This is a genomic window from Paenibacillus sp. GQ49 (assembly GCF_059759055.1).
Genome location: NZ_JCAXEL010000036.1, coordinates 1 through 46,027, shown reverse-complemented (window position 1 = coordinate 46,027; position 46,027 = coordinate 1). Strand labels below are relative to the sequence as shown.

Here is a 46,027-nt window from a genome sequence, read left to right as displayed (position 1 = left end):
CACCAGATCACCTGTCCGGTACATTTTGCCGCCGGGTTCATGCGGGTTGTCCACAAATTTCTCCGAAGTCATGTCCGGATTATTAAGGTAGCCCCGGGCTACACTGTTGCCGGCAATGTATAACTCTCCTGTTACACCAACTGGACATAGTTGATGATCACTATTCATCACGTACGTCCAGATGTTCGGGAGCGGCTTGCCGATCGGTATATTGCCGTGAACCTGATCTACCCGTTGGTAGGTGGTAGCAACCGTGTTTTCGGTAGGTCCATATGCATTGATCAGCGGATAGTCAGGGAGAAAAGAAAGTTTCAACTGTTCTCCTCCAGCGATCAGCAAACGCAATGAGGTATTGGGTTGATGGATAAAAACTTCACACACCTTAGGTGGCAGCGTGATCAATGTAATAGAGTGTGCATTCATATATGCATTTAGCTGTGACATATCCAGACGCAACTGAGATGGGATGATATGCAGCTCGGCTCCCACCACCAATGCAGGAAAAATGTCGATAATAGACCCATCAAATGTAATTTGCAAATAATTAGCTGCACGATCTCGTTCCGTGATCTGCTGAGCTTCAATGAAGCCATAACAGAAATTGGCGAATGATCCATGCTCAATCAATACACCTTTGGGCAATCCGGTTGAGCCTGAGGTATAGATGATATAGGCCAGATCATGTTCATCATGTTTTATTTTTGACACGCCATTCCGAGCCAATCTTCCACCCTTCTCCCGAATGCTCTGTATTGGGGAGCAATGATCGTCAACCACCAAGGATTCACAGGAAACCCCGACTCTGTTCACTTGGGATAACAAGTGTGCTTGAGTTACAACCACGCTGGCACCGCTATCCTCCAGCATGTAGCGAATACGTTCCTCGGGAAAGGCAGGGTCCAAAGGCATATATGCCCCACCCGATTTGAGAATACCGAGTAAACCAACCATCATTTCCAATGAACGATCCATCATAATGCCTACAGGCATTTCTTTATGCAATCCAAGTTCCAGCAGAGCTTCCGCAACATCGGTAGCCCGTTCATTCAGTTCGCTATAGGTTAGTTGTTGCCCGTCATATACAACAGCTACTTTATTGGGAAAATGAATTGCATGGTCTGCAATCTGTTCCGGAACGGACTTTCGTTGGGCGTAGTCCCGAACATTGTTGTTGAACTGGTACAGCAGCAGCTCCCTTTCCTTTTCCGTCACCAGGTTGATCTCACCAATGGTGCGTTGAGTATCTTTTACAATCTCTTTCAAAATTTCGTTATAATGCCCGGCCAGTTTCTCAATGGTCTCTTCTTTGAACAGCCTGGAGGCATACCCGTAAAACATCTCTATACCCTCCGCTGTCTCCAACGCGGTTACGCTCAGATCAAACTTGGCTGTGGGATGACTGAACGGATAGTATTCAACCAGCAAATCATTAGCGTCCATTCCCGTTGTCTGTTCAGCCTGAAGAGTAAACAGTGTATCGAATAGCGCACTCCGGCTTGCATCCCTGTTCACTTCAAGTTTGCTTACCAGTTCATCAAACGGATAGTCCTGATGGGCAAAGCCCTCAAGCGTAGTATCCTTAATATGATGAAGCAACTGCTGCAAGGACATATCGGGTTCAGGATAGAAGCGTAATGCCAGCGTATTAACAAACATACCCACCATATCTTCCAATTCCGGATGCTCTCGTCCTGCCACCGTAGTCCCTATAATGATGTCATCCTGGGAAGTGTACCTAGCAAGAAGTATCGTATATGCGGTTAACAGCAAAACAAACAGCGTTACACCGTTTTCGGCAGCCAGCAAACGCAGTTTTTGTGTCAGTTCGGAATCCACTGCAAATTGAAGCCGGTTTCCTTCATGACTCTGAATCGCAGGTCGTGAGAAATCGAGCGGCAAATTTAACACGGGCAATTCACCTTTAAGCATGTCTGTCCAGTATTGCTGGTGCTCTTGCCTTTGTTCTTGTTGTTCCGGGGCCAGAGACCATTCAGCATAATCTTTATATTGAAGGGTTAATGGTGCCAATTGTTTATGTTCATAGATTTGCCCTATTTCCTGGATAAGGTTATCCATGGACACCGCGTCTGAAATCAAATGATGCATATCAAGACATAAATATTGGCTGGTCTCTGTTCGCCATAATGCAGCTCTGAACAAAGGGGCTTTCTCCAGATCAAAGGGTTGGATAAATGAATGTATGAACGGATCGAAATCCTTTTGCAACCCGCTGCCTACAAGAAGATTGAAGTTCACTTGGGCATGAATACGCTGCACGGGCTCACCATCGATTTCTGTAAAAGAAGTTCTCAGCCCTTCATGTCTATGAATCATTTCAAGCAATGTCTGCTCCATTCGTACCTGTTCAGCTTCTTTGGACAAACGGATAATAAGTGGCATGTTATACATCAAACCCGTTTGCTGCACCCGATCCAGAATGTAAAGTCTGCGCTGTGCTGCGGACAATGGATAATACGGCTTTTCGTTTGCCTTTTGGATTGGGCAAGTGCGCTGTGTCTCCACTGTTAGAAGCCATGCAGCCAGCTGCCTGATTGTAGGCATGTTAAAGATATCCTTGAGTGTAATCCGAAGCTCTAACTTTCTCTGAATGGCTGACATCATCGCAAATGCTCTCAAAGACTGACCACCCAGTTCAAAAAAGCTATGATCTACACCAATCGGCCGAAGTTCCAATATCTCTTCCCAGATGGATGCCAATATACATTCCAGCTCATTGCTTGGGGCCACATACGTCGTATTGGTCATGCTGTCCACATCGGGATGGGGCAAAACGTTAAGGTCTGCTTTACCATTGAGGGTACGCGGAATTTGCTCCAAGCTCATAAACCATGAAGGAATCATGTAAGCTGGCAATCGTTCTCTCGCATGTGTTTTCAGTTCATCAAAGCCATGCCCATGTTCTGGCGAATTCCAGACAATATACGCGCATAGGCAGAGCTGACCCTGTTGGTCTTTTTGAGTTATAACTACAGCGTCGCTTACATCGGGATGATCTGCCAGATGATGCTCTACTTCCCGAATTTCAACGCGATATCCTCTGATTTTAATCTGTTCATCATTTCTTCCAAGAAACTCGATATTTCCATCCGGAAGCCATCTCCCCATATCCCCGGTACGGTACATTTTGTTCCCCGATGCAAGCAGATGATCTACAAAACGGGATTGTGTGAGCTCGGCAAGGTTGAGATATCCCTTAGCGACCCCTGCTCCGCCGATATATAATTCCCCTGCTACACCAATCGGAACGGGTTGTTGATGTTCATCAAGTATAAACACCTCATAGTTACCAAGAGGACTGCCAATGGGAATTGATACTCTTCCTTCGTCCTGTGGCATCACACGATAATATGTAGCACATACCGTTGCTTCGGTAGGTCCATATGAATTGTACACCTGAGCCGAACCGACCATATTCCGGATATATTCGTATTTCAGGACATCCCCGCCACTGATAAATTTCATGTTGGCATGTGGACGCAGATGCCTGTTTTTGTCCAACTCGTTTAGAAGGAGCGGGGAACAGCTTAAGACAGTGATATTCTGTTTTTCAATCTGCTTAACCAGGTCATCCACATGCGTTTCGCTTAACTTGTCACTCAGGACAATACGCCCGGATACAGCCAGCAACGGAAATACTTCCTCAGTGAACGCATCGAAAGAAAAGGACACCACCTGAAGAACCGCATCCTCCTCTGTTAGCGGTACTCTGTCCAAAAATGTAGAAATATAGTTCAATACATTTCCATGAGTGGTCATGACCCCTTTAGGTGCACCCGTTGAACCGGAAGTGTAAATCACGTAGGCCAAATTTTTTTGCTCATTAACACCTTCCAGATTGTGTGGTTCCATACGTTCAATTTCCGGGTCGTCCATCGCCAGCTCGGATGTGATGTGGAGCTTGTCTCTCAAAGGACACCCGTTCAAAAGCAACACGGCCTCGCTATCCCTGAGCATGTATAATACTCGGTCATCAGGCAGTTCAGGATCAATCGGCATATATGCAGCCCCCGCTTTAAGAACTGCAAGTATCCCAACAATCATATCCAAGGAACGCTCCACCATAACACCAACGATCGAATTGGGCTTTACCCCTCTCATTCGAAGCAGGCGTGCCAGCTTGTTTACTCGTTCATTAAGCTGCTTATACGACATGGATTTTTCCCCGTGGACTACTGCGATCCGTTCAGGTGTAGATGCAGCGCGTTCTTCAAACCAATCATTTAAGGTACCCTGGTACGAATCCACTCGCTTGCTGTTAAACTGAACCAACACCTGATCCTCTTCCTGACTTGACAACATGCGAAACTGACTTACCTTTTGCGTGACGTTCAACGCAATCTCATTCAATACATTCATCAAGTGACTTAAAAAACGTTCCATGCTATTTTTGGCAAACAATCCGGAAGCATATTGCAGATCCAGTTTCATGTGACTTCCGTAATGAATTACGGTGAGACTGAGATCAAATTTGGAGACCGGTAGATCGAATTCACACATTTCCGCTTGAAGCTGACCAAGTTGGAACACATAATTCTCGGCGTGCTGCAAATCAAACATTGTATCAAACAGTGTGTGTCTGCTCCGATCCATAGGCAAGTTCAGTTTTTCAATCAGCTCATCAAAAGGATAATCCTGATTCTCATATGCAGATAAGGTATGCCTTCTCACCTGATTCAAAAACGCGACGAATGTCTGCTCCGGGTCGATGTTAAGTCTTGTTGCTATTGTATTGGTGAACAAACCCATTACTGATTTGAGATGTTCATTCGACCTGCCTGCGATCGGGGTACCCACGATAATGTCTTTCTGTCCAGTATATTTGGATAAAAGGACTGCGTAGGCTGATAAAAGCAGCATGTACATCGTTACGTCATGCTCATCGGCAAGACGCTGCAAATTTCTCGTTAATTCCTGATCCAATTGGGTAACCATTCGCTGACCGGCATAATTTTGCTCTGGCGGGCGGGCATAATCCAGAGGCATTTGAAGTTGTGGCAGTTCCCCACTCAGCGTATCCAGCCAATATGTCTCCTGCTTCTTCAGATCACCTGAACGTTCTTTGGCTTTCTCCCATGCTACATAGTCCTTGTACTGGATGAAAACAGGTGTCAACGGTTTTCCACTGTATAGTTCAGCCAGTTCATTCAAAAACAGCGCAAATGACATCCCATCGGATACAATATGATGCATATCCATGAGCAGTACATGCTGATCTTGATCCAAGCGAACCAGTTCCGCCCGCAGCAGCGGAGCCTGCGTTAGATCAAAAGGTCGAATAAATTGTTTGATCTTGACCAAAATATCTAAATCATTCCGTTCACTGAAATCAAGCTTAAACCGAATTTTAGGGTGAATCTTCTGAGCAGGCTCACCCCGATCATCCACAAATGACGTTCGAAATGCTTCATGTCTCTCCATCACGCGCCCAATCGCTTCTTCAAGTAAATCCAGTTCGAGATGACCTGTCAGCTTCACCGCCATTGGAATGTTATAAGCAATTCCCTGATCGTCCATTTGATGCAGAATATACATTCTTTTCTGAGCTCTGGACAGGGGGTACATCTCGTTGGTCGATTCTTGAGCCTTTGGAATAGGCGCATTCCATACTTCTTCCTGATGGACCAGAAACTGAATTAGAGCCTGTTTGTGTTCTTTAATCTGTGATTTAAGGTCAGCATTGATTTCCTCACGCGGTCCAATCATTTTGATTTTCCCGTCTTGATGGTACAATTTCACATTTCTTCTCTGTAAAAGATTCATAAACTCCGCAATGTTCATAGGAATTCACCATTCCTTTCAGTATGACGCCTAAGACATGGAATTCCGGGAGAAACTGCACCTTTACATCTCGTCTAATGAAGGGGCAATCAATACGTGATGCAGTCTCTCTCGGATCATTGAGTCATTTATTGAACTTAAAGAACGAACTGTTAAATCTCTTCTTCCACATATTCATTCACATCAGGGCCAGCTGTACTACCGCTCAATATATGAATGGCCTGTTGTTTAATCGTTGGATATTCAAAAAATTGGCTGATTTTCAATTCCATTTGGAACTTTCGGTTAGTCAGCTGAACTGCATGCATCACTTTCAGGGAATTCCCACCGCATTCAAAGAAATGGTGGGCGGTGCCAATTGGCTTCACATTCAGTACCTCTTCCCATATGTTTATTAACTGTTCCTCCACATAATTGGAAGGCGCTTCATACGTTGTCTCTGATTTGACTGCTATCTCAGGTCGAGGCAACGCTTGGCGATCTATTTTCCCGTTTGGCGTAAGCGGAAACTGCTCCAATACCTTGAAATAGGATGGGACCATATAACCTGGCAAACGGGCTTCCATAAAGGATTGCATATCCATCCGGCTGACTTCCTGCAGGACGGTAAGGTAAGCACACAATGCATCCTGCCCACCCGAATCTTTGACAGCTACAACCATGGCTTCACGGACATGCTCATGTGAAATCAGGACCTGTTCGATCTCCCCAAGTTCGATCCGATAACCTCTCAGTTTCACCTGATGATCCATCCGCTCCAGGAATTCAATCGTTCCGTCAGACCGTCGACGCACCCGATCTCCAGTGCGGTACATTCGTCCATGGAGCTGATAGGGGTTGTTGACAAATTTGGCTTCGGTCAGCTCTGCATTGTTCAGATAACCGAGACTTAATCCATCACCTGAGAGATAGAGCTCTCCAGGTACTCCATTTGGAACAAACTGTTGTTTGTCGTCCAGAATCCATGCAGATGTGTTCGCAATGGGCTTGCCAATCGGAAGAATTCCATCATTGTCACCTATAGCTTGTACAGGGTAACTTATTGCAAATACTGTACTTTCCGTAGGACCATATACGTGGATCAGTTTATCTGCTCCCATATGGGAAAGAGCTCTCTGAGCATGGGAGACAGAAGCCCGCTCCCCTCCAAACAGGAGTTTCCGAAGTCCAAGCAAACAATGAGGCGCACGATCAACCAGCAAGTTAAACAATGCAGTCGTCATGAAACAGACCGTAATTCTCTCCTCTGTCATCACTTTAGACAATTGGTTGATATCCAGCAGGGTCTCCTGTTCAATCATGACCAGCCTCGCGCCGTTTAATAGCGCTCCAAAGATGTCAAATATCGAGCCATCAAAAGCATAATTTGAGATCTGCAATATTGAATCAGAGGAAGAGATCTGAATATAATTCGTATCTTTCACTACCCGAATGGCATTGGCATGGGAGATCATTACACCTTTTGGTTTCCCCGTAGAGCCCGAGGTGTAGATAATATAGGCCAGATCGTCTCCATCCTTATCCTCGGATGCCAAGGTTGGTGCTGATTCCTTCATGCCTAAGTTCTCTAATCGGATGGTTTCTTCAACATCTGCACGTACATTCATGACTTCAATGACGTCTGTGAAATCCTCCATCCATTGTTTTTCCGTAAGCAACAAGGCGGCACCGCTGTCATGCAGCATGTGCACAATTCGTGCTCTTGGCCATTCGGGATCGATCGGTAAATAGGCTGCTCCGGATTTGAGAATTCCAAGAATACTTATAATCATCTCGGAAGAGCGTTGTACCATCAGTCCTACGATGGATGAATTTTGAATACCTCGCATGCGTAAACGTTCTGACATCTGATTTGATTTCTCCTGCAGCTCCAGGTAGGTGAACTGTTTTTCTTGCATTACCAGTGCAACTGCATCTGGAGTTCGCTCTGCCTGTTCGTCGAATAGCTGAGATAATGTCTTTTCTTTGGGAAATGGTGTCATCGGGCCATGGGATAACAACTCCATCTTATGGCGGGCCTGCTCGCCAATAAGAGCAATTTCGCTTACACGAATATTCTGGTTTGCACTAATTTGCTCCGCCACATAGAGAACATGATTACCCAGACCATTCATCAGATCTGAATCCAGTACGTTACTGTTATAAGACCATTTAAGTCTGAATGTATCGTCCAGAACAGCAGTCACACTCAAATCATAGTGTGTATGCTCATTGCCATAAACTCGCTCCAACGTGACTCCTGTCCCTTGTTCCGCCACTAGACCCGCAGCCTGTTCATTCCCAAAGTTTTGGAACACCAATACATGGTCAAGCAAATCGGCTTTTAATTCACTTTGATCCTGTATATCTGCCAGGTGTACGTAGCCATACTTTTGGCCTTCCATCCCTTCCTGTTGAACCCTGCGGAGAGCATCGGCAAAAAGTTCTTCCGGTTCAAGCTTAATCCGGGTAGGAATGGTATTAATAAATAGCCCCACCATGTTCTCTATTCCTTCAACGTCAGCGTCTCGTCCGGAAATGACTGTGCCGTATATGACATCTTCTGTACCACTGTATCTGCACAAAACCATGCCCCATATCGCCTGAATCAACGCATTAAATGTAACCTGATTGTTCACAGCGAATTGTTTCAGCCAACTTGTGAGTTCACGCGGGAATTGAATTTCCTGCTCCCGCAACGTTGGCGCTGCTGTATCCAGGTTAGTCCCTGTTTTGGGCAAAGAGACTCGTTCATAGTAGCCTTGGAGATACTGTTTCCAATACGCCAGTGCTTCCTCCTTGTTCTGTTGATCAAGCCAGTCGAGGTAGTCCCCCAGCGGCCTGGTTTCTTCCAACATTTCAGGCTGCCCAGCCTGCTGACTGGCATAAATCTCAAACATTTCACGAATCAGGATATCCAGACACCAGCCGTCCAGCAAAATATGATGATGACTGATGACCAGCGTGAACGCATCCGCCCCTCTGGAGATCAGACAAAATCTAATTAATAACTCCCGGCTGAGATCAAACCCTCTTTCCTGATCATCAGTCATGAACTGCTCCATCCGTTGAAGCTGTTCATGCTGGCTCTTTCCGCTCCAATCCAGCATCAACCATTCAACCTGTTGCTGGTCAATAATAAGCTGGCGAGGTCGCTGTACAAGTTGATATTCAAATATGGAACGAAGCCCTTCGTGGCGCTGTATCACCCGTCCTAAACTGTATTTCAATATCTCCAGATCAACGTTACCCTTTAATTCCACAAATACCTGCTCAAAATAGGCGTGTGATGTTTCTTGCTCCAGCGAATGGTACAACATGCCGGATTGCATAAGGGTCAACGGATAAATTTTGCTGATCACCAGTGGATCAACCCTATTTTGTATAGCCTCCAACTCCGCTATGGATACAGGATGCTTCCCATAATCAGATGGGGTTCTCTCTTCGCCCTGCTTGTTCCGGCAGTGTTGAACGATTTGATACAAGTTATACATGAACAACCGATTAAGCTTTTCAGCAATCCCAGCTTCGTATACTCCATCACTGTAAGTCGTATGAATGGTGAACTTCCCATCTATTACAACTGCATTTATTTCAAAATCATGCGCTCTGATGAGTTGCCCACCCACCGTTTGTCCTACCGGGATATATGACGAATTGAACAAGCTCCGTTCCAGACTGCTGTCCAGTTCACCCATATAATTGAACAAAATAGGTGCTTCCTTTTCATCTGCAAAACCATGCTGATCAGCAGCCATATACTTGAGAATTCCGTATCCGATGCCTTTATTGGGAACGGCTCTCAGTGTTTCCTTGACTGTTTTAATTGCCTCGGGCAATTCCGGCTCCTGAAACAGGTCAAATACCACCGGATATACGGATGTAAACCACCCCACCGTTCTGCTGACATCCATCTCGGTTGCGAGCGCTTGTCGGCCATGTCCCTCCAGCATAATTTTAAACCGGGCTTGAGCAGTCATCTCGGTTACACTTAGCATAAGTGCAGTCAACAGAATGTCATTAATCTCGGTTTGGTAGGCTCTGTTTGTCTGTTGAAGAAGCCAGCCGGTTTGTTCACGATCAAGCTCAGATACAAGGGTAGCGCTATGACCATGGTCATTGACCGTGTACGTTGTTTGGCGCTGAGAATCCAGGAATGGCGTATACACACTAGACACTTTGTTCCAGAAGGCCTGCTCCTTTTGCAAAAGGTGATGTTTGGAATAAGACTTTAATGCAGCAGCAAATTGCTGGTACGAGACGGTTTTGGGTCCCACATCAAACGGCTTTTGTTCAACCCCTTGCATGTATAACCATTCAAAATCTTCGAGCAAAATTCTCCAGGACACACCATCCATGACCAAATGATGAATTGTAATTAACAGGTGTTCTCCTTCATCAAGCCTGAAGAGCCGGAGTTTAACAAGTTGTCCCTCATGAATCCGCATTTTCTTTTGCAACAACGATGCCTGCTCTTCAATGAATACTTCCGGTTGTGCTACGCCTCTGGCATCCACAATGCTGAACTCAAACATACCCTCTCTATAACTCCGAATGGTCTGTGTCATTTCTCCAGAAGAGTTGTATTCATAAACCATTCTTAAACCGTCATGATGCTCCATCAGTTTCTCAAAACTAAGTCGAATGGTGTTCTCATCAAACCCTTCCTGCCTGAATAACATAAAAGCCTGATTGTAATGGTTATGCTCTGTATGATTTCTCGCAAAAAAGCGCTGCTGAATAGGTGTTAGGAAAACCTCACCTGTCACCTCAACATTCCCAGTAGAATGGAACTGTGACTGTTTGACATATGGACTAAGCTGCCGGATGGTCGGATTGGCAAAAAGATCCTTCATCTCTACTTTTAAACCCAGTTTGGACAATCCCGAAATCGTCTGGAGTGCCTTAATGGAGTCTCCACCCATGACAAAAAAGTTATGATGAATCCCAATACAATCCAGATTCAAGATGTTCTCCCATATCTGAACAAGCTTTTGCTCTTTGTCATTCCTCGGCGATTCATACTTCGAGTCATCCAGTATGCTGTTGCCCGGTTCAGGGAGACGGGAGCGATCCACTTTTCCGCTTACCGTTCTCGGCAAGTGGTCCATTTTGACAAAATGGGCTGGTATCATATATGAAGGAACCTGTAGCTCAAGTTTCTCACGCACGTCCATAATGGAGATCCCCGGATCAGTGATCACAATATAAGCACACAGATAATCATTACCACTGTCACCCTGACCTGCATTAACATATGCCTCTTGAATTACCTCCAGGCGGGTTAACTGGTACTCCACTTCCCCCAGCTCGATTCGATAACCACGGATTTTAACCTGATCATCCTGTCTGCCAACAAATTCAATGGTTCCATCCAGCAGCCATTTGGCGGTATCCCCTGTACGATACATTTTTCGGTCACTATCTACAGGTGAATCCACAAACTTCTCTGCCGTAAGATCCGGTTGATTCAAGTACCCGCGTGCCACTCCCTCACCCGAAATGCACAACTCACCCGGTACACCAACCGGCTGTGGACGATTGTAACGATCCATAATCAGGATGCTTGTATTTCGGATCGGTCTGCCAATCGGAATCGTTCCTGATCGCTCGCCTGTTCCATACATGATTCTGTTCCAAGCCGCGTCCACCGTGCATTCCGTCGGTCCATATACGTTTGTAACGTTTGCTCTCATTCCAGGGAGCGTGGTATATACTTCATCGAGAAGGTCGAAGGTCAGCACGTCCCCACCAATGATCAGCTCTTGCAGTTCATACTGCTGTTTGCATCCGTTCGAGGCCAGAGTGAGCAATTTCAGATGAGCAGGCGTACCATCGGACACATGAATATGATGATGAGCATAATAATTCAGCAAAAGATCTGCTTCCCAGACTGTGCTCTTAGGCACGATATGCAGTGAATGTCCGAGCAGCAAAGCAGCAAAAATCTGCTTTACGGATGCATCAAAGATATATGGAGCAATTAATGCAATATTCAAAGGGGTCTCATAGTGCTGATATATCGCTTCCACCAATCCGTCCACCAGATTGTGAACATTGTAATGTTCAACAACGACTCCTTTGGGTCTGCCAGTAGAACCCGAAGTATAAATGACATAAGCCGCATCGCTGGAATGGTTGATCATGTCCGGTTCACGTACTGGTTCACGTACCCCTGAACGATCCAATGCATCCAATAAAATAACTGTACCTTCAAACACAAGGTCATCCACCATGGAATGATCTGCTGTGCATAATAAACGCGCACCACTGTCAGTCAGCATATAACGCTTACGCTCAGTAGGAAGTTCAGGATCGATCGGCATGTAAGCCGCACCTGATTTGAGCACACCTACAATCGCAACGATCATATTTATGGAGCGCTCCACCATCACAGCTACAATGTGATTTGGTCCTGCTCCTTCCTGACGTAACTCGCAAGCCAGGACATTCGCCCTCTCATTCAACATGCGGTAGGTCAGCTGTTCATTCTCGAAAACTAAAGCGATGTTGTCCGGATTGTGTTCAACCTGCTCCATAAACATCTGGACCAATGTTTTGTCCCGTTCATAGGCCTGTCTCGGCGGGTTGAACCCTGTCAGAACGGTTTTCTCAGGTTGCGTCAGAATATCCAATTGATCCAGTCGTACTTCTGGAGCAGCAGCGACCTGTCTCAATATCTCGACAAAATGTTCAGCAAAGCGCTGAATACGCTCCGCCCGGAACACATCCGTGTTATATTCCAGTTCGAGATTCCAGCTCAGGTTGGTTTTGTTCATTCTGGCCGTCATATCAAATTTGGAACGTTGAATGCCATCTTCAAGCAAAACGGCCTCTACATCGTTCATCTGGAGATCAAGATGATCTGTATTTTGAACAAGCATGACGTCAAACAGTGGATTGCGTGAAGGATCACGCTTCACATCAACCTGTTCTACCAAACGTTCAAATGGATATTCCTGATGCTCATAGGCCTGAAGTGTGTTCTCCTTCACCTGTTCCAGATATTGCCGGAAGGTATAATGGCCCAGCGGCGCATTTCTGAGAACTATTGTGTTTACAAACATGCCGACAACACGGTTGAGATCATCATGATTCCGACCTGATACCGGCGTACCAATCAGGATATCTTCCTGTCCGGTATATCTGGAGAGCAGTGTTGTAAATGCAGAGACAAACAGCATATACATGGTGGCTCCCTGATCATTGGCCAGCTGCTCAAGCGCAACCGTCAGTGTTTCATCCAGATGCAAACGAATCTGATCACCATTAAACGTCTTAGTCTTCGGCCGTGGAAAATCCAAAGGCAGGTCAAGAACCGGAACCTCTTCCTTCAACACATCAGACCAATAATTTGCATGCCGGACCGAGTCACTGCTTGTTTGCCGTTCATGTGCCCAGAGGGAATAATCCTTGTACTGCACAGCTACAGGTGGCAATTTTTTGCCATTATAGAACTCGGCCAGGTCATGTAACAGAATTCCGATCGAGATCCCATCTGAAATCATATGATGCATGTCAAACAAAAGGACATGTTCATCTGCTTTGATTTGCACAAGTTCAGCCCGCATCAATGGGGCTTGTTCCAATGAGAAAGGTTGTACCCACTTGGATAGAACAGGTGGTTCCCCTGCGGTATGGAGGGAACTGTACTGAACTTCAAAGTCGACACTTGGCATAACTCTTTGAGCAGGCTTACCCTGATTCATGACAAATGAAGTTCGAAGCGATTCATGTCTTGCAATCAGGCAGGAGAACGCCTCATTCAATTGTTTTTTATTTATGCTTCCCTTCAATTTCATAGCAAGAGGCATATTATAGGCTGTATCCGTAGGATCCAGATTGCTCAAAATATAAATTCTTTGCTGCGCTGCTGATAAATCATACAAGGACTGCAATGGCGCATGGGGAATAGATGTATATTTGCTTTTTTTATGATCCAGAATGAATTGGGCCATGCCCCGGATTGTAGGCGTACGGAATATCTGTACCAGTGGCATTTCTACCTGCATCTCCTTGTGTAATCTGGAGATTAGTATGGTCGCCAGCAGGGAATGTCCGCCAATATCAAAGAACCGGTCATGGACACCCACATTGCCAATCTTTAGAATATCCTGCCAAAGAGTGACCAGTGCAATTTCAACCGGATTCCTTGGTGGTTCATACCCGATAGCTGTCCGGTTGTTCGATAGTGTCGGAATCGGCAATGCCTTGCGGTTCACTTTACCGTTAGCTGTTAAAGGCAAGCGATCCATCGTCACGAAATGGGCAGGCACCATATACGAAGGCAAACGCCGAATCAATTCTTCTTTGATCTCATCGATAACTTCCACAGGATACCCCTCATGACAAACGACATAACCACAAAGAAACGTCGAGTCTGTCGGGTCCATTTGCGCTACAACTGCCGCCTCTAACACCCTTGGGTCCTGCAACAGCAGATGTTCAATTTCTCCAAGCTCAATACGGAATCCGCGTATTTTCACCTGATCATCCATGCGACCCAAATATTCAATATTCCCATCCGGTAGCCAGCGCACCCAATCTCCGGTCCGATACATCCATTGTTCTGGATTAAACGGATGTTGAACAAACTTCTCTGCCGTTAACTGGGGCCTGTTCAAATACCCTTTTGCAAGTCCGGCTCCACTTATGCACAATTCACCCGGAACCCCTATGGGCGACAGCTGGTCACTGGCACTCAGAATAAACACGTTGGTATTCGGCAGTGGTCGACCTATAGGAATATTGGAATACATCTGATCGATGGTAAAACTGGTAGTGACGACGGTATTTTCAGTAGGGCCATAATTGTTCACAATTTCATACTTTCGGGGTTCGAAATAATTCAGCTTGTCTCCCCCCGTCAGCAATATTCGAAGAGAATGGTTCTCCTGTCGGATAAACTGTTCACAAATCGCTGTAGGCAGGAACGCAATACTGATCTGATGCTGATGGAAGTAATCATTGATGCGCACCACATCCAACCTGATTTCATCCTGAATAAGATGTACGGAAGCTCCTGACAACAGATATGGGAACAATTCCCATACAAAGGCATCAAAGCTCAAACTTGCATAGCTGGCACTGCGATCAGCATCGGTGATCTGATACCGCTTTTGATGCCATGTACACAAATGAACAAGTGATTGGTGCGAAACCATAACTCCCTTAGGCTCACCTGTGGAACCTGATGTGTAAATGACATAAGCCAGATTCCGGCTTTGCCCCCGTATTGGTTGCAAGGAAGAGGAGACCAGAAATTCGTCCGTTTGCAAAAGTTCAGTCTGCAAATCAATGAGATGGACCGAGCTTTCTTTTCCCTGAACGACATGTTCAAACCGTTCCTTCGGTGTTAATACCCATTGGGTCTGACTGTCTTCAAGCATGTAATGGATACGATCATTTGGATAGGCTGGGTCAATGGGCAAATATGCTCCGCCTGCTTTTAGAACCGCCAGCATTCCGATCACCGCATCGATTGAACGCTCTGCGAGGACCCCGACGATGTTGTTACCACGCACTCCTTTTTTCCGTAGTAGATCAGCAAGCTGTTCACTTCGTTGGTTCAACTCGCGATAGGTTACATGATTTTCGCCCATCACCAGAGCAACATGATCCGGTGTACGTCTCACTTGCTGTTCAAAGAGCTCATCCACAGTTTGATGCAACGGATACTCCATGGATGGTGGATTAAAGGTATGAATCAACTGATCTCTTTCTCTCGGAGACACACTTTCAATCTCGCTAAGCGGCTGTTCCAGACCGGATATCATGTTGCCTACTAAGGCAATATAGTTGTCACGCATGCGCTGAATGGTTTCCTGACCAAACAAATCGGTGGAGTACTCCACGTTAAGCACGATTTCATTTTCAAACTCAAGGATGTTGAATGTCAGATCAAATTTTGCATTATCCAGATTAAACATGACAGGCGACACCTGGATACCCTCTTTTTCACGAGTAAACAGCGAAGCGTTCTCTAGCGAAAACATCGTGTCAAACAACGGATTACGATTGACCTCACGCTGCGCACCTGTTTTTCGCACCAGTTCATCAAATGCATACTCTGAATGTTCAAAGGCTGCTACGGTTGATTGTTTGATTTGCTCAATAAACTGTCTGACCGTATCCGATTCGTTCATCTGGTTTCGCAATGCAATGGTGTTCACAAATACTCCAAACATATGTTGTAACGGCTCATGCAGACGGCCAGAGGCAGCCGTACCCACAACCAGGTCTTTCTCATGTGTATACCGGTGCAGTAAGAGGAAATAGGCACTAAGCATCACCATATACAACGTTGATCCGGTATCCTTGGCAAGCTGCCTGATGTCGCGGGTCAGGCTCTCGCCCAAGTGATTGTAAATGTTGTTTCCCTCATACCTGTTAACTTCAGGTCGTTTGAAGTCGTACGGAAGCTCAGGCGTTGGCGGGGTACTACTATAGATATCCAGCCAGTAAGTCTCCTGTTTCGCCATCTCATCCGAATGACGGTACTGTTCCTGCCATGCCGTATAGTCCTGATAATGCACATCAACGTCTGGCAGAATTGAGCCACTGTAGAGCTCCAGCAATTCGTTCATCAATATGCCTTGAGATGTACCGTCAGCCACAATATGGTGGAAATTTATAATAAACAAATGACGTCCATGGCCAATTCTCACCAGTTTTGCCCTCATTAAAGGAGGCTGGCGGAGATCAAAAGCTTGAGTGGACTGTTTGCACAGGTTGCTTGTCAAACGAACGAGTTCATGGTCATCTGTATCGAGTTCTCCGAGATCATCATATTCAAGTTCAAAGGCTACGTTTGTATGAACCGTCTGAACGAGCTCATCCTCTATCACTTCAAATCCAGTTCTCAGTATTTCATGCCTCTCAATAAACGTTTGAAGCGCTCTCTCAAGCCGTACGAAGTATACTTCTCCTTCCATAAGCAGCGCCATGGGAATGTGATAAGCTCCCCTATTATTTTCAAGCAGCGAGAGGGTGTACATGCTTCTCTGGGCTGCAGAAGCCTTATACCGGTCACGGCGACTTAACTTCTCAATGATCACAGCAGGTTTGACATGTGCTTTGGTAACCAAGTACTGTTCCAAGCTGTATATCGTATCATTTCGGAACATTTCGCCAATGGGAACTTCAACATGAAGACGCTTCTTCACTTCAGCCACCATTGCCATAATTTTCAGCGAATCTCCGCCGAGATCAAAACAGCTTACGTTCAGGCCAATCTGCTTCAAGCCAAACACATCACTCCAGATCTGAAGCAGCTGTTCCTGAATGGAATTGACAGGCTCTGTATCCACTACAGCATGTTCACGAACAGTGAGTTGATGCTGCCTTGCCACTTGTTCAAGTGTCGCTTTGTTGACCTTGCCATTGGCAGTAAGCGGAACTTCATCTACATTCAGGAACATGGACGGAACCATGTAATTTGGTAATTTACTTTGCAAAAGAGCTTTCAGTGGCAGTGTGTCCACATCCTGATCTGTAACAACAAAGGCAAAGAGGCTCTTGACTCCGTTCTCGTCAGCAACATCAATTACGGCTGTCTTTTGCACATCTTCAGCTTGCAAAAGTACGTTCTCAATTTCACCAAGTTCTACCCGATAACCTTTGATTTTGACCTGGCTATCTTTTCTGCCCAGGAACTCCACATAACCTTCGGATCGAAGAACACCAAAATCTCCTGTCTTGTAGATGTACCCGAACTGTGGATGAACAATGAATGACTGTCTTGTTTTTTCCTCGTCATGAAGATAACCGCTTGCTACACCGCTTCCACCAATGTACAATTCCCCCTCAACATCTAGAGGGCATGGTTGAAGTTGTCTGTTCAGCACATGAATTTGTTGATTGGCTAGTGGTCTACCATAAGGGATACTCTTCCATTGCTCAGACACTGCCGTGATTGGGTAATAGATGGACCATATCGATGCTTCAGTGGCTCCTCCCAAACTAACCACCTCAGATTCAGGAAATACGTCTACTATTTTCTGAGGAAGCCGTAGAGATATCCAGTCACCACTAAGCAATACCAGACGAAGGTCGTTGTTCTTCTCTCCCGGTGAATACAGATCAACACACATGTCCATAAGAGCAGGAACCGAATTCCAAATGGTGATTTTTTCTTGTTCCATCACGTTCTTGAGCTGAAACATGTCACGCTGATCATCAATAAGAACCAGACAAGCCCCGCAGCTGACTGCGCCGAAAATATCATAGACGGATAAGTCAAAACATAATGAAGATATGCCCATCATTCGATCATTGGAGGTTACGTTGAATCTTTCATTCATATCCAGGATCGTATTGGCTGCTGCGCCGTGCTTGATCTGCACACCTTTGGGCTTGCCCGTGCTGCCAGAAGTAAAAATAACATAGGCCATATCATCATTCGTCACTCCGCTGTTTATGGATTCCGCAGAGTAGGTTTCTAACGATTCCGTCTCATATAGCTCTGGCATGATGAAAAATTTACAGTTGGCCTTTTCGCGAATATATTGCTTACGTTCCTCCGGATAGTCCGGATCAAGCGGAATATAAGCTGCTCCCGCTTTGAGCACACCAAATATATTCACAATGGTGTCAATGCATCTCTTGCCATACACACCAATATAATCGCCCCGCTGTACTCCGTGATCGATCAAATACCTGGCAATCTGATTCGATCTGCGTTCCAACTCTATGTAACAAATGGAACGTTCATGATGCCGAATCGCCACCCCATCTCCTAATCTGATCGCTGTTGCAGTTAACAGGTCATGCAGAGGCTTCAGAGTAAACGGCTTGCTCGTATCGTTATACTGTTTGATGAGTTGCCTGCTCGCTTGACTCAACTCAAGCTTGGTAACTTGTGTTGCAGAGATCACTTGGTTCAGAATGTTCAGATACTGCTGGAACATAGATTCAATCACTTCTTGTTCAAACAATTGATCCACAAAGTCCCATGTGATATACAAACCGCCATTGATTTCATAGACCTGATTATCAATATAAACCTGTGAGGTTCTTGTACTGAAATACTTGATCTGGTCAAAGTTAAACAAAGCGTCAAATGAATCTTCCACATTTTCATTTAAGACACTTGTAAATACAATTGGCATGACTGCTCTTTTGTGCATATCATGTTTTTTGCCCAATTGTCTTATAAAATCAACGCCATCATAATGTCTGTGATCCAATGCATCCAGCAATGAATGTTGCACCGACTCTGTAAATGTCCAGAACGAATTCAGAGATTTTTGGGCATCAATATCCAGCAACATCAGCGTTGTAAAGTCTCCCGCCATCCTCTTCACATCTTCATGAAACGGAATCCGATTAAATACGGTCAGGTTGACCCCAAATCTCTCCTGGTTTGACCAATGCGCAAGTACATAGGCATAGGCTGCGCATAAAATGGAAGTTGGGGTAACGTTATGCTGCCTTGCCTGCTGTTTGAGCTTGTTCCAATGTTCACCCGTTATAAAGTTCGAGAATTTGCTGAATTGGGGAACGTTTATGTCTGCCGGATTACATTTGAGCGGCAATGCCGGAGAACCCGGAAAGTCTTCCAGCTTGTCCATCCAGTAGCGCTGATCCTTGAAATAACGTGCAGACTGTTTGAAACGCGCCATTGCCTGAACGTAGTCCCTGAAATTATATTGAAGCTCCGGCAGCTCCTGATCCCCGTTTGCATAGAGCCATTTGAATTCCTTGATGAGCAGTTTCAAGCTGCTGTCATCACAGATGAGCGGGTCCAGATTCAGATAAAAATAATATTGATTCTCTGACATTCGGTAAGCTTTCATTTCAAATAATGGCCACTCGCTTGGAACAATCACTTTTGTCATCATTCGTTGTCTCTCTGCTTCCATTTGCAAGCTACGATATGTCGTATCCCATTCTGACACGTCTATCACTTCTACCGTGTATAACGGTGGACTTTTCAATATTTGCTGTGTCCCGTTCTCGTACACAACTGTTCGTAATATAGGATGCCTATTGATCAATTTCTGCAAAGTTGCATTAACCAAATCCATATCCGCCTCGGCCTCGAATTCGACCGTAAAATTCGTTGCAGCTCCACCCATCTCAAATGCAGGGTCACGTCCAATCAAATAAGCCAGCTGAATACCCGTAAGACCAAATGGCTCAAGCATATTGGCAGGATCACCTTGATCCGTAAAATAAGCCTCCGTGTTATCCTCATCATTATTTTCTTCCAAAAATGTTGCTATATTTTGGATCGTTCCAAGACGAAAAAGCTGGTTTAATGGCAGACTTGCACTTAAATCCTCATTAATCCGTGCAATCACTTCAATGGCATTAAGGGAATGACCCCCCAGATGTGCAAAACTGTCATTTACACTCAATTGCTCGATTTGTAGTACATCCTTCCAAATCAAGGACAGGTGTTGTTCCAACTCTGTTGTCGGAGCAACGTATTCCCTGCCTGAATGGATGCTGCTATCCGGCTCGGGTAATTCACTTTTGTTAATCTTGCCATTAGCAGTCAGCGGAAGCAGCTCCAGTTTGACATAATAGCTTGGCACCATATACTCCGGTATTCTCTGTTCCAGGAAAAGACGCAGCTCCTCAATTGAGGTTTCTTGGGTCAACACCATATATGCACACAGATAGGCATGGCCTGCATCGTTTGTTCGCATCATGACAAATGCCTCTGCTACCGCATCATGCCGGGACAAATGGGTTTCAATTTCACCCAGCTCGATCCGAAAACCACGAAGCTTCACCTGTTGATCCATTCGATCCAAAAATTCAAGGGTATGCTCAGTCGTCCAGCGAACCAAATCACCCGTACGGTACATCCGTTCTGATGTAAAGAAGGGATGCGGAATGAATTTTTGTTCTGTGAGTTCATCGTTATTCAAATAACCGAGCGCAAGTCCATCACCGGATATGCATAATTCCCCGGCTGTTCCAACAGGGACGGGATGATCATGCTCATCCAATACCAGAACGGAGGTATTAGCGACTGGAATGCCAATTGGTACTGTAAGCGCTTCCTTTTTGATTTCATTTACAGGATAATATGTGGCAAAAACCGTGCTTTCCGTAGGTCCATAAACATGAATAAGCTTATCGCTCCCCATATAATCAAGCGCTTTTTTTACATGTGTTAACGAAACTCTTTCTCCGCCAAAGAGCACTTTGCGAACCGATTGGAAGCAGGATATTTCACGTTCCACGATAGCATTAAAAAAAGCAGTTGTGATGAACATAACGGTAATCCCATTTTTTTCAATGGACCGGGCCAGGCTGGGCATGTGAAGTGCCTCTTCCTTCTGAATAATGACCAAACTTGCTCCGTTCAGTAGGGCTCCAAATATTTCAAACACCGATGCATCAAATGAATAGTTGGACATCTGAAGCATGCGGTCCTGTTCCGTAATGGTGATGTAATTGGTACTACATACAACACGAATGGCTGATCGATGAGAGATAACCACTCCTTTGGGGAGACCCGTTGATCCCGATGTATAAATGATGTAAGCCGGATCTTCTGCCTGATTAATATCCGTCAATGCATCGGATGGAAGGTCACAATAATCCTCAATGGTGGGATGAATAACCTCCAAACCGATACATTCTATGTAATTCTCTTCAGGATGAGATGTCAGCAGCATACATGCCCCACTATCCTTGAGCATATAATTCACTCGTTCCCCAGGTGTTTCGGAATCAATCGGTAAATAAGAAGCCCCTGATTTGAGAACGGCTATTAAAGCAATTATCATTTCAGGGGATCTCTCTAACATAATACCGATTATTTTGTCGCGGTCTGCTCCCTTCTGACGAAGAAGTGCGGCAATCTGGTTTGAATACTGATCTACTTCCTTGTACGTATATTGAATGGTGTCTGAGGCTACCGCAATGGCATCGGGATGCAAGCGGGCCTGTTCTTGAAATAACTGATGGATGGTATGATTGCGGGGATAGTCTGTTCTATTCTCATTCACTGTCGGATTCTCTCTGATATTGGAATGTCCAGTAATCATAACGATATCCTTCCTTTGCAAGCAGAATACTTTTATTATATTATCCTAAAATTTCCATGTCAATCTATTTACTTATTTGCTTTATTAAGTAAAATGAAAGTAAAATTTGGCGAATATTCTGAGCATAACTCGACAGATTCTGGTATACATGCTACTCTATTTTTGTATAATTTCCTTTATTTTTCAAAAAAGCGCGTGATAAAAGGAGGAAAACACTTGTCAATGCCTGTCATTGATGTAAATGATCCAACCACATTCTATAATGAGAACTTCTTCGGTAATCCGTATGACGTGTATCGACAGCTGATTCAGCAAGGCGAAATTCACAAAGTGAATCTGTATGGAGGACTTTGGTACATCGGTGGATATGAAACCGTAAACAAGTACATTGCAGACCCACGCATTTCCCATAACACGGCACAACAATATTGGGCAGTCCAGTTTTCGGAGCAACAGCTCTATGGAATTCTGGAGTTTATTCGTCTGTTCTCAATGTGGATGTCCCTTCAGGATGGCACTTCTCACATCAGATATCGCAAAATGTTAACCCAGGCCTTCTCCGTGTCGGTCAAAAATCTGGCTCCCTACATTATGGATCTGATCGACGACTCTCTTGATGAAATGGAAGGAAAAGAAGAGGTGGATTTGATTCGGGATTATGCTTACCCGCTTCCCACCAAAGTCATTATGAAACTGCTGGGTCTGCCTGAGGAACAGTATGAACGTGTGGCCGAATGTGCAGATAGTCTCGTTCACTTGTTCGGTTCCATGACGGTTACATATGAGGATGTCACGCGTGCACAAAATCTTTTGGTTCTGTTGACTGCCTATTTGACAGATGTGATTGAAGAACGAAGAATACATCCTCAGGAAGATTTTATTACTTATCTTATAGAAGCAACTGATGATGATGGTGTGCACCTGACAATTGAAGAAATTCATGCGCAATGTGCCATGCTGCTCTTCGCCGGACATGAGACCACACGTAATCTGATTGGGAATGGCATATTTACACTGATGAAACATCCGGAACAACTTCAGAAATTGAAAGACTCTCCAGGTCTGATTAAAAGCACCATCCAGGAAGTCCTTCGCTATGAAAGCCCTGCACAGATTACCGTAAGAACCGCCCTTGAAGACATGGAAATTCTGGATCAGCAGATTAAAAAGGGAGAATTAATCATGTTCTGTTTCGGTTCAGCCAATCATGATCCGCGAAAATTTACCGATCCTCATCTATTTGATATTGAACGCAATGAAGCGCGAAATCTGGCCTTTGGTGTAGGAATTCATTCTTGCATCGGTGCCCAGTTGGCGATGATGGAAACAGAGATTGCCATGAGCCGCCTAATCGCAAGGTATCCCCATATGGAATGGATTCAGGATGAGCCCGAATGGCTTCCCAATGTAGGCTTTCGTGGTCTTCAACGACTGCTTGTCCGCTTGAAACAATAGACGACCATTATGTAAGATCGTAAGATCATCAAAAAAAAGCGTCGCTCATTCATGAGCAGCGCTTTTTTTGATGATCTTATTTAATCTGGTTTTTGGAACTCTTGCGTGGGACTCTTGCCTTGGTACTTTTTTTGAAGGATTGAATGTCTTTTTCTGTAACCCCTTCACTTGAATACAACTGCTTGCAGAAAGCACCTATTCGATCAGAGCTTGCGGGATTGGACAACAGTAACATATGGTTGGAAACATCGATGTCAAACAAATTAAAATTCGGAATGTTCTCCGCCCATATGCTCCAATAGGTTGAGTTGTTCAGTTCGATGCAATCTTCCTCCGTGACAAAGTAAGGCTCAAGTTCACCAAAGAAATGTCCGCTTTGATTGCGGAAATAATAACATGCCACAGCATCTCGATCTGCAAGCGATTGAACTTGGTACTGATCTGCCTGATATGCCTGCTGAACCTTGACACATTGCTCAATGAGCTGCTGTAGATGCTTCTCATTTTTGAAAAGCCCTCTGGATTTCGCAATTTCTGTTAAGTGTTTAAGAAAATCCTCATTACTTAGTTCCATATTGATTTCATCGCGGTGAATTAACGTGTCTGCAATTTTCTCCGGTTGATGAAGAATCGAAGACATTAGCGACATATTCACGGATTGTAAAATATAACCTTTGTCCGACGAAGTCATTTCGTCTTTATCAGAGAGATGGATGGAATCGAGCATCACCACGCTGTTTACCTGGTCACCCTGACTCTGAAGTAACCTGCACACCTCATATGCAATCAGGCCGCCAAGAGAATAACCGCCAAGATCATACGGCCCTTCCGGCTGAACGGTTTTTATGACATGCACATAATACATTGCCATGCCTTCGATCCCATATAACGGAGAGCGGTCAGTCATCCAGCCTCTTGCCTGGATACCGTAGAAGGGCCGCGTACACCGGGATGCAATAACCTGATAACCTTCCACCCCACCCATTGCGGCGTGAAACCAGAAGATGGGTCGACCTTCAGAAGCATGATTCAGCCGAACAAGTTCGGGGAATTGTGACCATGACTTAACAATCGAATTCAAAGAGCCATTTGTCTTCTCCTCCGGTCGGGTGACGCTAAAACTTGTTGGCTTGCCCTGAAGCATAGGGGTCTGATTTATTCTGTCTGTCAGACTTGCTATGATGTCTGCCAAAGTCAAACAATGTTGCAAATCTGCTGCATTGATTTCAGGATTCAGCTCGGTTTGCAATCGTTGAATCAACTGAATAAACACGATGGAGTCCATTCCATATTGCACAAGAGGTGTTGATTCCTGAATCTCACCGCTTTCCAAGCCAAGCAGATCCAGGATGATGGCTGTGATCCTGTGTTCCAGTGATGTATTCCCGGCTACATCTATACTGGAATCAGGAGCACCTTCCTTCAGGCTGGAAACGACTACAGATTTAGCATGAGCAAGAGTATGAGTAAGGTCAACCCAGCATCTTCTCTTTTCAAATGGATACCCAGGCAATGAAATGATTTGAGCAGGCTTTCCTTCATGCAGACCTTCCCATGAAACGTTGCCTCCTTTGGACCAATACAGTGCAATTTTATCAAGGCTGCCATCAGCCATGAAAGCTCTCAATATTTTTTCGCCAGCCCTTCCTGACAACAGCTCCTTCACTGCCGAATCTTCTTCTGCCCTTCCAGTAAACATCGGACAAGAATCAACCCAGTTTTTATTTGGCTTTTCCGCTTTCAAAAACTTCTTCAGCCCGGTAATGAGCTCTTTTTTATGACTCACAATTAGAGCCAAGCGATCCGGCATCGCTTCTCTGCCCACTTGTAGCGTGTACGCAACATCCCTCAGGCTCATCTCGTTATTTAATATGACTGTATTCAGGAGTTGCTGTGCAGCGGCCTGCAAGCGTTCCTTGTTCAACGCCGATAGAATGACAACTTGGGCCACCGAATCTTCGCTCACTGCATCATTTTGCTCTGTTTCAGCGGCAACGTACTCTTCGATAACCACATGTGCATTTGTCCCGCTGATGCCTGTGGTGCTAATCGCTCCCATTCTTGATGCATTCAACGGCGTTCTCCACGGTCTGTTTTCTTTATTGATATTGAGGTTGCTGCCCATGCTCATGTTGATATGCCGATTAGGCTCTTCATAGGAATGCAAAGCCGGAATTGTTCTATGCCTCATGGCCATCAACATCGTTATGAGGCTAACCAAACCGGATGCCGCAAAGGTATGTCCGATTAAAGGTTTGACGGAGCCAATCGCCACGGATATGTCCTGATCGTTGTAAGAACCATATACGTTGGATAATGCCTGCATCTCAATTGCATCTCCTATCGGAGATCCCACACTTTGCGACATGATGAACTGCACGCTGCGTGGATCAATCCGATACCGTTTGTACACCATTTTCATCAACTCTGCCTGTGACTCAGGATCAGGCGAAGTCAATCCATTGGTTCGTCCGCTGTAATTAACACCACTGCCTCTAATTGTGCCATAAATATGGTCTCCGTCCCGAATGGCCTGTTTCAAAGGTTTGAGCATCAACGCGGTCACAGCCTCACCAGGCACCATTCCGTTAGCATGTTCGTCAAATACGCGGCACTGGCCGTCCGGGGATAACATGCCTGCCCGATGGAGAGCTGTGTGCAGCATGGGAGACAGTATCAGACTCACAGCCCCGGCCAAGGCTGTGTCGCACTCTCCGCTTCTTAACGCCTGACACGCCTGATGTAGAGCTACCAGCCCTGAAGAACATGCGGCGGTGATCGCCATATTGGGCCCTTTCAGATCCAGAACATATGCAATACGGGCCGCAAGTGTGGCATTTTGATTACCGTTAATCGATCCTTTCTCTGCTGTCAAATAACCATATTCACCTTCTTCAACCCCAACGTATACCCCACAATTCTGGCCACGAATACGATCCCCCATATAACCGGCATCCTCCAGAGCATGCCACGCCTCTTCCAGAAACAGACGTTGTCTGGGATCCATCATTGCTGCTTCGTTCGGTGAAATCTGGAAAAACATCGGATCAAAACGATCGATATCCGCCAAATAACCTCCCCATGCAGGAATATCAGCATCCTCATTGGTTATATCCTTCCCGCCTTTTGAGGTCCAACGACTGCGGGGCAATCTCGATATACATGAAGAACCTGATTCAACATTTGTCCACAAATCCTCGATGTTGCCTGCCTGCGGAAACCTTCCGCTCATGCCGATGATGGCTATGGGTTCTTCCCTGTGAAGTTCAGTAGGTTCAGGGACAGGATGATCCATAGATCCGTCAAGCTCCTCCATTACAGATGGATTGGTGTTTCTGTCTGTATAGGAGTGATCCTGTATTTGTGTTGGATATGCGGTTGACATCATGCTGTACCTTGCTTCCATTTCTTCGGAAAAGGACGTGATCAGATGCTGCGAAAGTTTGTTCAGGGTTGCATGTGCAAAAAAGACGGTCGGTGACAATTCAAGCTTGAATTGCTGGCTCATAAGCTCAGCGAATTCTGCCAGACTGATCGAATCAAAACCATAATCCGCCAGATTCCGGTCCGGGTCCAGCTTGGTTGCTTCCATTTTCAACAGTTGGGCAGCCCAGCCTCTCAGTTCTTGCCCTACACATTCCTGTAAAGTCTTCCCTAATGGAGAATGTGAATTCCTTATTTGGGCCTGATCCTGATTTCTCGCTTTTGTGCGCAATCCAGGGGAAGACTGCTTTGAAGCCGGCATGTCCAAACCTAAAAAACGCTGTATGCGGCTTGGCCTTCCCGCCAGAGCAAGCTGATGTGTACCGGATTGTCTGATCACCTGATCAAAAAAAGCGATCCCCTCATCTTTTTCCAGAAAACGCAATCCACTTGTTCTCAGATACATGTCCGTACCTTCTGACGTCCTGGAGCCCATTCCACCTTCTCTCCAAAGTGGCCATAAAATGGCGATTGTACGAATATTCTGATCCTGCATCTGGGCGTACGCCATCTGAAAACGATTGGCCACAGCGTAGTCACAGGAACCAAAGTCCCCCAGCAGCGCCGACGAGGATGAAAAATAACAGCGAAAAGCCAGAGGTTCGTTTTGCAAAGCTTCATCCATCACAAGTAATCCTTTAACTTTGGGACGTAACACTTGATCGAACTCTTTTATGCTTTTGGACAGCAAGGTTCCCTGACTTTCCATTCCGGCGGCATGGACCCATCCGTGGATATCGCCACATTGCATTTTTGCGGATTCCAGAGCCGATGTTACTTCCGCCGCTTCACTCACATCTGCCTGAACATATATGACCTTACTGCCATTTTTTCCAAGGTCCTTGAGCAATTGCCTGTTCATCTCATCCAGCGGAGATCGCCCCATCAAAACAAGATTGATTCCCTTTGAAGCCCAGACTTTTGCGAAAATAACACCCAATCCGCCAAGTCCACCTGTAATCAATACAGTCTGTCCAGGCTTCGGATAAAGGGTATACTCATCAGCATGTTCCGTTAAATCTACTTGCTTCATTCGACTTACCAAACGACGTCCATGCTCAAAACGAACACTTTGTGGCGATCCCGATAAAAGTTCATCCCACAGCAGGTTCGACAAGTCCGCAAATGCCAACATATCCGAGTTCTGTCGTGCCTGCGAGCTGCATACGGTTAATTTCGTCTTCTTCATACTCAGACTTATTGAACGTTCAAAGCCAATCCATGAGTCGAGGTAACACTGATCCAGCGCAGTGACATGTTCTCCAGCCAATAAAATACGTTTGGGTTGTATATTCTCCATAACCATCGCTTGGATCATGTGTACAATCGGACTTGTATCACGTAAATATTGGGCATCATCAAACGGCCACAGATACAGAACCGCATCAATATGATCTCCTTGCTTGGCGATCATGCGAAATTGTTGACAGTATACTTCCCGATCCATTTCCCCGGCCTCCAGGCCTGCCTTTTCAACAAAATAGACCTCGGTATCTGGACTGCGGCGAGCCAACATTTCGCGAATGATGGACTGTTTGTTTTTATCCGATAACAGACATATCAGTCCCCTGACATTTTCTCTGGCCAGCTTGCCCGAATCTGAGTCAAGGTGAGCGGATTCTTCCCAAATTTCCTGGAAAGAAAAAAGTTCCGTTGCTTCTTCCGATGGTACGTGCTGAATCTCAGAACCAAATTGTTGTCTTTCGGCCGGGGAACCCGATTCGAATTTATGGGCGAACTGATACGGCACCCAATACTTTTCCTTGGCAAATGGATACGTGGGCAAGCTTAACCTGGAAGGTTTATCTTGATCATCTTTATATAAATGCTCCCAACGAACCGGATATCCCTTGGTCCACAGATCCAGCACCTTTCCATAGGAACCGTTTTGCAGCCATTGGTTTACGATTTCCTCTGTGCCTTCGTCCATGTTAAACAATAATGCTTCTTTGCCACCTTGCAGACCCGCTTGGTACATTAAACCTTCTGGTAGTTGTTCCATGCCTCCATCCAGTGCTGCGCTCAACTTTTCCTTCAGATCGGCGATGCCAGAAGTCAGCACACCCAACCGCTCCTCCATCGCATTACGTCCCACTTGTAACGTATAGGCCAGATCGCGGAGATCAGTATCCATATATGAATCGTACTGCAATCTCTTCAGCAACAAACGAACCTGCTCCTGAAGCTCACCTTTATTCCGTGCAGACAGAACAATCATTGTCGGATATTCAGGTGCCGCTGAGTGATTCGCCTCTTTTTTATCCAATTTCCCCGTGTACTCTTCAAGAATGACGTGAGCATTGGAACCGCCAAAACCAAACGAACTGACCCCCGCTCGTCTTGGCATCGCCTTTCCGTCCGCATTTGTAATCGGCTTCCATTCTTGCAGATCACGAACAAGGTAGAACGGACTGTCCTCCAGTTGCACGTAAGGATTCACTTCATCCAGATGAAGATTTGGAGCCAGTTTTTGATGTTTTAATTGCAGCAGCACTTTGATTACACCTGCAATGCCAGCAGCCATCTCCAAGTGCCCTATATTGCTTTTTACCGAGCCTAGTCCGCAATGTGCCTCACCCATTTGGCTATCCCCTGTGTGTTCATACAGATTCCTAAACGTCGCTTTAAGCGCATTGACCTCGATCGGATCGCCCAAAGGAGTGCCTGTGCCGTGTGTTTCGATATAACCTACCGTTCTCGGATCAATTCCCGCTTTTTGGTACGCTTCGAATAACAATTCCGTCTGAGCTTTGGGGTTGGGTGCCGTTAATGAATTGGCGCGACCTCCATGGTTTTCGTTTGTTCCACGGATAACGGCATAGATATGATCTCCCGCTTCCTCGGCATCCTTGAGAGGTTTGATCATCAACATGCCGACCCCTTCACTTCGAACATATCCATCAGCCTGAGCGGAGAACGTTTTACACCGACCATCACTGCTCAACATACCTGCCTTAGTTAAGCTAATATATCCTTCGGGTGTCAAAATGGTATTAATACCGCCTACAACGGCTGCATTGCAATCCCCGTTCCTCATCGCCGTGACTGCGCGATGGATCGCAACCAGCGAACTGGAGCATGCGGTTTCAATCGGCTCGCTCGGGCCATGGACGTTAAGAAAATAACTCATCCGGTTCGGTCCAACCGAAGGTACAATTCCCGTGGACGTATAGCTATCCATAGCCATGCCTGAAGACGCGATGAGATTGCTGTATCCCGTACCAGCCGTTCCCACAAATATGCCAAGCTTGCTGCCAGAAAGGCTTTGCGGAGCATATCCAGCGTCTTCAATCGCTTTCCACACATACAGCATTAGAAGCCGCTGCTGCGGGTCCATAAGTTCCGCCTCACGGGGAGAAATACCAAAGAATCCGGGATCAAATTGATCCACACCCTCAATAAACCCTCCCCAGATCATGTCGAGTTCCCCAGCCTCGTTAAAAGAGTCCTTTTGATAAGCATACTTTTCCCGCCGAGACCGAGGAATTTCCGTAATGCAATCCCGCTGGGCTGCCAGATTGTCCCACAGCTCATCCGGGTCAGCAGCCATCGGGAAAATACCACTCATGCCTACGATTGCAATGCCTTGATCCTCCATGACATTTGTTGGCTTCACCCTTCCCACGTCCGAGGCATGTTTACTTGTAAATTGTCGGAAAACAAGAGGTTCAGCTCGTTCAGTCCCACTCTTTGCTTGTATAGGAAGCATTTTGGATGAGAATCTAGTCAAAAATTGTTGTTGATAGGTACGTGTTACATATTGCGAGAAGGCTTGCAGCGTCGAATATTCAAAAAACAGTGCCGGGGTGAGACTCATGTTGAAATTCTCGTTAAGTGTGTTGGTCAGTTCCGTCAGCATGATGGAATCAAGTCCATACTCCCCAAGTTCAACCTCGGGATCAATGTGTGTAACCTGCACCTTAAGAAGTGACGAAATCAGGGAAGCCATCGCTTCCCTGACCTTATGTTCAAGCCAGGCTGTATCCGTCTGTTCCTCTGGGATTACTGGCTGCCCAGAATTCCGTGAGCCAAGAGCATCGGGGGAAGACAAAAACTTCTGTCTCAATCGAGTCACTTCACCTGCCGCAACCAGCACCTGACTTCTTCCACTTGCCAGTGCCTGATACAAGGCTGCGGTTCCTTCTTCCTCGCTCAGAGGATGCATGCCTGTCTGTTTTTTCAAGTTACGTAATTGCTGTTCATTAATCTGCATACCTCCCGATTTCCAAAGAGGCCAGTTCACCGATAACGTTTGTCCAACCCGCTCTCCTCTCTGGACAAGCGTATTGCGATAAGCAGCATAACGATCCATGAAAGCATTGGCAGCAGCATAGTCTGCCTGTCCAATGTTACCCGTCACACCTGTACCGGAAGAAAATAAAATCATGACATCCAGGTCATCCATCCGTGTTGCTTCATCCAGATAAACCGTCCCTGCAACTTTGGATGCCAGCACCTCTCTGCACTCTGCACCTGTTTTATTTTCAAGCAGACGGTCCCGGGTAATGCCGGCTCCATGCAGAACGCCGTTTACTTTCCCATAAGTATGACGAACCATCGCCAGCACTGTCTGAACATTCTCTTCATGAGTTACATCCATAGTCATGTATTGAATATTGGCGGGCAGTTCCTGAACCCTCTGTCTGGCAGCAGTTGATAATGCTGGAGCTCGGCCTGTCAAAATGATTGTTGTCCCGGTCGCCTTAAGTGCGATATCCTGCGCAAATATGGTTCCAAGACCACCGCCTCCTCCAGTAATAACGTACACGCCCCCATCCTGCCAAGGATGAGCTGGCAGATGCTTATGGCCTTCCCGATTAGAACGCTCCCCGATGGAACTCACTGCCTCGGTGGACACGTCCTGAACAAGTTCCTTCCATGATGCACGGTACAGTTGGTTCTCCATATATCGCAAGTGATCCTCATTCTGCATATTTGCACAGGACTTAAGCCGTTCCACCCATTGTTCCAGTGACGTATCACGCTGCATTTCAACAAGCTGGCAGCGTACCTGCGGATGTTCAAGCTGAACGGTACGGAGCAGGCCAGACAGCCCTGTCCACAGTCTGGATTGTTCTGCATCGTCAGGTATGACAACCTGAATGAATTTGCTTCCTTCATGACGAAGGCTCTCACCATCTTTGAACTGCTCCAGCAGGGCAAGCACATATGCTTCGTAACGTTGTGCAAGGGTTCCTGCTGAACCGAGTCGTATCAGGGAAACCCCTGGCATTTCTTGTTTCAACCTTTCGGTCATCGTAAAATCTGCCAACTCACCACACAGGATAATCCGGTGTTCGCTGTATGAAAACGGTACGGAAGAAGACATGCGGTTTGGGGCCGTTTCCCAGTATGGCTCCAGAAGGATTACGCCTTCTACCTCGGGCATACTCACGGTGACTTGTTCCATCCAGATCAGAACCTGACCAGCGTCATTGGCTATGGCTACGTCCAGTCTAAGATCGGATCTAACCGCTCCAGTCGAATCATGATATGGCGGCGTGCCCAGGCGAATCCATACCCAAACAGGTTGTCCATCCTGCAAAACCTCCAAGGAATGGACTGATTTTATGGTAAAGGCTCCTCCGAGGTTCACTTGACCCTGTTGCCCACAAAGTTCACATAATCCAACTTGAATGACGTCTTTCAGCATTTCTGGATCAATGAACATGTTGGTAGATCTTGTAGTTTCTTCGGAACTGGAGATGTGTAGCAGTACTTCTCCATTCCCCTTATAACTTTGTTTCACACGGCCCGTAGTCTGTCCGCCAGACCATGCATTATACGCGTCCGATTTAGCTGAGTTGGAATCCAACTCACACCGCTTGCGTATAACTTTCAGGTCAAACCTTGTCTCGTCATAGGTGGAGCTTTCCAGTTGGGAAACTGTTCCCGTTGTTAATAGCTGCCGTTCCTTATTGTTGCTTACACTACAAATTTCGAAAAGAAGAACATCCTGATCTTCTTCAGGGTAAATTTCAATTTGAATCTGTAATGGAAACTCCGTGTTCAGGAAGTTTGTGTCATGCTGCACCCACTTCACATCGGATAATCTGAGCTTCATCACCGATTGCCCATCCCCGTCTGACGACTCCATGGCATGCTGCGCCGCCACACGAGCCATTTCCATACAGGCTACATCGGGAAAAGTCCGTTTGCCCGATGTAGCAGAAGTTTGCAAAAATGACTCGGTTCCAGTAAAAATGGAGCTATAGCGCTGTGAGTATAAATTAGAAATGTTACTGTGTAGAAGGGGATGCAGAACCCCTGCCGAGTTCGAATATTCATCTTCGAATGGCCGCGGCATTCGGGAATCCGGGATCGGAACCCAATACTTCTCTTGGGCAAACGGATACGTTGGCAGACTGATTCTGACTGGTTTCTTCCCATCATACAGTGCTGACCATTGGACAATGAACCCTCTTGTCCAGATCTCTGCGACTTTGCCCAGCTTGCCACGCAGGTACCATTTATGGACCAGATCCTGCATTTCCTCATCTTCTGTTAGTGACAGGAGTGTATCCTTGCGTTTGGCTTGCCCTCTGTACATTTCAATCCCGTCATGACCTGTGACTGCTCCTTCATGCATGTAATGAGTCAGGCCAGTCGCCAATTCAGCCATAGTCCCCACAATCAGTGCCAATCGCTCCTCCATAGGCTCGCGTCCGATCTGTAACGTATAGGCCATATTAGCCAAATCGTTCTCTGCATACTTTCCTTCACGCAAGGCCTGAAGCAATAGATTCACTTGTTCACGCAATCGTGCTCCGTTTCTGGCGGACAACACTACGATCGCAGGGTCTTGTCCGGAGATTGCTGTTGTATTTTTTTCATGATTCTCCCGATTCGGAATATACTCTTCCAAAATGATATGTGCGTTCACGCCGCCAAAACCAAAGGAGCTCACTCCCGCACGTCTAGGCATTTCCCTGCCATCGCTATCTCTCGGGGCAGCCCACTCTCTTGTTTCCCGCACAATATAAAACGGGCTGTTGTCCAATTGGACATAAGGGTTAATCTGATCCAGATGCAAGCCTGGCACGAGTTTACGATGCTTCATCTGAAGCAATACCTTCATGACACCCGCCACACCAGCAGCCATCTCAAGGTGTCCAATATGAGACTTTACAGAACCCAAACCGCAATGCGGTGTTCCAAGCGGTTCATCTCCGGATTGACGAGCCAGCTCTTTAAAAGCGGCCTTCAGCCCATTCACTTCAATTGGGTCACCCAGAGGTGTCCCCGTTCCATGGGTTTCGATATAACCGACGGTTCTTGGATCAATATCGGCTTTGCGATAGGCCTGGATCAATAGGTCAGCCTGTGCTTTCGGATTAGGTGCCGTTAAGGAGTTGGCCCGTCCACCATGGTTCTGGCTTGTACCCCGAATCAGCCCATAGATGTGATCTCCCGCTTGTTCTGCATCTTTCACCCTCTTTAACATCAGCATGCCGACACCTTCACCGCGAACATACCCATTAGCCTGTTCGGAAAAGGTTTTGCAGCGTCCGTCTTCACTCAGCATCCCTGCACGGTTAAAGCTGATATGCCCTTCCGGGGTCAGGATGGTATTAATACCGCCAACGATGGCTGCATCACAATCCCCATTTCTCATCGCTGTTACTGCCCGATGGATAGCAACTAGCGAGCTTGAACAAGCCGTCTCTATCGGTTCACTAGGACCATGCACATTCAGAAAATAGCTCATTCGATTGGGTCCTACGGATGGAACAATTCCGGTTGAGCTATACCCCTCAATAGCCATTCCGGAACGGGAAATCAGACTGCTGTATCCCGTTCCGGAGGTGCCCACGAATATACCCAGGTTACTTCCAGACAAGCTTTGAGTAGCATAGCCCGCATCCTCAATGGTCTTCCATACATAGAGCATCAGCAGACGCTGCTGTGGGTCCATAAGTTCCGCTTCCCGCGGGGAGATGCCAAAAAATGAAGGATCAAATTCATCCACACCATCTATAAATCCGCCCCATTTAATGTTGGTTTTATTCGATTCCTTTAGGGGATCACCATAAATGGACTTCCAATCCCAGCGTGACAATGGAATTTCGGTGATACAGTCTCTTCCTTCGATTAAATTTTCCCACAGCGCATCCGTATCCTGTGCCATCGGAAACCTTCCTGTCATGCCTACGATCGCAACAGGTTCAAACGTTGTTATCGCCTTGTCTGCTCGCTGAAAGGTTGGAGAGTTTCTTTTCTGAGCTTGATGAAAGCTTTCATCATTTACGGAAGTTCCAGCATTCTCAGCGTTCTCATACTGGTGAGCCATTTCAAAATTTTCGGCTGACTTAAATCTGTTCTTCATTGTGGATTCAGACGAAATATGTGTTTTCTGGACATCTCCTGCCGAGGCAGGAGATGTCCAGATTTCTGCAAATTGATCAACATAAGTTTCCAAAGCATAGTCTGTAAATTGCGCTAAAGTTGAATGTTCAAAAAAAACGGCCGGGGTCAGATTCAGTCTGTAGTTCTTGTTCAGGGAGTTACTCAGTTCGGTTAACATAATGGAATCAAATCCATACTCACTGAGCTCCACATCGGCTTCAATTTCCTCCGGTCGTACCTTCAATTGATCAGCCACAGCCTTAGTCAACAATCTGCGTGTCTTTTCATGTAACTCGGTATCAGCCTGATGCGTGTTCCCGGATTCCTGAGACTCGCCGGAAGTCTGGGTGTGTTGATTTTGCGCCATTAAAGAGGTTAGTTGATTGGCAGCATCTTGCGGATTTAGTTTACGTGTTCTGATATCATTGTATATTTGATACAAGTCGTCTTTCATCCGATCACTCCTATTCCTTCATGAACGCTTCAACAAATTGTGACTCCGTTAGTTCCCCGTCCAGAACACGATTAACCAGTTCCGAAAAGCGGTCGTCCCTGGGCTTATCCCCTTTGGGAGAAGCTGTATACATTGGGGAGGAAATACCTAGTGTTTGTGATTTTACAGTTCTGATCTTGCCCCGAATTCGTTCAGGGTTCCCTGCCATGACCATCACTCTGGAAGAAGTGGATGATAGTGCAAGGGTTAATGCCTCTATTCCCTGATTCGAATGCAGGGGTCTCATTCCCATTTGCCGCCACATCATTTGTTTGACAGATGAGTCCACCTTCATGCCGCCATTTTCCCATAGTGGCCAGTTTAAGGACAGTGTCCTGCCGCTACGTTTGCCCTGACTCACCATCGTTTCCCGGTATGTTGCGTATAGGTCCATGAATGCATTGGCTGTAGCGTAATCACTCTGCCCCATATTGCCGAGCACGGCAGTTCCAGAGGAGAACAGAATGAAGAAATCCAATGCTTCCTTATGTGTAGAACGATCCAGGTGTATAGTGCCCGCCACTTTGGGTTTCATAACCTGACGCCATTCTTCCTCTGTCTTGGCAAGAAACAAACTGTCTCTGATTACTCCTGCTCCATGAATAACGCCGTGGATAGCGCCATAGACTTGTTTGATGCTACCAACAAGGTTCTCCACGGCTTCACCATCCGCTACATCAACCTGCAAATAGTCCACCCGTGCTCCCTGCTCTCGCAATACTTCAAGGGATTGTTCCATCAGACCGTCCATCGGTGATCTGCCCACGAGAACAAGTGTTGGATGCTTGGCTTGTGTGGCGATCTCTTGCGCAAATACAAGTCCAAGCCCTCCCATACCACCTGTAATGAGGTAAACACCATGATCACGCCAAAACCGTTTTTCAAGAACAGTGGACGGTTCAATCTCTTGCCAGTCTGCCAATTCCCGTCGACGACCCGTATAACGAATCCAGTTATCTTTAGGCTCGCAAACGTCCAACTTCAATAGCTGTAAAATATCTTCGTTATCCAACTGTTCGTCCATTTCAATCAACTGTCCCGCAACAGCCGGATATTCGAGTTTAATACTTTGCAACATACCCGACAGCGCAGCATACAAACGCTGCTCTCCATCATTAGGCACAACGGCCTGTATAATTCGCGGTTTATTCGATTCACTGGACAGTATCGTTTGAAGTTTACCAAACACCTGCAAGGCACCATCCTCAAACCACTTTTCGGCTGTGGCCATTCCCTGATCCAACCCAATCGGTATAAACGATGCTGACGGAAATTCAAGCTGCATCTCACTCAACCTGCAAGCGAGTGCACCACATAAAATAACGATATGCTCAGCGTCTGGAGTCTTCCGGCTCCGACCGGCTCCTTCCACCTCCATCTCCCGCCAGTACGGCTTTAACAGCAGCATTTCAGACCGAGCGGTTGTGTCAGCACCTGGCGCTGTGGATTCTGGATCGGGAAGCTGTCTGGAGGAAAAGCCAATTAAACGAACACAGACACTTCCTTCTTGATCAAACAAATCAATATCAAACGTCATTCCTCTCCCATCCGAACTGGAATCGGAGCTGTAGCGCACCCATGCCCACATGTCTTGAGCACAAGCTTTATAGATCCGGACTTTCTTTAACGCAAAAGGAACCGAAGGCTGTGGTCCACCTGAACCATGTCCCGCCTTTTTCCCATCCACTTCAGGATGCTCCAGCATCATGCCAATAGAGGCCTGCAACGCGGAGTCCAATATACAGGGATGAAGGACATATGAGTTCATTTCCGCCAACAAATGCTCAGGCAGCTTCAGTTGAGCCAAAACTTCCCTTTCACCGATGAACAATTGCTGTATTCCCTCAAATGCAGGTCCGTACTGGATACCGGCTTGCCTAAATACCTCATAACAGGCTTCACCCGTCCAGGTCGATCGGCTGCATGCAGCCATGAGTTCGTTCAGGTCATGAATTGGAGGGGATTCAGCTTCTTCATTCCATCCAAGCTGTCCTTGACTGTATACATGACGTTTACCCTCAACCTGCTGGTCTTGCCGGTATATCTCATAACTTATAAGTTGAGGATTTTCTGTGACAGGATGTAATCCGATTCCTACCTGAATGCTGTTAGGGATTGCTGCATCTCCATCCATGACTACGGGACTGATCCACACCACATTTTGCAGAAAAACAGGTCTTGTTCCGGTAGCGGTAAGCTGCAATGCAGCCCGGGCCATTTCCAATTGGGCCACCCCGGGAAGTACGGAGACTCCATGAATAATATGATCCTTAAGGAAGAATTCTCTTCCATTGAAGACCGAGCTGAACCTTTGCTCAGTGAAATCAGACGTATTTTGTTGCACCAGGGGGTGAAGAGAAGTCCATGAGCGCTCCCGCGATGGCTGCTCTTCCCCTTGCTCTCTTTCCTTTGACGCCATCCAATATTCCTCTCTGGCAAAAGGATACGTTGGCAGGCTGATGCGTAATGGTGGTACATCGCCATACATCTGTCCCCAGTTCAGATCATAGCCCTGGGCATACAGATCAGCCAGCACATGGAGTATATCCCTCTGTTTCTCCGAGGACAAACTTCTTTCGGTGCTTTTGATAATCCATTCATCCCCATGTTCCTGTAACAGCTTTTGTCCAGTAAACCTTCTTGGCACCACGCCCTCAAACAAAACCCCTGACTTGGATTGCCCCCGCTGTTTCAACATGTATATGGCATCTTCCCTGGACTGCACAACCACCGCACAACGGTGTCGGAAATGCTGTCGTCCCTCCAGCAGCGTGTAGCTCATTGCCGTCAGATCAGGCATCTCTTCCCGTTCCAGTACAGCGATCATGTCCTCCACCTTGCGTTGTAGTGCTGCTTCCGTTTTGGCCGACAGTGCCAGCAAATAATAAGGTGACGCATAACCAGCCGTTCGTTTTTGTCCGCTGCCTTCATAACTCTCCACTACGACATGCACGTTGGTTCCGCTCATGCCAAAGGCACTTACCGCTCCCAGTCTCGCCTGCTCTGTTCGTGGCCAAGGCCGATTGCTTTTGTTCACATAAAACGGCCCCTCCGACCACCGGATATATTCACTTTCCTCTTCACAGTGCAGACTTGCCGGGATCGTCTCATGACGCATCGCCTGTACCAGGCTAATCAGGCTCACCACTCCCGAAGCGGCGAGGGTATGACCCAAATTCGTTTTTACCGACGTCAGTGCACAGGAGCCTGGCTCCATATTTCTTGATTTGTAGGCTTCCTGCAAAGCATTGATTTCGACTGGGTCTCCCAGACGTGTTCCCGTCCCGTGGGTCACAATGTACTGCATGTTCTCCGCCCGAATGCCGTACCGTGTATACACCTCATTCATTAGTGCTGTCTGTGCCACACCACTCGGCGCGGTGATTCCATTCGTTTTGCCATCATAGTTCATGCCGCTGCCCCGAATGACCCCGTAGATCGAGTCTCCATCCGCCTCAGCCTGAGATAAGGTCTTTAATACAACAACCGCTATCGCTTCTCCCGGAACCATGCCATTGGCACGCTGGTCAAACGCATAACAGCGCCCATTCTCAGACAGCATGCCCGCCTGGGACATCGCTTCGAGTCCCTGCTCGGTAAGCAGCAGGCTTACTCCTGCCGCAAGAGCTGTGTCGCACTCTCCCGCCCGCAGGCTGGCACAAGCTTGATGAACAGCCGCCAGCCCCGAAGAACAAGCCGTATTAATCGCCATGTTGGGACCATTCAGGTCCAGCAGATAGGCTAATCTGGCGGCCAGAATGGCATTGTGGTTGGATGTAAGCGGCCCGTCCAGACCGACAACTTGCAAATACTCGTTATTCTCCACCCCGACAAACATACCTACCCGGCCGGAGGATAGCTGTCTTTTCCCATAAGCGGCATCTTCAAGCGCTCTCCAGGATTCCTGCAATAGCAATCGCTGACGCGGGTCCATGCTCTCGGCTTCACGCGGAGAAATTTCGAAGAAGCGTGGATCAAACTCCCGTACTCCTGGTACAAGACCGCATTTCCAAGGTTCACGCCCATTGTGGGTGGAAAACCGGTCCTCCGGTGCCCTTTTTATCGCTTCCTGACCCTGACTGATCATGGACCACATCTCGTCCACATCTCGTGCTTCGGGGAAACGTCCGCTAATACCAATAATGGCAACAGGTTCCGTGAATTGATCCATTTTATCCAGATTACGTGCAGTTGGACGAAGATCGGATGCAGGGAAGGATTTACCGCCAGCCCATCTTCCGGAACGTCCGGATCGGTAACCTCGGTCCGCGACATTGGATTTCATGTCGGTCACGGCCTTCCTTTCCTCGTACATGCCAACTAGAACATCCCGATGTTCATTTTCCAGATATTCAGCCAATCCTTTCAATGTGGAATGTCCAAAGAAAATGGATGGTGTCAATTCTGCTCCGTAATGACGGCTCAACCGTGCTGCATACTCTGTCAAGCTGATGGAATCAAATCCAAACTCTGCGAGATTGGCTTGAGGGTCCAATTCTTCATGAGGTATCTTTAATAGCTCGCTTGCTATTTCTCCTAGCTCCCATTGAGCGCACTCAGCTACCGTTTTACCACGCAACTCCACACGCAGCCCTAACGCAGGGGCCGCCTCATTCAAGACTGGATTCCCGACCTCATACGAAGTATAAGATGTGCTGGCCGGCTCCTCAGGTGTGAATTCAACACCCAGAAAACGATGTATGCGTTCCGGTTTCCCCGCCATAACGAGTTGGTGAGCGTAAGGTTCATTTAGAATTTTTGGAAATAATGCCACCCCTTCGTCTTTTTCCAGAAAACGTTGACCGCTGGTTTTGAGATACATAGCCGAAGCATTCTTTTCGCCTGTGCCCATTCCGCCCTCTCTCCAAAGCGGCCAGTTGATGGATACCGTGTGAATAGGACCCGTGCGATGCTGTTCTTGAGCATAGGCCATCTGGAATCGATTCGCCACAGCATAATCACAGGAGCCGAAGTCACCCAAAATAGCCGATGAAGAAGAGAAATAACTGCGGAACTCCAGCGATTCATTACCCAGTGCTTTGTCCAATGCCAATGTTCCACGAATTTTGGGAGCAAGCACACGTTCAAAATCAGCTGCTGATTTATCCAGCACACTTACCCGACTTTCAATCCCGGCGGCGTGGATCAGTCCGTGAATAGTGCCAAATTTGCTTTTGACAGCCCGCACCGCTTCTTCGACTTGTTCCAGTACGGCAACATCAGCCTGAACATACATAGCCTGACTTCCCGCCTCGATCAATTCATCGAACCTATGCTGCTTCACGGAATCCAGAGAAGATCGGCCCATCAACACCAGATTTACTCCCAGCGGAGCCCATGCTCTGGCAAAAGCGAGGCCAATTCCTCCCAATCCGCCCGTAATCAAATATGTCTTTCCTGGCAACACGTATTCTGTCCCTTGTTTGTAATGCTCGGCAGGCGGGATTGGTCTGATACGGCTTACTTTGCGCAGATCATTCTCATACCGCACGCTACACCGCTGGTTCGACCTTAATTCTTGCCACAGCCGTTCACTCCACCTTTTCCAGTTCACTTCGTTACTGGATGGTTTATCGCTGCTGATCACTTGTAATTTCGTATGGGGCATAACAAGCCCAAGTGAACGCTCAAAACCAATCCATGCATCCAGGTAACAACGTTCGATTCCTGTTCTATATTCCCCGGCGAGCAGAATTCGGCCAGGCTTGATCTTCTCTGCTGCCAATGCCTGAAGCAAAAGTAAAATCGGCTTCGTGTCTTGCAGCAGTAGTGGCTCCTCCAGTGCCGACAAATGTAGTACAGTATCCACGTTCCCATATTGCTGGCTGATCTCCTGAAGCGCTTCCCTGTACTTCGCATGATGATCAAGATCCGTCTCTTTTTCCCACATTCCCGGATCGATGAAGACTAGCTGGATCTCAGGATTGTGATGTTTCATCAGTGAAACGAACCTCTCCTGATTCTCCTGACGGGAAAGTACACATAATATGGTCTGTGGGTTCTCTTCATGATGAAGTTCTGGCTTCGATTCTTCCCAGATTTCCTCAAAAGCCATCAGAAGGCTATCAGCGACCTCACGTTCTATCTCCTTTCTTTCCATGTCCTCCGGCATATCTTTTGTCATCAAATTCTTTTGGACCTGTAATCCCGCCATGTGTGCAACTACCTGTTCTTTCTCATTACAGAAAGTAACATCCAGCCCGGAATCCAACTCCCTGATCCACATCCACAGCGGATGCTGCCAGTGATCTGCCGTAAACTCCATGGATTCCATAGAGAGCCAAGTATGTTTTTGTTGTTCATTCAGCACTTCATGTACACTCGACTCGCCGGCCTCTCTTGTTGGCATGGCCTCGTTAAGACAATCTGCTGCCTTTACTGATCTTGTCTCAAAGATGTTAGCTGCCAGTGATACAGCTTCAGTCAGTAACTTTGGAGTATATAACAAAGTCCGATCCTGAGCATTAATTTCAGCTGAAAGCTTTATTAACACTTCATTTTCACCGGTATAACAACAAACAATGGATGATCCTTTAAGTTCTGAAGAGAGGTTTGCAGTCTCCAAATGTGTGCATCTTTCAGTGATGGACTGCATGTCCATAGGCGGACTCACGAATTCCTGTGATTCATATTCAATACGGCCCCTGCTCCACAACTCTTCATCACCGTCAGCTCGTTCACTGAATATTTCATAGATTAAAGATTGATCTGATTCTGGAATAATGGCCAAATGAACTTCCAGCGCCTGCTCTGTCACCACAACCGGATTGACCCATTGATGCTCGGTCAGCTTCATCCGGACCGGGGCCTGGTTCATCTCGCCCGCTCCCTTTAACGCATATTGCGCAGCAGCCCGGACCATCTCCAAGTGGGCTGAATCCGGCAAACATTGGTAACCCGATTCCATAGGGTCATGTAACAACGGATCTTCCTGTTCAAAAATAGAGCTATAACGCTGTTCGCGCAGCGTTGACGTATTCCGGTGTACAAGCGGGTGGAGCTTTGCTGTATGAAGCTGCTCGTTCAACCGGCTTGCTCCAGGTGATGACTGGGTTACCCAGTATTCTTCCTGGGCAAACGGATATGAAGGCAAATGAATGCGTTCAGGAGCAGACTCACCGTACATGTTCATCCAATCCAATGCGTAACCCTGACAGTATAAATCCGCCAGCACATGAAGAATGTCACGGTATGCCCCGGTTGCAGTCGCTTGAGTTCCATGCTGAAGTTGATGCAAAAGCTCATGACCGTGTTCCCGAACAATGCGCTGTTCAGTGAACTCCCGGCCCACTGTCCCGCAAAACATCTTCCCGTTATTTTCTTTCGTACCGAACTGTTTCCAGACATGCACAGCATCGGCCCGGGACTGCACAACCACCGCACAACGGTGACGGAAATGCTGTCGTCCCTCCAGGAGCGTGTAACTGATTGCCGCCAGATCCGGCTCCTCTTCCCGTTCCAGCACGGCGATCATGTCCTCCACCTTGCGATGTAGTGCCTCTTCCGTTTTGGCGGACAGTGCCAGCAAATAATAAGGCGCTATATTTCCAGCCATTTGTTTTTGCCCGTTGCCTTCATAACTTTCCACCACGACATGCACGTTGGTTCCACTCATGCCAAAAGCACTTACCGCGCCCAACCTCCCCTGCTCCGTTCGTGGCCAAGGCCGTTTGCTTTTGTTTACATAAAACGGCCCATCCGACCACCGGATATATTCACTCTCTTCCTCACAGTGCAGACTTGCCGGGATCATCTCATAACGCATCGCCTGTACCAGACTAATCAGGCTCACCACACCGGATGCAGCGAGGGTATGACCCAAATTCGTTTTTACCGACGTTAACGCACAGGAACCTGGCGCCATATTCCGTCCTTTATAGGCTTCCTGCAAAGCCTTGATTTCGACCGGGTCTCCGAGGCGTGTTCCCGTCCCGTGGGTCACAATGTACTGCATGTCCTCCGCCCGAATGCCATACCGGGCATATACCTCATTCATTAACGCCGTCTGTGCCACACCACTTGGCGCGGTGATTCCATTCGTTTTGCCATCATAGTTCATGCCACTGCCCTGAATGACCCCGTAGATCGAATCTCCATCCGCCTCAGCCTGTGATAAAGTCTTTAATACAACAACCGCGATCGCTTCTCCCGGCACCATGCCATTGGCACGCTGATCGAACGCATAACAGCGACCGTCCTCAGACAACATGCCTGCTTGGGACATCGCTTCGAACCCCTGTTCAGTAAGCAGCAGGCTTACTCCTGCCGCAAGAGCTGTGTCGCACTCTCCCGCCCGCAGGCTGGCACAAGCTTGATGAACAGCCGCCAGACCCGAAGAACAAGCGGTATTGATCGCCATATTCGGGCCATTCAGGTCCAACAGATACGCCAACCGGGCGGCCAGAATGGCATTGTGATTGGACGTAAGCGGTCCATCCAGGCCGACAAACTGCAAATATTCATTATTCTCCACTCCTACAAACATGCCGACCCGACCGGAGGAAAGTTGTTTTTTGCCATAAGCGGCATCCTCAAGCGCTCTCCAGGATTCTTGCAATAGCAATCGCTGACGCGGGTCCATGCTCTCGGCTTCACGCGGAGAGATTTCGAAGAAGCGGGGATCAAACTCTCGTATCCCTGGCACAAGACCGCATTTCCAAGTAGCATCCTTTTTACTGCTGGTGAATCGATCCGAGGGAACGGTCTTAACAGCCGCTTGTCCATTTACGAGAATCGACCACATCTCATCTACATTGCGCGCTTCAGGAAATCGTCCGCTGATACCAATAATGGCAACAGGTTCATCGGCCGCTTGCATTCGTCGTGTATCTCCCAAACGCCAGTACTTGCCAGATGCTTGTCTCTGGGCGTTAGGCTTTCGGGCTTTGGAACGATGCTGTGCCACTTTGCTTTTTAACGGTGCGGCTTGCTCTGTATGTTTTTCTCCCGTTTGAATATCGTGATCTGCATATTGATCCGTGATGGTCTGCTCGAATTCTCGCTCCAGATAATGAGCCAATTCATGGAGTGTGGTGTGATCGAAAAATATGGATGGTGCCAAATCCACTCCAAAATGCTGATTAAGAACCGTTGCATATTCAGTCAGGCTAATGGAATCAAATCCATATTCGGCAAGATTTTCATTGCCATCAATCAGTTCCCTTGGAATTTTCAACGTTTGGCCTGCCAGTTCCTTTAACTCCCACCTTACACACTCAGACGTTGTTAGGCCCAAAAGTTCCGGTCTCCGGCGAGAAGCCATGGAAGCAGATGAAGCTTCTTTGGAGAGGATCACGGTTTCTTTCTCGGATTCACCGAATGAAGATTCAAGTACAAATGCACCTGCACTTGTAGTTGCAGCATTCGAATGTACCGCTATTCCGTCGTTTTCTGTCCCCTGCGACATGGCTGTAAAGCCTGCTTCTAATCCCTGAATCTTCAACACTACGCGTCCTTCTGATGAATACAAACGAATGTCCAACACTTCAAGTCCTGACGCCCCATTCATCCGTTCTCTTCTGTCTACTCTCGCCCAAGAAATATTTGATGCGCCTATTGCATCAAGTCTTTGAAGGGATTGAATGTAAACAGGACGTGAAGCAGACATATCCAACTGCTGCTTTGCTTCATTTTCAATTTCTGTCCAGCCTAGCCCCCCATAAACGGCAAGGTGAATTGCATCTACTGGCAGTTTGTACACTGGTGGTATAGATAGCACATCCGTTGCATGTTCAAACTTGATCAGAACATGGTCCTCCCCCACATATATACGTTCTACCGCATAAGGAGATGAGGACAAGGCTGACTTTGAAGCATGGTTCGCAAAAGCAGTGATTGACGAATCCAGCTCAGCGGTGTAGAGCATATCGATAGAATCAATCTCCAGAGCATCTGATCCTGTGAACTCTGAAGCCACCTTTTTGGCCATTCCGCTACTATATACGGGTTGAAATCCCCCTACATTTTCACCATATATGACGTATCCCACTGTTAAATGTGATTCGGATTGCAATGAGATGTGTAACGGAAGTGTCTGATCAGACACGTAAACAGAGCTGTCCCATACCACATCCTGCAACTGGATCGATAATTCAGATTCTTCTTGATCATGATGATCAGGTAACGCCAAATCCAGAGCCGCATAGGCGATCTCCAGATGAAGTAAGTCAGGCAATAATTTTGCTGCTTGTTCTTCATGGATCTCCATAAGCATAGGTGAGTCCATCGTGAAGAGTGAACTGTATCGCTGCTCATGAAGATCCGAAGTATTGCTATGCAAAAGTGGATGGAGCATGGCTGATCCGTTCGTACCAACCGTGCTGGACGATACCAACTCTGTTTTCTTTGGAGCCCAGTAGGGATTTCTTGCAAACGGATACGCCGGCAGACTGACTCGGCGCGGGTGCTGCTGTCTGTTGTCCCCGTATAGCTCCATCCACTGAATCACTGCCCCTCGTGTCCACGT

The 46,027-nt window shown here is 46.9% G+C and carries 5 protein-coding genes; 1 reads left to right on the top strand and 4 read right to left on the bottom strand.

Annotated elements, in window-relative coordinates; all coding sequences use genetic code 11:
* On the bottom strand, positions 1 to 5,781 hold a 5,781-nt coding region (locus tag AC6CIF_RS31560), incomplete at its 3' end, for an amino acid adenylation domain-containing protein (RefSeq protein ID WP_498202719.1).
* Between the two features lie 170 nt (positions 5,782 to 5,951).
* The gene (locus AC6CIF_RS31555; RefSeq protein ID WP_498202717.1) at positions 5,952 to 21,785 is read right to left on the bottom strand and encodes an amino acid adenylation domain-containing protein; all 15,834 of its coding nucleotides are present in this window, start codon (positions 21,783 to 21,785) and stop codon (positions 5,952 to 5,954) included.
* A gap of 222 nt (positions 21,786 to 22,007) precedes the next feature.
* Here AC6CIF_RS31555 and AC6CIF_RS31550 point away from each other — a divergent pair, with 222 nt between their 5' ends.
* On the top strand, positions 22,008 to 23,240 hold the full coding sequence (locus AC6CIF_RS31550; RefSeq protein WP_498202718.1) for a cytochrome P450: 1,233 nt from the start codon (positions 22,008 to 22,010) through the stop codon (positions 23,238 to 23,240).
* 76 nt (positions 23,241 to 23,316) lie between these two features.
* Here AC6CIF_RS31550 and AC6CIF_RS31545 read toward each other — a convergent pair whose 3' ends face one another.
* Positions 23,317 to 35,523 (bottom strand): SDR family NAD(P)-dependent oxidoreductase, encoded by a 12,207-nt coding sequence (locus AC6CIF_RS31545; RefSeq protein WP_498202716.1) that lies wholly within the window; start codon positions 35,521 to 35,523, stop codon positions 23,317 to 23,319.
* 10 nt (positions 35,524 to 35,533) lie between these two features.
* Positions 35,534 to 46,009 (bottom strand): SDR family NAD(P)-dependent oxidoreductase, encoded by a 10,476-nt coding sequence (locus AC6CIF_RS31540; RefSeq protein WP_498202715.1) that lies wholly within the window; start codon positions 46,007 to 46,009, stop codon positions 35,534 to 35,536.
* Between the last annotated feature and the right edge of the window lie 18 nt (positions 46,010 to 46,027).

Coding starts and splice junctions, on each gene's coding strand:
- AC6CIF_RS31555 (WP_498202717.1), bottom strand. CDS start 21,785: ATGATTACTGGACATTCCAATATCAGAGAGAATCCGACAGTGAATGAG.
- AC6CIF_RS31550 (WP_498202718.1), top strand. CDS start 22,008: ATGCCTGTCATTGATGTAAATGATCCAACCACATTCTATAATGAGAAC.
- AC6CIF_RS31545 (WP_498202716.1), bottom strand. CDS start 35,523: ATGAAAGACGACTTGTATCAAATATACAATGATATCAGAACACGTAAA.